General features: G+C 40.1%; 55 protein-coding genes, 1 tRNA gene and 1 riboswitch (1 of these 57 running past the window's edge). Of the genes, 16 read left to right on the forward strand and 40 right to left on the reverse strand.

Going from position 1 to position 57,671, the window contains the following annotated elements; all coding sequences use genetic code 11:
• Positions 1–59: 59 nt before the first annotated feature.
• Positions 60–374 carry a hypothetical protein gene (locus NFR51_RS01980; RefSeq protein ID WP_251712089.1) on the reverse strand — a complete coding sequence of 105 codons (315 nt, stop codon included), beginning with the start codon at positions 372–374 and terminating at the stop codon, positions 60–62.
• A gap of 414 nt (positions 375–788) precedes the next feature.
• Between NFR51_RS01980 and NFR51_RS01985 the strand changes: the two genes are divergently transcribed.
• Positions 789–1,361, forward strand: a complete 573-nt coding sequence (locus tag NFR51_RS01985; protein WP_251712090.1) for a TetR/AcrR family transcriptional regulator — start codon at positions 789–791, stop codon at positions 1,359–1,361.
• Between the two features lie 151 nt (positions 1,362–1,512).
• Here the strand turns inward: NFR51_RS01985 and NFR51_RS01990 are convergent, their stop codons facing one another.
• The 7 genes from NFR51_RS01990 to NFR51_RS02020 form a co-directional block, all read right to left on the reverse strand.
• Complete coding sequence (locus NFR51_RS01990; protein ID WP_251712091.1) at positions 1,513–2,307, reverse strand: DUF6273 domain-containing protein; 795 nt, start codon at positions 2,305–2,307, stop codon at positions 1,513–1,515.
• Positions 2,308–2,322: 15 nt separating this feature from the next.
• Entirely contained in the window at positions 2,323–3,120 is a 798-nt protein-coding gene (locus NFR51_RS01995) for a DUF6273 domain-containing protein (RefSeq protein WP_251712092.1), read from the reverse strand.
• A gap of 15 nt (positions 3,121–3,135) precedes the next feature.
• Positions 3,136–3,933, reverse strand: a complete 798-nt coding sequence (locus tag NFR51_RS02000; protein WP_251712093.1) for a DUF6273 domain-containing protein — start codon at positions 3,931–3,933, stop codon at positions 3,136–3,138.
• A complete protein-coding gene (locus tag NFR51_RS02005; protein ID WP_251712094.1) occupies positions 3,923–5,776 on the reverse strand; it encodes a hypothetical protein in 1,854 nt (617 codons plus the stop codon). Before NFR51_RS02005 ends, NFR51_RS02000 begins: the two co-directional genes overlap by 11 nt.
• Positions 5,743–6,717: a vWA domain-containing protein gene (locus tag NFR51_RS02010; RefSeq protein WP_251712095.1), complete on the reverse strand. Its 975-nt coding sequence runs from the start codon at positions 6,715–6,717 to the stop codon at positions 5,743–5,745. The genes NFR51_RS02005 and NFR51_RS02010 overlap by 34 nt, the downstream gene beginning before the upstream one ends.
• Before the next feature lie 11 nt (positions 6,718–6,728).
• The gene (locus tag NFR51_RS02015) at positions 6,729–7,532 is read right to left on the reverse strand and encodes a DUF6273 domain-containing protein (protein WP_251712096.1); all 804 of its coding nucleotides are present in this window, start codon (positions 7,530–7,532) and stop codon (positions 6,729–6,731) included.
• Positions 7,533–7,661: 129 nt separating this feature from the next.
• Positions 7,662–8,951, reverse strand: a complete 1,290-nt coding sequence (locus NFR51_RS02020; RefSeq protein WP_251712097.1) for an adenylosuccinate synthase — start codon at positions 8,949–8,951, stop codon at positions 7,662–7,664.
• Positions 8,952–9,258: 307 nt separating this feature from the next.
• Here NFR51_RS02020 and hslO point away from each other — a divergent pair, with 307 nt between their 5' ends.
• The 4 genes from hslO (at position 9,259) to NFR51_RS02040 (ending at position 13,233) form a co-directional block, all read left to right on the forward strand.
• Positions 9,259–10,143: an Hsp33 family molecular chaperone HslO gene (hslO, locus tag NFR51_RS02025; RefSeq protein ID WP_251712098.1), complete on the forward strand. Its 885-nt coding sequence runs from the start codon at positions 9,259–9,261 to the stop codon at positions 10,141–10,143.
• Entirely contained in the window at positions 10,140–11,684 is a 1,545-nt protein-coding gene (locus NFR51_RS02030) for a ClC family H(+)/Cl(-) exchange transporter (RefSeq protein ID WP_251712099.1), read from the forward strand. The genes hslO and NFR51_RS02030 overlap by 4 nt, the downstream gene beginning before the upstream one ends.
• 89 nt (positions 11,685–11,773) lie before the next feature.
• A complete protein-coding gene (gene dusB / locus NFR51_RS02035) occupies positions 11,774–12,769 on the forward strand; it encodes a tRNA dihydrouridine synthase DusB (protein ID WP_251712100.1) in 996 nt (331 codons plus the stop codon).
• A 221-nt stretch (positions 12,770–12,990) separates the two neighbouring features.
• Positions 12,991–13,233, forward strand: a complete 243-nt coding sequence (locus NFR51_RS02040) for a hypothetical protein (RefSeq protein WP_251712101.1) — start codon at positions 12,991–12,993, stop codon at positions 13,231–13,233.
• A gap of 51 nt (positions 13,234–13,284) precedes the next feature.
• Here the strand turns inward: NFR51_RS02040 and NFR51_RS02045 are convergent, their stop codons facing one another.
• The 8 genes from NFR51_RS02045 to yfmF all read right to left on the reverse strand — a co-directional run bounded on the left by NFR51_RS02045 (position 13,285) and on the right by yfmF (position 22,863).
• Entirely contained in the window at positions 13,285–14,166 is an 882-nt protein-coding gene (locus NFR51_RS02045; RefSeq protein WP_202231162.1) for a YitT family protein, read from the reverse strand.
• 126 nt (positions 14,167–14,292) lie between these two features.
• Positions 14,293–15,156, reverse strand: coding sequence for a YitT family protein (locus tag NFR51_RS02050; RefSeq protein WP_251712240.1), 864 nt, complete (start codon positions 15,154–15,156; stop codon positions 14,293–14,295).
• Between the two features lie 10 nt (positions 15,157–15,166).
• Positions 15,167–16,915 (reverse strand): aspartate--tRNA ligase, encoded by a 1,749-nt coding sequence (gene aspS / locus NFR51_RS02055; protein ID WP_251712102.1) that lies wholly within the window; start codon positions 16,913–16,915, stop codon positions 15,167–15,169.
• A gap of 56 nt (positions 16,916–16,971) precedes the next feature.
• The gene (gene hisS / locus NFR51_RS02060; RefSeq protein WP_251712103.1) at positions 16,972–18,255 is read right to left on the reverse strand and encodes a histidine--tRNA ligase; all 1,284 of its coding nucleotides are present in this window, start codon (positions 18,253–18,255) and stop codon (positions 16,972–16,974) included.
• A gap of 558 nt (positions 18,256–18,813) precedes the next feature.
• The gene (gene pgsA / locus NFR51_RS02065) at positions 18,814–19,365 is read right to left on the reverse strand and encodes a CDP-diacylglycerol--glycerol-3-phosphate 3-phosphatidyltransferase (RefSeq protein WP_251712104.1); all 552 of its coding nucleotides are present in this window, start codon (positions 19,363–19,365) and stop codon (positions 18,814–18,816) included.
• Positions 19,366–19,403: 38 nt separating this feature from the next.
• Entirely contained in the window at positions 19,404–20,303 is a 900-nt protein-coding gene (locus tag NFR51_RS02070; RefSeq protein ID WP_251712105.1) for a helix-turn-helix domain-containing protein, read from the reverse strand.
• 51 nt (positions 20,304–20,354) lie between these two features.
• Entirely contained in the window at positions 20,355–21,638 is a 1,284-nt protein-coding gene (gene yfmH, locus NFR51_RS02075) for an EF-P 5-aminopentanol modification-associated protein YfmH (RefSeq protein ID WP_251712106.1), read from the reverse strand.
• Positions 21,619–22,863 (reverse strand): EF-P 5-aminopentanol modification-associated protein YfmF, encoded by a 1,245-nt coding sequence (gene yfmF / locus NFR51_RS02080; RefSeq protein ID WP_251712107.1) that lies wholly within the window; start codon positions 22,861–22,863, stop codon positions 21,619–21,621. The genes yfmH and yfmF overlap by 20 nt, the downstream gene beginning before the upstream one ends.
• Before the next feature lie 138 nt (positions 22,864–23,001).
• Here yfmF and NFR51_RS02085 point away from each other — a divergent pair, with 138 nt between their 5' ends.
• Genes NFR51_RS02085 through NFR51_RS02095 form a run of 3 tightly spaced genes read left to right on the forward strand, consistent with a single transcriptional unit; the run spans position 23,002 to position 24,654 of the window.
• A complete protein-coding gene (locus NFR51_RS02085) occupies positions 23,002–23,364 on the forward strand; it encodes an RNA-binding S4 domain-containing protein (protein ID WP_251712108.1) in 363 nt (120 codons plus the stop codon).
• Positions 23,365–23,366: 2 nt separating this feature from the next.
• Entirely contained in the window at positions 23,367–24,476 is a 1,110-nt protein-coding gene (recF, locus tag NFR51_RS02090; protein WP_251712109.1) for a DNA replication/repair protein RecF, read from the forward strand.
• The gene (locus tag NFR51_RS02095) at positions 24,433–24,654 is read left to right on the forward strand and encodes a MerR family transcriptional regulator (protein ID WP_251712110.1); all 222 of its coding nucleotides are present in this window, start codon (positions 24,433–24,435) and stop codon (positions 24,652–24,654) included. The genes recF and NFR51_RS02095 overlap by 44 nt, the downstream gene beginning before the upstream one ends.
• A 21-nt stretch (positions 24,655–24,675) precedes the next feature.
• Here the strand turns inward: NFR51_RS02095 and NFR51_RS02100 are convergent, their stop codons facing one another.
• From NFR51_RS02100 to NFR51_RS02120, 5 genes are all read right to left on the reverse strand, one after another.
• A complete protein-coding gene (locus tag NFR51_RS02100) occupies positions 24,676–26,136 on the reverse strand; it encodes a basic amino acid/polyamine antiporter (RefSeq protein ID WP_251712111.1) in 1,461 nt (486 codons plus the stop codon).
• 179 nt (positions 26,137–26,315) lie between these two features.
• Positions 26,316–27,299 (reverse strand): UDP-glucose 4-epimerase GalE, encoded by a 984-nt coding sequence (gene galE / locus NFR51_RS02105; protein WP_251712112.1) that lies wholly within the window; start codon positions 27,297–27,299, stop codon positions 26,316–26,318.
• A 141-nt stretch (positions 27,300–27,440) separates the two neighbouring features.
• Positions 27,441–28,316 carry an adenylyltransferase/cytidyltransferase family protein gene (locus NFR51_RS02110; protein ID WP_251712113.1) on the reverse strand — a complete coding sequence of 292 codons (876 nt, stop codon included), beginning with the start codon at positions 28,314–28,316 and terminating at the stop codon, positions 27,441–27,443.
• Between the two features lie 22 nt (positions 28,317–28,338).
• Entirely contained in the window at positions 28,339–29,628 is a 1,290-nt protein-coding gene (locus NFR51_RS02115) for a peptidase U32 family protein (protein ID WP_251712114.1), read from the reverse strand.
• Positions 29,629–29,715: 87 nt separating this feature from the next.
• Entirely contained in the window at positions 29,716–30,639 is a 924-nt protein-coding gene (locus NFR51_RS02120; protein WP_251712115.1) for a peptidase U32 family protein, read from the reverse strand.
• Between the two features lie 208 nt (positions 30,640–30,847).
• On the opposite strand from NFR51_RS02120, the gene NFR51_RS02125 reads away from it, so the two are divergent.
• Positions 30,848–31,126 (forward strand): DUF3270 family protein, encoded by a 279-nt coding sequence (locus tag NFR51_RS02125; RefSeq protein WP_251712116.1) that lies wholly within the window; start codon positions 30,848–30,850, stop codon positions 31,124–31,126.
• Between the two features lie 67 nt (positions 31,127–31,193).
• Here the strand turns inward: NFR51_RS02125 and NFR51_RS02130 are convergent, their stop codons facing one another.
• On the reverse strand, positions 31,194–32,015 hold the full coding sequence (locus NFR51_RS02130) for a putative RNA methyltransferase (RefSeq protein ID WP_251712117.1): 822 nt from the start codon (positions 32,013–32,015) through the stop codon (positions 31,194–31,196).
• Positions 32,016–32,218: 203 nt separating this feature from the next.
• Between NFR51_RS02130 and NFR51_RS02135 the strand changes: the two genes are divergently transcribed.
• Positions 32,219–32,347: an NINE protein gene (locus NFR51_RS02135; RefSeq protein ID WP_251712118.1), complete on the forward strand. Its 129-nt coding sequence runs from the start codon at positions 32,219–32,221 to the stop codon at positions 32,345–32,347.
• Between the two features lie 253 nt (positions 32,348–32,600).
• Positions 32,601–33,227, forward strand: a complete 627-nt coding sequence (locus NFR51_RS02140; RefSeq protein WP_251712119.1) for a copper homeostasis protein CutC — start codon at positions 32,601–32,603, stop codon at positions 33,225–33,227.
• Positions 33,228–33,370: 143 nt separating this feature from the next.
• Here the strand turns inward: NFR51_RS02140 and NFR51_RS02145 are convergent, their stop codons facing one another.
• The gene (locus NFR51_RS02145; RefSeq protein ID WP_251712120.1) at positions 33,371–35,023 is read right to left on the reverse strand and encodes a hypothetical protein; all 1,653 of its coding nucleotides are present in this window, start codon (positions 35,021–35,023) and stop codon (positions 33,371–33,373) included.
• Positions 35,024–35,402: 379 nt separating this feature from the next.
• On the opposite strand from NFR51_RS02145, the gene NFR51_RS02150 reads away from it, so the two are divergent.
• Positions 35,403–36,311, forward strand: coding sequence for a polysaccharide deacetylase family protein (locus NFR51_RS02150; protein ID WP_251712121.1), 909 nt, complete (start codon positions 35,403–35,405; stop codon positions 36,309–36,311).
• 307 nt (positions 36,312–36,618) lie between these two features.
• Here the strand turns inward: NFR51_RS02150 and NFR51_RS02155 are convergent, their stop codons facing one another.
• The 15 genes from NFR51_RS02155 to NFR51_RS02225 all read right to left on the reverse strand — a co-directional run bounded on the left by NFR51_RS02155 (position 36,619) and on the right by NFR51_RS02225 (position 52,395).
• Positions 36,619–36,720 carry a type I toxin-antitoxin system Fst family toxin gene (locus NFR51_RS02155; protein ID WP_202231214.1) on the reverse strand — a complete coding sequence of 34 codons (102 nt, stop codon included), beginning with the start codon at positions 36,718–36,720 and terminating at the stop codon, positions 36,619–36,621.
• A gap of 478 nt (positions 36,721–37,198) precedes the next feature.
• Positions 37,199–37,269 (reverse strand) — tRNA-Cys (locus tag NFR51_RS02160).
• Between the two features lie 336 nt (positions 37,270–37,605).
• Entirely contained in the window at positions 37,606–37,932 is a 327-nt protein-coding gene (locus NFR51_RS02165) for a PTS lactose/cellobiose transporter subunit IIA (RefSeq protein WP_251712122.1), read from the reverse strand.
• A 34-nt stretch (positions 37,933–37,966) separates the two neighbouring features.
• Positions 37,967–38,287, reverse strand: coding sequence for a PTS sugar transporter subunit IIB (locus NFR51_RS02170; RefSeq protein WP_251712123.1), 321 nt, complete (start codon positions 38,285–38,287; stop codon positions 37,967–37,969).
• Between the two features lie 93 nt (positions 38,288–38,380).
• A complete protein-coding gene (locus tag NFR51_RS02175; protein WP_251712124.1) occupies positions 38,381–39,817 on the reverse strand; it encodes a glycoside hydrolase family 1 protein in 1,437 nt (478 codons plus the stop codon).
• Positions 39,817–41,319 (reverse strand): 6-phospho-beta-glucosidase, encoded by a 1,503-nt coding sequence (locus tag NFR51_RS02180; RefSeq protein WP_251712125.1) that lies wholly within the window; start codon positions 41,317–41,319, stop codon positions 39,817–39,819. The genes NFR51_RS02175 and NFR51_RS02180 overlap by 1 nt, the downstream gene beginning before the upstream one ends.
• 175 nt (positions 41,320–41,494) lie before the next feature.
• Positions 41,495–42,835: a PTS sugar transporter subunit IIC gene (locus tag NFR51_RS02185; RefSeq protein ID WP_251712126.1), complete on the reverse strand. Its 1,341-nt coding sequence runs from the start codon at positions 42,833–42,835 to the stop codon at positions 41,495–41,497.
• A gap of 32 nt (positions 42,836–42,867) precedes the next feature.
• A complete protein-coding gene (locus NFR51_RS02190) occupies positions 42,868–43,194 on the reverse strand; it encodes a PTS sugar transporter subunit IIB (protein ID WP_251712127.1) in 327 nt (108 codons plus the stop codon).
• 226 nt (positions 43,195–43,420) lie between these two features.
• Positions 43,421–44,161 (reverse strand): MurR/RpiR family transcriptional regulator, encoded by a 741-nt coding sequence (locus NFR51_RS02195; protein ID WP_251712128.1) that lies wholly within the window; start codon positions 44,159–44,161, stop codon positions 43,421–43,423.
• 12 nt (positions 44,162–44,173) lie between these two features.
• On the reverse strand, positions 44,174–44,767 hold the full coding sequence (locus tag NFR51_RS02200; protein WP_251712129.1) for a YdcF family protein: 594 nt from the start codon (positions 44,765–44,767) through the stop codon (positions 44,174–44,176).
• Positions 44,767–46,107, reverse strand: a complete 1,341-nt coding sequence (locus tag NFR51_RS02205; protein WP_251712130.1) for a DEAD/DEAH box helicase — start codon at positions 46,105–46,107, stop codon at positions 44,767–44,769. The genes NFR51_RS02200 and NFR51_RS02205 overlap by 1 nt, the downstream gene beginning before the upstream one ends.
• 296 nt (positions 46,108–46,403) lie before the next feature.
• Positions 46,404–47,735 carry a UDP-N-acetylmuramate--L-alanine ligase gene (gene murC / locus NFR51_RS02210; protein WP_251712131.1) on the reverse strand — a complete coding sequence of 444 codons (1,332 nt, stop codon included), beginning with the start codon at positions 47,733–47,735 and terminating at the stop codon, positions 46,404–46,406.
• Between the two features lie 50 nt (positions 47,736–47,785).
• Positions 47,786–48,415: a hypothetical protein gene (locus tag NFR51_RS02215; RefSeq protein WP_251712132.1), complete on the reverse strand. Its 630-nt coding sequence runs from the start codon at positions 48,413–48,415 to the stop codon at positions 47,786–47,788.
• 130 nt (positions 48,416–48,545) lie between these two features.
• Complete coding sequence (locus NFR51_RS02220) at positions 48,546–51,656, reverse strand: DEAD/DEAH box helicase (protein WP_251712133.1); 3,111 nt, start codon at positions 51,654–51,656, stop codon at positions 48,546–48,548.
• 160 nt (positions 51,657–51,816) lie between these two features.
• On the reverse strand, positions 51,817–52,395 hold the full coding sequence (locus tag NFR51_RS02225) for a TetR/AcrR family transcriptional regulator (RefSeq protein WP_251712134.1): 579 nt from the start codon (positions 52,393–52,395) through the stop codon (positions 51,817–51,819).
• Positions 52,396–52,713: 318 nt separating this feature from the next.
• Between NFR51_RS02225 and NFR51_RS02230 the strand changes: the two genes are divergently transcribed.
• Complete coding sequence (locus NFR51_RS02230; RefSeq protein ID WP_251712135.1) at positions 52,714–53,871, forward strand: MucBP domain-containing protein; 1,158 nt, start codon at positions 52,714–52,716, stop codon at positions 53,869–53,871.
• Between the two features lie 230 nt (positions 53,872–54,101).
• On the opposite strand, the gene NFR51_RS02235 is transcribed toward NFR51_RS02230, so the two are convergent.
• Together NFR51_RS02235 and NFR51_RS02240 are read right to left on the reverse strand one after the other, a co-directional pair.
• Positions 54,102–55,046 carry a serine hydrolase domain-containing protein gene (locus NFR51_RS02235; RefSeq protein ID WP_251712136.1) on the reverse strand — a complete coding sequence of 315 codons (945 nt, stop codon included), beginning with the start codon at positions 55,044–55,046 and terminating at the stop codon, positions 54,102–54,104.
• A complete protein-coding gene (locus tag NFR51_RS02240) occupies positions 55,043–55,819 on the reverse strand; it encodes a CppA C-terminal domain-containing protein (RefSeq protein ID WP_251712137.1) in 777 nt (258 codons plus the stop codon). The genes NFR51_RS02235 and NFR51_RS02240 overlap by 4 nt, the downstream gene beginning before the upstream one ends.
• 77 nt (positions 55,820–55,896) lie before the next feature.
• Here NFR51_RS02240 and NFR51_RS02245 point away from each other — a divergent pair, with 77 nt between their 5' ends.
• The 3 genes from NFR51_RS02245 to NFR51_RS02255 all read left to right on the forward strand — a co-directional run.
• Entirely contained in the window at positions 55,897–56,685 is a 789-nt protein-coding gene (locus NFR51_RS02245; RefSeq protein WP_251712138.1) for a CPBP family intramembrane glutamic endopeptidase, read from the forward strand.
• Positions 56,686–56,721: 36 nt separating this feature from the next.
• A riboswitch (TPP riboswitch) is annotated at positions 56,722–56,820 on the forward strand.
• Between the two features lie 56 nt (positions 56,821–56,876).
• Complete coding sequence (thiT, locus tag NFR51_RS02250; protein ID WP_251712139.1) at positions 56,877–57,413, forward strand: energy-coupled thiamine transporter ThiT; 537 nt, start codon at positions 56,877–56,879, stop codon at positions 57,411–57,413.
• 17 nt (positions 57,414–57,430) lie between these two features.
• Positions 57,431–57,671: the 5' portion of an aminoacyl-tRNA deacylase gene (locus tag NFR51_RS02255; RefSeq protein ID WP_202231193.1), read on the forward strand. 239 nt of this gene lie beyond the right edge of the window; 241 of the gene's 480 nt are visible here — the first part of the coding sequence; it begins with the start codon at positions 57,431–57,433; its stop codon lies off the right edge, out of view.

The following is a 57,671-nucleotide window of genomic DNA, read 5'->3' on the forward strand; positions in this document are numbered from 1 at the left end:
AACTCCAAATCAGAAGGAGGAAAACTATTTTAAGAAAACATAGCTCATTTTCTGTCTAATTATTTGACATTAGTCCAATTTTGAATGTTTTGTTTAAGAGACTCTTCCAATTTTTTCACCTCTTGCTCTTTTTCCAAGAGCATCTTTTCTTTTTCTTCTTTTAGTTTCTGGAGTTCTTCTTCCAATTTTTTCTTTTCAAAAATGACCTTATGCTTCTCACCTTCTGTTTTAAGAAGGGCATCTTTTAAGCTTCTGTTGTTTATCTCTAAATCTTCTCTAAGCTTATTAAATTCTTCAAGATGTACCATCGTTCTGCCTTCCCTTTGAGTCGAAGTGTTTTCTTCATTGCGACTGTTTCCAAATAAGTTTTTCATTTTATCTTCCTCATTGCTTCCGGGCAAATAAGACCCTTCCATCCACTATATAAATTCCATCTCTCACATTGATATTTTGTATAATTATATTATATATCCGTATCATTTGTAATGTAAAGCAATAATTAAATTGACCACTGTCATCAATATTGAGTTAAAAAATTGACATAAACACTTATATAACGGTGAAATATTTATATAAAAAGATTATTTCAATCTTTTTTATTATAGTTTTTAAAATATAATAATAAATAATATATAGAAAAATGCCTAAAATACAATATCATAAGCAATAAAATAATCATTTGGATTCATTTTTATCATTGCTTTAGATTACTTTGTTAATAATTTTGTTTCGTCTTGACAACATTTTCTAATATAATAAAATAAAAAGGACATAAGGGAGATTTTGACATGGCCAAAAACACTAAAGAAATAGTCATCCGAACCTTACTCAATATCGCGGCGGAAGACGGTGTCGTTAATGTCGAAGAAATTACACGCCGTACTGGTATTACCCGAAATACTATTCGACACAACTTTGGAAATAAAGGCATCGATAGTATTATTGCTTACATCTATACAGAAATTTTTCAAGAGATAAATGAACAGCTTTTTCGTCACGACCCTAGTGAAATTCCTGTCGAAATTTTTGCTGATATCCTACTCCCTATCTTATGGAAGCACCGTGATGTGGCACACATTCTTGTAACAAGCAACTTGCTCTATCGGACAGCTGATGGGGCAACCGATTCTGTTTTTCCTTGGGCCAAAGAACGTTATGATTATCTTGTAAAAGAACATCAGCTAAGCCCTTATTTCTCCTCTAAGCAGTTGCTTTCCTTTTGGATTTCCTATTTAGATATCCTCTTCACACTGTGGTTTAGCTCACAAATTCCCCTTGAACCCGAAAAATTCAAACCTATATTTATCAAACTCATCAAAACATCAATGTATGATCTCATCTACAAAGGAATCGGGCATTGACCCTTTTTTCTGTTCAAAAAGAAGCTGGGACAAAAGTCCGAATTTGGATGATATTAACCATAATCGTAAAAGTAAAATCGCTCAACCACGACATTCTTATTTGCCGAAATCGAGCGATTTTTCGTTATTTTGGACTTTTGTCCCAGCCTCTTTATTTGTCTATCTTGAGAATATAGCTTTTCTGCCCATCTGCCTCTTGCTTCTCAATATCCATGTTTGGTGGAAGCGTGAAGGCTGGGCGGATATGGGCGGGGTAGACTACGCCATTTCCTCCAAATCTCCCCTCTTCAATAGTATCTGCTACTGCAGAAGCCGTTTCAAAAGCAGTACGAAGCCACCAAGTATAAGCAATGGGGTCATTTTCTAAAAAAGCCAATCTATTAGCATCTCCACCGCCATTTCTCTTAAAATACTGTAAGTTATTCTCATCTTCTAATCGGAGTCTGTCCTTATTTTTTCCTACATCAATATCCGAGAGCAAAAATATTTTTCTCTTTATCTTATCTATATGCCGACTTTCAAAATTAGGTTCTAAAGCTTTTATCCCAAGCTCTGTAGAAGGGATATTTTCTTGCACATCTTTAGGAAAACGCTTGATAAAGTCTTTATTCATAAAGGCATCAATCATACTATACCCGTAATAAAATCTTTTCCAGCCTTCTTGAAAGGGCATGGGGGGATCCAACAAATGCTTTCGAAGCAACAAGACATTGCCTTGATCAATATAATTTTTCGTGAGCACCAGATAGGGCACTAGCTTCCCATCTTCTTTGATGTGAACGGTATAACCTAAGCGTTTGTCTTTATCATAGGCTATATCTCTTAGGATTTGTGGCTCTTTAACAGGGAGTAAATACACGAGTTCATCTCTCTTTATGAGGACAATTGAGAGGATAATAGTTAGGAAAAGTGAAGCAATAAGAAAAAATATTTTTTTACTGGTCATTTGGCTTTACCTCTCTTACTTATCTATCTTAAGCACATATTCCTTATGCCCATTGATTTCTTTCTCTTCCACCTCTGTTTCAGGCGGAAGTGTGAAGGCTGGGCGAATATAAGAAATGTAGGCAACACCATTTCCTCCAAACATCCCTTCGTAGTCAACTACCTTAGCTACTGCAGAATCCGTCGCAAAGGCAGTACGGAGCCACCAGCTATAAGGAGTTGAATCCCCTTCTAAATACGCTAATCTGTCCTCTTTCACTCCCCCTTTTCGATTAAAATACAGTAGATTACGATCATCTTCAAAACGAACTCTACCCTTGTAATTTCCTACATCAATGTCCGAAAGCAAGAAAAGGTTCCGCTTTATTTTTTCTATATGCCCCCTTCCAGCATGTTCTGCCGAAGGTTTTATCCCCAGCTCTGTGAGAGGAATATTTTCTTGTATACCTTTAGACAAACGCTTGATAAAGTCCTTGTGCATAAAAGCATCGGGTATGCTATGTCCGTAGTAGGCTTCTTCCCAACCATCCCGAAAAGACATGGGCGGATCTACAAGATATTTTCGAAGCAACAAGACGTTACCTTGATTAATATAATTTTTCGCGAGAACCAGATAAGGTACTAATTCCCCATCTTCCTTGATATGGACAGTATAGCCCAAACGTTTATCTTTATCATAGGCTAAATCTCTTAGAGTTTGCGGTTCTTTTACAGGAAGTAAATACACGAGTTCCTCTCTCTTTATGAGGACAATTGAGAGGACAAGACTTAAGAGCAGTGAAGCAATAAGAAAAAATATTTTTTTACTGGTCATTTGACTTTACCTCTCTTACTTATCTATCTTAAGCACATATTCCTTATGCCCATTGATTACTTTCTCTTCCACCTCTATTTCAGGCGGAAGTGTGAAGGCTGGGCGAATATAAGAAATGTAGGCAACACCATTTCCTCCAAACATCCCTTCATAGTCAACTACCTTAGCTACTGCAGAATCCGTCGCAAAGGCAGTACGGAGCCACCAGCTATAAGGAGTTGAATCCCCTTCTGAATAAGCTAACCTGTCTTCTTTTACTCCACCTTTTCGCTTAAAATACAGTAAATTACGATCATCTCCCATGCGATGTTTGCCTCTACTATTTCCAATATCAACGTCTGAAAGCAAGAAAAATTTCCGCTTTATTTTTTCTATATGCCCCCTTCCAGCATGTTCTGCCGAAGGTTTTATCCCCAGCTCTGTGAGAGGAATATTTTCTTGTATACCTTTAGACAAACGCTTGATAAAGTCCTTGTGCATAAAGGCATCCGGTATGCTATGTCCATAATAGGCTTCCTCCCAACCATCCCGAAAAGACATGGGTGGATTCAACAGATGTTTTCGAAGCAGTAAGACATTGCCTTGTCCGATATAATTTTTTGTGAGCACCAGATAGGGCACTAGCTTCTCATTTTCCTTAATATGAACGGTATAACCCAAACGCTTATCCTTGTCATAGGCTATATCTCTTAGGATTTGGGGTTCTTTTGCAGGAAGTAAATACACGAGTTCCTCTCTCTTTATGAGGACAATTGAGAGAACAATAGTTAGGAAAAGTGAAGCAATAAGTAAAAATAATTTTTTATTGGTCATGTGACTTTACCTCTTTAAACTTCGCAACAAGTTCCTCCTCAGCTTTTACTTGGTGCTGGTAAGTGTTTTCCGAAGATAAAAGCACATCTCCTTTGTACCAACCCACAAACTCTGCATTTTCTCGTGGAATAGCATATAAGGGCGAATAGTTTGCAAAGCGAGTCATTCCACCTCCTAGGACAAAACCTAGGTTTTCGTTTTCCACTCTAATATTTGTCGCATAATATTTTGATGACTCTTCTTTAACGCTCGTTTCTGAGCTTAGCTGTTCTCCCTCCTTGACGAGTTCTGTAGCTTTATTTTCTGATTCCTTATAAAGATTTATCTCAATTTTTTCACCCGCTCCTATCTCTACATCCTCAAACTCTTCTGTAAGTATCACACTTCCGTCCGTGTTGTCAATGGTCTGTATAGTATAATCCACCTTGGTCGCCTCGCTGGCTTGGACAAGGACTGTCGTGTCTTCTGCTGCTGAAGTGGAAAGTTCCATAACTTCATCAGAAGAATGCTCCTCCATTTCTCCTGTTTCACGTTTTACCTTGATATCTACATCTCCTGCTATTAAGATGCGTTTTGAAGTTTTACTTGGCTCAGGAGTCTCAATCTTTTCCTTCTGATAATTTTCATCCTGCGCCCTCAGCCATGCGAGACAAAGGTCAGGATGATGGGCTTGGGCGACTGGGTCTAAGTTTGATACAAGAGTCACTGAAAGATTGGGGTGTTTAATCATAAATTTGAACACAAGCTCTCGAAAAGTCTCTGCTAAAGACTCAATTCGTACCTCTGAATGATTGACCAACCCCATGTTTCTCAACCAGTCAATAGCAAAATTTTTCACTTTCGTTGCATCACTTCCTAACATCATAGAGGTGACAAGATTTTTAAATAAACTTCTTGTAAGTTTTTCCCTATCTTCAACCCGTGTCGTGAAATAAAGTTCAGCCAGTATCCTTATGTCTTCTTGATATGCGTTAACATACTTATTTCTATGCTTTATCCGCTCGACCGCAAAGCTTCTGATGATATCATCTAGAGATTCGTTCATTTCCTTCCCCTTTGGGTCATCCACAATCAAGCCGTCAAAAATATCCAGCATACTAATCTTTTTAGCCCGAAATTCTTCAAGACTATACTTTAAATTAGATTCTAACTTTTTCAACTCCCCTTCCATTCGCTTTTTGGCAGCTTCATATACTTCTTTGGGAAGTATAGTCTTATCAGGTAAAAATGAATCTTGCCCATAACGCGTAAACTCAAACGGATAAACTTCCGGTCCCACTTTAGTCACCACATCATTGACATTAATAACATTGACAATATTGTCATGTCGCTTATCGTCATTCCCTGTTCTCTTCAAAGTCCCCGCAGGTGCTTCAAAACAGAAAGCATACATATCTTCTGCTTTGAGTTCGCCACTGGCTAGCTTACGCCCCTTATTCAAAGCGCCAGCAGTCAGATTGGTCACTGCAGCCGCACGGCTATAGCCGTTAATCCAGAGCTTTATCTTGCCTGTCACCTTGTTTTCTTTCAAGTATTGGTCTAAGAAGGTCAGTACTTTTTCGCTGGCTTCTCTAAAACCTTGATGCTCGCCTAACCGTCCTAAAGTCAGGTTACTGGCCCACTCTGCTTCGTAACCCCCGCCTCGGATAGCTAGAGCTATCAAGGTGTAGTCTTCTTCTTTGACGGTCAGTTTTTTCTGGGCAATAACCGCCCCAATCGAGTCTTTCGAGGGTCTTTCTTGAAAATGCTGGTTAGCCTTGAATTTTTCAAAACCGATTTCTTCCAGTAGCTGCTTCGCATTTCTATTTTTTAAAAGATAGTTTTTTCTTGAATGCTGGACCAAGCAGCCAGCTCCAGATTGAGGGACATGGTCGCTAGCCGTGGGTCATAAGGGCGATTTTCCTCCTTACGATAAGCATAGGCACTCTGCTCAAAATAAGAATCACTGTAGTGGTAGACGGCTTGAGAATCCTTGCCATCTTTTCCTGCAGGTGCGGAACCATAGTTAAAAGTCCCTGATTGGAAATCCTTTCCCGCCTCCTTACTTTTAAAAACAAAATCCATATCTTGTACATCTTTAAAATCAAAGGCTCCATCTGTTTGAATATTTTGGAAAAAGGTTCGAGCAAACGCTTTGGTCGAGTCCACAATCTTATCCATAAATACAAAAGTCCGAAAGCTTACCTGCTGTTCTGCTTTCATCTTTTGCGCCAGATTATTCGCCGCATTGGCAAACTGATAGCTGTAGATGTCTTTGCTTCCATACTTTCCTGTATTTACTTTTTCCCCTGCGGTTGGTGTCCGGTCACTGATGATGAAGATATTTTTTTGCCCAGCATCCTTAACTTCTTGCAAGAGCTGCTCTGCACATTTCAAACCACTGTATAAGTTGGTCTTCCCTCGCGTTTCTATCTTTTCCAAAGCGGACAGCAGTTGTTTCTCATCAGGAGTAGAAGCTTGAAGCAGGGTTGCTTCGTCTCCAAAACTCACAAGTGCAATTTGATGCTCTTGCTTGGACGCACCCGACTCTTTTACAAACTTACCAACCATATCTTTGGTTTGCTTGATGCTTCTTCCACCCATACTTCTGGAGCTGTCCATCAGAAAAATACTGTACTGTTTTCTTTTACTGTCATCAGGAGCTCCAAAGCTTATCTTTTGTCTTTGAACTTCTGACAAACTGATACTTAAATCCAAATCTTTCACTGCTGTAGCAGATACACGTGTACCAAAAAATATGGGTTGACACAGCACAAATAACAATAAACATAATTTTTTAAACATCTTCTTCTCCTTTATTTATCTGTCTTAAGCACGTATATTATCTGCTCGTCGCTCTCTTTTTCCTCTACCTCTGTTTCTGGTGGAAGCGTGAAAGCTGGACGGACATGTGCAGGATAGGGGACGCCTCCACCTCCAAAATTCCCTTCATAGCTAACTACTTTAGCTACTGCAGAAGCCGTCGCAAAAGCAGTACGGAGCCACCAGCTATAAGGGGTAGAATCCCCATCTAAATAAGCTAACCTGTCCTCTTTTACTCCACCTTTTCGCTTAAAATACAATAAGTTACGGTCATCTTCAAAACGCACTCTACCCTTGTAATTTCCTACATCAATATCCGAAAGCAAGAAAAGTTTCCGCTTTATTTTTTCTATATGCCCCATTCCTGCATTTTTTGCCGAGGGTTTTATTCCCAGCTCTGTGAGGGGGATATTTTTCTGCACATCTTTAGACAAACGCTTGATAAAGTCTTTGTGCATAAAGTCATCCGGTATGCTGTGTCCATAGTAGGCTTCTTTCCACCCCTCCCGAAAAGACATGGGCGGCTCTACGAGATGCTTTCGAAGCAACAAGACATTCCCTTGATCAATATAATTTTTCGTGAGCACTAGATAGGGCACTAACTTGTCATTTTCTTTAATATGAATGGTGTAGCCCAAGCGCTTGTCTTTGTCATAGGCTAGGTCTCTTAATACTTGTGGCTCTTTTGCGGGAAAGAGGTAAATAAACTCCTCTCTTTTCACAACTATAAACACAGCAATAAGTAGTTGGACAATACTCAAGGTCACAAACAGCACCAGTCTTTTTTTACTTTTCAATAGCCTCTCTCCTTAAAAACATGATAATTTTTTCACTAACTAATACGATAAAAAAGATGTATTCTCACCAAAAAAGACAAAAAAGCAAGCAACCAAATCAATGGTTGCTTGCTTTTTAGATTTATTTAATTAAGCTTCCCAAACATCTTCTAAAACATTTGTTTGGTCACGATCTGGACCAACTGAAAATGTTGAGATACGAACACCTACAAGTTCAGCGACACGGAGAACATAGTTGCGCGCTGTTTCTGGGAGCTCTTCAAGTGTACGTATTCCTGTAATGTCTTCAGACCAACCTGGCATTTCTTCATAGATTGGCTTACAGCGCTCTAGCTCTTTAAGACTTGCTGGATAGTGTGTGATTTCTTTTCCATCAAGTTCGTAAGCCACACAGATTTTCACTGTTGGTAGACCTGAAAGAACGTCAATCGAGTTCAAGCTAAGATGAGTCAAGCCTGAGACACGACGTGAGTGACGCATAACAACTGCATCGAACCAACCTACACGACGTGGACGACCTGTTGTTGTGCCATATTCATGACCAACTTCACGGATTTGGTGCCCTGTTTCGTCAAAGAGTTCTGTTGGGAATGGGCCATCCCCAACACGTGAAGTATAGGCTTTACATACACCAACTACTTTATCAATCTTCGTTGGACCAACACCTGAACCAATAGCTACACCACCTGCCAATGGGTTTGAAGATGTAACAAAAGGATAAGTTCCTTGGTCGATATCTAACATCACTCCTTGAGCACCTTCAAAGAGGACACGGTGACCTTCATCAAGCGCTTCGTTCAAGATTACTGAAGTGTCGGCTACATATTTTTTAATTTGTTGACCGTATTCATAGTATTCGTTAAAAATTTCATCAAAATCAAGCGCTTCGCTGTCGTAAAGTTTCACGAACTCACGGTTTTTATTTTCAAGATTTGTACGTAGACGTTCTTCAAAAATTTCTTTATCCAAAAGGTCTGCGATACGGATACCGACACGTGCTGCTTTATCCATGTAGGCTGGGCCGATACCTTTGATTGTCGTACCAATCTTTTGATCGCCTTTAGCTTCTTCTTGAAGGGCATCTAACTTGATATGGTAAGGCAAGATAACGTGGGCGCGGTCTGAGATACGAAGATTATCTGTTGTTACACCGTTTTCGTGGAGATAAGCAATTTCTTTAACCAAGGCTTTGGGGTTAATCACTACACCATTACCGATAACAGATATTTTTTCTGGAAAGAAAATACCCGATGGGATAAGGTGGAGTTTGTACTTAAAGCCGTCAATCACAATCGTGTGACCGGCATTGTCTCCTCCTTGGTAACGCGCAATAACCTCAGCGTCTGAGCTGAGGAAGTCCGTAATTTTACCCTTTCCTTCATCTCCCCACTGCGTTCCTACAACAACAACTGATGGCATAATAGCTCTCTTTTCTTTTAATATTTGTACGCTCTATATCTCTCTTGTGAGGATACAGCTGGCATTTTGATATTGAAAAGCTCCTATCGCACTATTCCCATTATAGCAAAAATTATTTTTGAAAATCTAGAGTAAACAAATGTCTTTTATAAAAAATCGTTTTTCGTTCGGAAATATCAAACTTTATTTCAATTTCCCCTAAAAACATTGGCTTTTTGACCTCCTTTACGCTTTATGTAAAACAGCACTCTAGAAATGAAGCCATAACACTCACTGTCCTTAAAAATATGGTAAAATAAAAAGAGTTATGGCTGATAAAATATTAAAATCCATTTCAAAAAATGGTCACTTTCGTGCTTTTGCTCTTGATTCAACATTGACGGTCCGTGAAGCGCAAGAGCGGCATCAAACAATGCCTTCCTCTACCGTTGCGCTTGGTCGTACCTTGATTGCTGCTCAAATTTTAGGCGCCAATGAAAAAGGGGACAGTAAAATTACGGTCAAAATCTTGGGTGATGGTGCTATGGGTGCAATTATTGCTGTCGCTGATGCTAACGGAAACGTTAAAGGCTATGTTCAAAACAAAGATCTCGACTACAAAAAAGCTTCAACCGGCGAAGTACTCGTTGCTCCTTTCGTTGGGAATGGCTTCTTTGTGGTCATTAAAGATATGGGACTTCGTCAACCTTACACAGGGCAAACAGATCTGATTACTGGGGAAATTGGGGAAGATTTGGCTTGGTACTTCCTCTCAAGTGAGCAGACTCCTTCTTCTGTTGGTTTAAATGTCCTGCTGAACGAGGGAGAAGACAGTGTCAAAATTGCTGGTGGCTTTATGCTACAGGCTCTGCCGGATGCAACTGATGATGAAATTACCTTGATAGAAAAAAATATCAAAGCAATGCCAAGTATTTCAGAAATACTCTTAAATGAAAATCCTCTTGAATCAATGCTCGCCGCAGTTTACGGAGAAATGGACTATACTATTCTTGCTGAATCTTCTTTAGCTTTTAGATGTGACTGTTCAAAAGAACGCTTTGCTAAAGGATTGCAAGGTCTTGGCAGCAAAGCGATTACCGAGATGATTGAAGAAGATCATAGTGCTGAAATTGTCTGCCAGTTTTGTAATCGTAAATATGAATTTACAGAAAAAGAACTTAATGATTTAATCTTAGGAGCTGTTCAAAAATGAGACTGCCGCTTAAAGATTTATCACAATCATCAAACAAAAATATAGGTTTAATTTTTTTAAGTCTATTGGTTGGACTTACAGCTGGCTTCCTTGCCAGCTTTTATCGTTTAGCTCTTTCCGTGGCTGAAAATTTAGGGGCGATCTTATATCAACAGACTGGGAGACATCTTGCCTATGTTCTTCTCTTAATTCCCGCTTTGCTCCTCCTCGCGCTTATTGTCAGCAGCTTAATGAAAAAATATCCCATGTCTACTGGCAGTGGAATTCCACAAATCAAGGGACAGCTGCTAGGATATTTTCAACCTAACTGGTTTGCGACTGCTTGGGCTAAGTTTGTCGGTGGGACCCTAGCTATGTTTGCAGAGCTTTCTTTGGGCCGCGAGGGTCCTTCTATCCAGCTTGGAGCTGCTATGGGACAAGCGATTGGGCAAAAATTTGCTACTACTGAACGTCATCAACGTTTGCTCATCGCTTCAGGTGCTTCAGCGGGTTTATCTGCAGCCTTTAACGCACCACTCTCTGGTATCATGTTCGTTTTGGAGGAAATTTTTAGCTACTTTTCACCACTGATTTTGTTAACCTGTATGGCCTCTGCTATCGTTGCAGATGCCGTTTCTCGTGTTATTTTTGGGTCTGCAAGTATCTTTAACTTTCAGATTGTCAGCAGCTTTCCTCTTTCAAACTATTGGCTCCTCTTACTTTTAGGTATATTCATGGGAATCTTTGGAACTGTATATAACTACGCTCTTGTAAAAGGACAAGGTCTTATGCAAGCCAAAATAAAAAGTCCTTTTCTTCGTGTTCTTCTGAGTTTTATCATCTCTGCTCTTGCGGCACTCTTTTTTCCAATAATCAGCGGAAGTGGGCATCACTTAATCGCTCAACTCACTCTAGGTTGGGGATTTGCTTTTCTCTGCCTCATCTTTGTATCGAAATTTTTAATTTCGATTATAAGTTATATCTCTGGAGTTCCTGGAGGCATTTTCTTTTCGCTTTTAGTTCTAGGTGCCAGTTTGGGTAGTATTTTTGCTACAGTGATTATTCCCTCTTTGCATTTGTCCCCTAATCTCTTTCCTAATTTTATAATTTTAGCTATGGCTGCAACATTTACCGCCATTGTTCGTGCACCAATGACAGGTATCTTACTTTTGGTCGAAATGACGGGTTCTTTTGATCATCTTTTGCCTCTGGCTTTTGTTTCCCTTATTTCCTACCTTGTCGCTGAACTTCTACACTCCGAACCAATCTATCATTCATTACTCCACACTCTTCTCGCCGCAGATTCTGAAATTGCTACTAAAAAAGAAGGGCACATTATGATTGAAGCCTTGGTTCAGTTTGATTCTGAAGCCGATCATCAGCCTGTTCGAAACCTTCACTTGCCACAAGGTAGCCTTCTCATTTCCATTCAACGAAATGGGGGAAAAATTGTTCCGCATGGAGATACACTGCTCCATGCTGGAGATATTGCCACTTTTTTGACAACCCAAACCCAAGAAGTCTCCGTTCGCCAAAAAATAAAGCGACTATTTACCACTTAAAACATTCAAAACCTCCGCAAAATGACCTGCGGAGGTTTTTCCAGTGCAAAGTTTGAGTAAATCTTCTAAAAAATGTTAAAATATTCTCTATGACTATGGATTCAAAATACACACGCCCTTGGAAAATTGGGGATATAGAAATTGCTAATAAAATTGTACTCGCTCCAATGGCGGGGATTAATAATAAAGCCTTCCTGACAACAGCTAAAGAGTTTGGAGCCGGACTTGTTGTTACTGAAATGATTTCCGATAAAGGTATAGAGCACCGTAACAAAAAAACCCTTCAAATGATGGATTTTGAAGGCGTACCTCATCCACTTTCCATGCAAATTTTTGGTGGTGAAGTTGATACACTGGTTGAAGCAGCGAAATTTGTTCAAGAAAATACAGTGGCTGACATCATTGATATCAATATGGGCTGTCCTGTTCCGAAGGTAACAAAAAATGAAGCGGGCAGTCGCTTACTGCTTGACCCAGATAAGGTTTATGATGTAGTGAAAGCTGTCAGCTCTGCGATTGACTTACCACTGACTGTAAAAATCCGTATCGGTTGGGATTCTGATCATCTCTACGCTGTTGAGAATGCCAAGGCTATTGAAGCTGCTGGTGGTGCAGCTGTTGCCATGCACGCCCGGACACGCGCCCAGCTTTATGAAGGTAAGGCTGACTGGACATGGCTTGAAAAAGTAGCAAGCAACATTAACATTCCTTTCATCGGAAACGGTGATGTGAAAACACCTGAAGATGCTAAACGCATGATTGATGAAACAGGTGTTGATGCAGTCATGATCGGTCGAGCAGCTCTCGGAAATCCGTGGATGCTTCACCGTACGGAACACTATCTTCGTACAGGTGAACTTCTTCCTGAACCTACTGTGGATGAAAAAATGCGCATCGCTAAGATTCACTTGCAACGTCTTGTTGACCTCAAAGGCGATAGCTTAGCTTCACGTGAGTTTCGCCAACATGCAGCTTACTACCTTAAGGGAGCCAAACGTGCGGCCAAGGTTAAAGTTGCGGTAAATCAGGCAACAAGTCAGGAAGAAATCGTTACTATTTTAGATGCTTTCGTTGCGCAGAACTAATGGATTAGCTTTTTTGCTGGTCTTTTTTATCGCCTTCCCCCTCATAACCTAAAGTCACTGACAATGAAAGAGCTTCCTTTATAATTTCCTCAATTTTTTATTGGTTCAAAGTCAAGAACTGGTTGTTTCTTGACTTTGAGCTTGATCGCAGATTATAGAAAAGCAGATTCCCTACTTTTCTGTTATAATAAGGTTAGTACTATAAAACAAGGAGGGACTCTATGCGTACATCAAAGGCTATTGTCGAAATTGAAAAAGCTATTATTCATCTTAAGAAAGCTAAGCGTGAGATTAGTAACTATAGTTTTGAAAACCAAACGCAAAGTTTGATTCAAATCAATCAAGCTATTGATCGCTTACAAGTTATCAAGGATGGTGTTAATGCAGACTCTTCTGGTGTAGAAGGCGTTTCTTCTGTTGGCCGACTTGAAGGAGAACGCTTAACATCTAAGTTGTTTCAATAACAGCTGCTTAAAATAAAAAAAGAAGAATCAGGCTTCTTCTTTTTTTATTACTCACTTTTTCTTACGTTTATATTTGCTTTGAGGATACGTAAAGTCTCCCATCACTTCATGGACATTTATCACTGTTGAGAAGGCTTGAGGATCTATCTCCCCAATCAAAGCCTTAACGGTCATAACTTCTCGAGGGTTAAGTACCACATAGACGACACGTTTCTCAGTTCCAGAATAAGCTCCCTCTCCGTGTAAGAATGTCGCACCACGTCCAAGCTCTGCAAGAATTGCATTTGCAATTTCTTGATACTTGGGACTGATAATAAGCATCCCCCGAACGGTATACCCTCCTGACTGGATAAGGTTGATGACCTGAGCCGCAACGAAACTCGCAATTAATGTATAAACCATATGATTCACGTCAATGTAAGTAAGGGAGAGTGTCATTACAAAAAGGTCAATTGTGAAAATGACACGTCCCACTGCTGTGCCTCGCTTAATTTGCAACAGCTGTGCAATGATATCTGATCCCCCGGTTGTTCCACCAAAGCGGAAGATAATCCCAACCCCTGCTCCAGCAAATACCCCAGCTAAGAGGGCTGCAACTAAGTTGTCATGCAACAGATTGATATTAAAATCAAAGGTCTGAAAGACAGAAAGGAAAAGCGAAACATTAACAATCGCATAAACTGTATAGATAAAGGTACGCTGTCCTAAAAAACGGTACCCGATAAAAAGCAAAGGAATATTCAGAATGAACTGGCTAATAGCCGGATCCAGTCCAAGTAAGGCATGCAAGATCAAGGTTATCCCAGAAAGTCCTCCGGCAGCCAACTGATTGGCCATGTTTAACTTTACAAATCCAAAAGCAAAGATGACTGCTCCTAAACTAATGGCAATAAAGTTGCGAAAGTGGATTTTAATGAGGCTCATATCCTTCATACAACTCTCCAATCTAATACTATTTTTATTAATATTGTAAAAATAGGTTTGTAATTTCTCGTAAAACCTCTGTCAAAAATGACAGAGGCTTTCTCTAATTTATACTAAAACAACCGTTTTGTCAACTTAATCCGTAATCTCACTAAAGTTACCGATAACACGGACATTTTCCGAGATGGAGACAAAGGCTTTAGGGTCATACTTAGTAATGATTTCTTTAAAGTCTTGATATTCGTACATTGTAATAACGGTGAACAAGATTGTCCGTTTTTCATGCGAATAAGCACCCTCAGCATTATTCAAAATGGTTGCACTGTGATGCATCTTTTCGAAGAGTTTGCGAATGATAATTTCCGGATTTTCGGTGACAATCATAACTTGCATCCGTTTTTGACGCGTAAAGATAGCATCTGTTACGCGTGAGCTCACAAAGATAGCAATCATTGAATACAGCATGTATTCCCAGCCAAAAAGCACTCCTGCAGTAAAGATAATCACACCATTGACAATAAACCCTAATGTTCCCACATTATGGCCTGTTTTCTTACGGATATAAAGGGCAATAATATCCGTACCACCACTCGAAATACCATTACGCATGGCATAACCAACCCCTGCCCCCATGATGGTACCACCAAAGATGGCATTGATGATCGGATCAGGTGTCAGCGTTGTTTCTGGGACAAAGTGGATAAAAACAGAACTCATGGTAACAGTCAGCAAAGTAAACAAGGTAAACTGTTTTCCCAAGCGGAACCATGCCAAAATCATCAAGGGAACATTAATCAGAAAGAGCGTTACCGATATGGGCAGATAGTTATACCCCATCATCCGTGTAAAAATCTCAGTTGCCACCTGTGCTGCACCCGTAGCACCACTAGAGTAAACTCTTCCGGGTTGGTAAAAGAAATTCAGTGCAAAAGCAGAGGTGATTCCATATAAGACAGACGCTGAGAAACGATGTGTTAACTTTTCCCAGCCACCAAACATGTTGATAAATTTAGTCAAGTTTTTCAAGTTTAATTCTCAATTCTTCCAGTTGGCTCTCACTGACTGCTGATGGCGCTTGTGTCATCGGGTCTGTGGCTTTATTATTCTTAGGAAAGGCAATAACTTCACGAATATTGTCTTTGCCTGCAAGCAACATCACGAAACGGTCCAAACCAAGGGCCAATCCTCCGTGTGGTGGGAAGCCATAGTCTAAAGCTTCCAGCAAGAAACCAAATTGCGCATTGGCATCTTCTAAACTAAAGCCGAGTGCTTTAAGCATTTCTTCTTGCAATTCACGGGTATTAATACGGAGTGAACCACCACCGAGTTCGTAACCATTCAAAACAATGTCGTAAGCATGGGCACGGACTTTACTGAGATCTCCTGAAAGTTCCTCTTGTGTTTCAGCAGTTGGTAAAGTAAAGGGATGGTGCGCACTCATATAACGCCCTTCTTCTTCTGACCACTCAAACATTGGCCAATCGACAATCCAGAGGAAATTGAATTTCGAATAATCAATTAAGCCTTGCTCTTTGGCAATCGTTTGACGTAAAGCCCCCAGTGCTGAATTCGCCACGTCTAAGCTGTCCGCCACAAAGAGGACCAAGTCGTTGTTTTCCAAGCCCAAAGTTTCAACGAATTCTGCAGTTTTATCTGTCAAGAATTTGGCAATAGGACCTGCTAATTTATCGTCTTCAAACTTGATCCAAGCCAAACCTTTGGCACCATTTTGCTTGGCTTGTTCTGTTAATTTATCAATGGCTTTACGAGAGTACTTATCGGCATTATTTTTAACGACAATGGCTTTAACAACTGGCGCCTCACTAAACACTTTGAAATCTACAGTTTTCGCAAGGTCTGTCAAGTCTGTCAAGAGCATCTCGTAGCGTGTATCTGGCTTATCTGAACCATAGAAATTCATGGCATCATCGTACTTCATGCGCGGGAATGGCAAAGTTACATTGACATTTTTAACGTCTTTCATAACTTTTGCAATCAAGCCTTCAGTCAAATCTTGAATTTCTTCTTCCCCAAGGAAGCTTGTTTCTAAGTCGACTTGTGTAAATTCTGGTTGACGGTCGCCACGTAAATCTTCGTCACGGAAACATTTTACGATTTGGTAGTAGCGATCGAGACCTGCAGTCATCAACAATTGTTTCATAAGTTGTGGACTTTGTGGCAAAGCATAAAATTCGCCTTTATTGACACGAGAAGGGACAAGGTAATCACGTGCACCTTCTGGGGTCGATTTGTTCAAGAAAGGTGTTTCAACATCGATGAACCCTTGATTGTCCAAGTAACTACGAATGGCACGCGTGATCGCATGACGCATCGTCATGTTGTTCAGCATTTCCGGACGGCGTAAATCGAGATAACGATATTTCAAACGCGTATCGTCAAGCACTTCCACACCATCTTTAATCTCAAAGGGTGTTGTTTTTGAAGTGCTAAGAATTTTCATTTGATTGGCTTCAATTTCAATTCCACCCGTTTTAATGTTTTCGTTTTTGCTGGCACGTTCAACAACTTTACCTGTAACTTCAAGCACATATTCGTTACGGACTTTATCTGCAACTTCAACGATTTCTTGTGCTGCTGTTTCTGGATTAACCACAATCTGGACAATGCCTTCACGGTCACGTAAATCAATAAAGATTAAGCCGCCAAGATTACGACGTTTTGCAACCCAGCCTTTTACGGTAACTTCTTGATTTAAATACTCTTCTGTGATGTTTCCTGCATAGTTTGTTCTCTTCAAATTTAATCTCCTTACGTTTCTTTAGTCCTCATGTTCTCTGGAACTGCTGAACTTTTTTATTCTCCAAGCGCTTCCTCAAAGATAGGCGCAAAACTTTTCATCACTTCTGCTAATGTTGTCTTCACTTCTTTACGCGTTTGGTTATGTTTGACTGCAATCTCACCTGTTTCTGCTTCATTGTCACCAAGTGTGATAATCACTTCCGCATTTGCTTTTTCAGCCGATTTAAATTGTGCGCCAAGCTTGCGATTAGAGAAATCGCGTTCAACTTTAAAGGCTTGAGCGCGAAGACTTTCTGCAAGTTGTGTCGCTGCTAAGCTGGCTTTGTTTCCCATAACAGCGATATAGACATCCAGTGTATCTTCTTCGTGGAAATCAACACCTTGCATTTCAGCAACCATCAACAAGCGCTCTACACCGAGACCAAAACCAAAACCTGGTGTTGCTGGCCCATCAAAGTATTCAACCAAACCATCATAACGTCCGCCTGCACAAACCGTCAGTTCTTGCCCTTTTACATCCACGACAAATTCAAATATTGTGTCATTATAGTAATCCAGACCACGAACCATATTGGTATCAATGACATAATCAATACCCAAACCATCAAGCAGTTCTCGGGTCATGTCAAAGTGATTTTGAGACTCTTCTGTAAGATAGTCCAAGATAGATGGTGCACCCTTAACAATTTCTTTGTCTTCTTTTTCCTTACTGTCAAGTACTCGCAGTGGGTTTTCGTGAAGGCGGCGTTGGCTGTCTTTTGAAAGCTGACTTTCAAAAGGTGTCAAATAATCAATCAAAGCTGTACGGTAAGCCTTACGTGTCTCTAAGTCACCCAAAGAATTCAAGTGAAGTGTTACACCAGAGATGCCGATCTGTTCAAATAAGGATTGTGCCATGGCGATAATTTCGACATCAATCGCTGGATTTTTCGCTCCGAAACATTCCACACCAAATTGGTGGAATTCGCGTAAGCGTCCAGATTGAGGACGTTCGTAACGGAACATCGAACCCATATAATACATTTTCACTGGTTTTGGTACTTCTGGAGCAAAGAGTTTATTTTCAATATAAGCGCGAACAGTTGAAGCAGTTCCTTCAGGGCGCAAAGCGATATGACGCCCGCCTTTGTCGTCAAAGTCGTACATTTCTTTCGTCACAATATCACTTGTTTCACCTGTTGCCCGACTAAATAGCTCATAACTTTCAAAAAGCGGTGTACGGATTTCTTTGAAATTATAATCTTCAAATACTGCACGGGCTATCATTTCTACATATTGCCACTTTTGTGACTCTTTAGGCAGAATGTCTGCCGTACCTTTTGGTTTTTGTAATTTCATTCTATCTCCTTTATATTGAATACCTTTGTGCTTAAAACATTATTAAGAAAGACTTTGGGGGACTTACTAACCAGCATCAGCGCCTTTAGGCACAATGGCGGAATATTATGACGGTGAAATGTAAAAAACGATATTTTTTTTGCATTTTACCTAATAACTTGCTTAGGCAAGACCCTGTAGGGCTTGCCGTCCAGCATTAGCGCCTTTAGGCGCAATGACGAAACATTATGACGGTGAAATGTAAAAAACGATATTTTTTTACATTTTACCTAATAAGTTGCTTAGGAAAGGCCCTATAGGGATTGACGTCCAGCATTAGCGCCTTTAGGTGCAATGCTGGCAGCAAATTAAAACACCCCAAGCATAAAGCTCTAGGGCGTCAGTAATCTTATCGCGGTACCACCTAAATTTGTCCTGTCTTCCAGAACCTCAGTTTAGCTATAACGTTGCTACCGTTTTTTGTCGTCACTTTAAGTTTTGTAAGCTTTCAGCCAAGTCTTACTCTCTTTAAGTTAAGTATAACGCAGACCTTCTTTTTTTTCAAGCCCTAATATTGAATTAGTCCTTAAATACTTGCATATTTTTGGCAAAGTAATCATAGCCGGAATAAATCGTGAAGATAAGGCAAACATAAAGTAAGAGTGTGCCAATATAAATGGGATCACCAATTAACAAGAAAATAATCGACAACATTTGTGTAAATGTTTTAATTTTTCCGGGCATAGCTGCAGCCAAGACTGCGCCACCTTGCTCAACCAATAAAAGACGAAGACCAGTTACAGCAAGTTCACGGCACACGATGATTGCAACAACCCAAGCTGGGGCTAATTCTAGAGCGATTAGCATAACGAAAGCTGCCATGGTCAACATCTTATCTGCCAATGGATCCGCAAATTTACCAAAATTAGAAACAACTTTCCATTTGCGGGCTAAATAGCCGTCAAGCCAGTCTGTGATTGATGCTACAGCAAAGATAAGAGCTGCAACAATCCATGAAACATAGCTTGCGCCGACAGCTGCTCCGTGTGGCAGGTAAAGGACAATGAGAAAGACAGGAATCATAAAGATTCTTAGTATCGTTAATTGATTGGGGAGTTTTTCTTTTTTCATAATTGCTTTCTTTAAAATATTATAATTTTAACAGTATCTCATTCTGTTGGAGTGGCTGTTGTACTTGCATAAGTTAGAGTAAGCTGGATGTTTACTGGGACACCCTGTCTTAAGGTAGACAAGTCAACATTATTGCCATTAATCGTCATCGTAAGTCCTTGTGTATTTGAAAGTCTTATCGTTGACTCTGTCAAGCCCGAGCCTATGGTTGCTGTTGCTGTATTTTCTGCATCAGATAAAGTACGTACTGTAGCCCAATCCGCATTTGTCAGTGAAACAGTGGTGACTGTCCCTGCTGCTGTCGTGAATACAATTTGAGAAGGAAGACTCGCATTTGTCAAGTTAACGTTGAGCTGTGTCCCACTCCCTGTGACTGCAAGCTGATTTTCTGGTTCTGGTTTTGTCTCATCTGTTTTTTCTGTTGATTCTGTTGTTTTTTCATCTTCTGTCGTTTTTGCAGTTTCACTGGTTTGATAAGTGTAAGAAACATCGTTCAAATCACTATTTTGCGGACGATTTAAAAGTACAACAGCAGTAACACTTCCAACAATCGCTAAAGCAACGGTAGAAAGTAAAATAATCGGAAGGTAGTAACGCCATGCAGGTTTATTGCTTTCCTCCTCCTCTTCCTCTACACGTTCACTCGGTTTTACAAAACGATAAGTTTCTTGAATGTCCTCGTGTTCTTCAACAGACATCGAACCATCTTTTTCATAAGCCAACATGATTTGATCTGCATCAAGCTCTAGCTTCTCAGCATATTGTTTAAGATAGGCTTTAATATAAAAATCACCAGGTAAAGCCTTATAGTCTCCTGTTTCTAAAGCAATAATATATAATTTCGGAATATTTGTAAGTTTTTCGGCTTCACTCAGCCCAAGGCCAAGTTCTGTTCTCTTGTCTTTGAGAACTTCGCCTATTGTTTTAATTGCCACCATGTCCTCCTCTCAGATTTATAAAATACATGGATTTACTCATAACTGTTCGTATTATTTGGGGTAGATGATAAAATCTACAGTTTGCATATTTGCTACAAATTTTTCAGCATGCCTGCTGATTTTTTCGAGGGTCAATCCTGACAAAATCTCCGGAAGATCAAAGAAGTTAATGTCGCCATAAATATTTGAAGAAAATTGATTGGCGATGTAATCTAAAGAGTTTAAGGATTTGTAATAATCTCCTAATGTCTCACGCTTCAGTATTTCCAGATTTTCTTTTTCAAAATCTTTATCTATTTTATAACTTTTTAAAGCTTCCTGCAAAATTTTACTTACTTGTTCTGGTTTTTCAGTATCTGCTGTAATATTTGCAAAGTGAAAACTCTTGTCCATGTCAAAGCCATATCCAAAAGAATCATCCACTAAGCCTGCATTGTACATCTCCTCGTATCGGTGACTTGTTTTGCCAAAAAGCATATCTAGAAGCAACTGATTAGAAAGCTTATATTCTAACAATTCACGCGCATCAGTTGGAAGAGGGTCTTCTCCACGAAAACCAAGAGCCAGCTTAGGCATTGCAACTTCAAATTTTAAGGTTCTTCCTTGAATGGGATGACTACCCTCAACTGTCTTTCTCTGAATCGCTTCAGTCTGAACGAAAGATTTTTTCTCCTGATTTTCACTCACAAACTTCGCCATCTGTTCAACATCAAAAGGTCCTGTTAAAAAGAGATTCATATTTGATGGATGGTAGAACGTTTCATAATTTATGTAGAGATCTTCTGCTGTTATTTCTTTAATGGATTGTGGCGTTCCCGCAATATCGTCTGCTAGTGGTGAATCAGGGTAAAGTGAAGCCAAAAGTCCTGAAAACAAGCGCCAATCGCTATCATCTTGATACATCTGAATTTCTTGCTGGATAATTCCCTGCTCCTTAGCAACATTTTCTTCTGTAAAATAAGGCTTTTGAACAAAGTCAAGCAACAAGGCGACACACGCATAAATATTTTCACGTGTAGAAAAAAGATAAGAAGTCCTTGAAAAACTAGTAAATGCATTTGTTTGGGCACCATAGGCACCAAACTCGCCCATCACATCTCCTTGCTCCTTTTCAAAAAGTTTATGTTCTAGGAAATGGGCAATTCCTTCCGGAAAAGTCTTCATTTCTTGACTCCCCAAGGGAACAAATGACGTGTCAAGCGACCCAAAGTTGGTGGTAAAAAGTCCATATGTTCGATTATAATCTGGCTTTGGCAGGTAATAAACAGTCAATCCATTTGTCAAAATATCAGTATAGAGGATTTCTCCTGTTTTTTCATAAATCTTCTTCTGCATGGACTTCTCCTTTCATGAAATATTGGGCCTGTAATGTCAAGCTTTGCGCCAAGCGCATGATATCCTCCTTGGTCACAGCTTCCAGTTCCGCTAAAAAGGTTGTTTCATCAATATAGAGTTCAGGTAAAACTTCATGAATAAATGCTTGCTCAATCAGATTTGAAGAGGAATCGAGCGACATGAAGTAAGAATTTTTGAGCATTATCTTTGTTTGCTCAACTTCTTGTGCTGTAAAGTCTCCAGAGCGCATAGCCTGAAGTTGCTCTAAAATAAGCGCACGAGCTTGCTGATAATTTCCTGCATCAATCCCAGCATTGACCCTTAACACCCCCGTAAAACTGTCAAATGCTGAACTCGCATAGTAAGCCAAACCTGCCTTTTCACGGACATTCATAAATAACTTAGAATGAGCAAAGCCGCCAAAAAGACCGTTCATTACTTGTAAGGTCATATAGTCCGAACTACCATAAGTCGCTGGTTGTGCAAAGGCCATTTGTAAAATAGACTGTTGCACCTCTTTATCTTCAATTTTTTCCTGATAATCTTTGATTTCTTGCTTGTAAAAAATATCGGAATGGCCTTGACGATCCTTGAAGTCAAAGGTCTGGAACAAGCGCACAACTTCAGTTTTTTCCACATCACCTAGAACAAAAATATCAATAAGGTTGTGATTGAGCATCTCTGCGTAGTAATTAAAGACAGCCTCTGCTGTTTCATTTTCTAAAAGTTCCACAGTAGCTACACCAGGAAGGGATTGGTTTTCATCAGTAAAAAAAAGGGTAGCCAACTGACGACTCGCGTAATAAGAACGGTCTTCGTTCATTGCCTTAAGATAGTTAATAAGATTCGTCTTTTCACGTTGGAAGACCGCAACATTCTTATCTGGACTAAAGAGTGCTTTATGCATAAAATCAACGGCACCCGCCAAAGTATCCACATCAACAAACTTAGGATTGACAAGACTCATATGGATACTTAAAAGATGTTGACTGCCCTTTTTATTCACTGCTGTTGAAAAAGAAGTGCCATAAAGCTCTGACAAGCGACTCGAAAAAGCTTGAGCCGTTGGATACGCTGCATTAGTCGTTTCCCACAGGTTAGAAATAATCACGCGTTTCGCAATATTTTCTCGTGAAAGTTCTTCACGTAACCGTACCATGATACGTATTGTTTTAAATTTTGTTTCCCTTATAACATGGAGATTTACTCCGTTGGCTAGTTTCATAGTTATCCTTTGTCTACTCCTCCTTTTACTTTTAAAGGATGAAAAAACACATTTCAAGCTAAAAGAGTAAGAGCTGTAATATCTCTATTATAGCAAAATTTCCACTATTTTTGAGACTCTTTATGCTAAAATAGTATTATGCAAAATTATACTTTATTTGAAGAATATATTACATTAGGGCAAGTCATCAAAGAATTGGCTATCGTCAATACAGGAGGGCAAGCCAAGCTCTTTCTTACTGAAAATGAGGGCAATATTTTCTTAAACAAGACAGCAGAGAATCGCCGAGGAAAAAAACTCCGTGCAGGTGATCTTTTAGAAATTCCAGAATTTGGACTCGTCATCAAATTTGTCCAAGCTTCTGCTGAGGAAGTTGCTGCATATGAAGAAGACAAGGCTGAGGAAGAACGTGTCAAAGCCCTCGTTAAAAAGATGAACGCTCAGGTCAAAAGCCAAAAACCAAAGAAAGCCACTAAGCCAAGATTTCCTGGCGCTAAATAAACATGAAACTTAACAATATTCAGCTTTATAATTTTCGAAATTATACTCATCTCTCCCTTGACTTCCATCCTCATCTGAATATCTTTTTGGGGCAAAATGCTCAAGGGAAAACTAACATTTTAGAGAGCATCTACTTTCTCGCCCTCACCCGAAGCCATCGCACGCATCACGACCGTGAATTGATACGCTGGGATGCGAAAGAAATGAAGGTTTCCGGAACGATTTATAAAGGACACAGCAATGTGCCATTAGAAGTTGCTTTGACTCCCAAAGGACGTACTGCTCAGGTTAATCATCTCAAAGAGAACCGTTTGGCTGACTACATTGGTCAACTTAATCTTATTATGTTTGCGCCCGAAGATTTAGAGCTCATCAAGGGTGCACCGAGCATTCGTCGCCGCTTTCTTGACATGGAGATTGGGCAAATTCGTCCTGTTTATCTTCATAACTCTGTACGCTATAACCGTGCTTTGAAAGAACGCAATGCCTATCTTAAAGTAGAGCGCAAACAGATTGATTCTACTTTTCTAGACGTCCTCGACAGCCAGCTGGCTGAACATGGCCAAAAGATTAGTGCGGAACGTCACAGTTTTATTTCTAAACTAGAAAACTTAGCTCAAAAAATTCATCATCAACTTACACACGGTTTAGAAGAGCTAAAGATTAACTATAAAATAAGCTCTGAATCTCTCCTTGATGATTTAGAAAAAGCACGGGATAAGGATATTTTTCGCCATCAAACTTCTGTCGGCCCTCATCGTGACGACCTCACTTTTTTTGTCAATGGCATCAATGTTGCTGACTTTGGGAGTCAAGGGCAACAAAGAACAGTAGCCTTATCAATCAAGTTAGCCGAAATTGATTTAATCTTTGAGGAAACAGGCGAATATCCTATCCTTTTGCTTGATGATGTCATGAGTGAACTTGACAATAACCGTCAGTTAGATCTTTTAGAAACAAGTCTCGGAAAAACACAGACTTTTATTACTACAACAACGCTTGATCATCTCAAAAATTTACCTGAAAACTTGAGTATTTTCAATGTGAAGCAAGGAGAAATTATAAAACATGGACAAGAAAGAGCCACCACTGACAGCAGAGCGCCTCAATAAATTTAGAGCCCTATCTCAGGAGGGCGACACTACTTTACTGGAAAGAATTTCACTTCTTGTTGAGCAAGAACGCGCTTTACGCCAGCAAAAGGATAGATTAGAAGAAGACCTTCGGCTTTTGGTTCACATCAAAAATGACCACTACTCAAAATTAGAACAAAAAAATTCGGAACTTTGATTCCGAATTTTTTAGCATCTTTTACAAGCCGAGCAACTCTCTTAGACCATAATGGTTACCCACCAAACCAATAACTGCAAAAATTGACAATATAATAATCAAAAGAATCGACAGGACTTCGACATGAGAAAGTTTGCTCTTATTTTCTTTCTTAGCCATATAATAAAAGACAAAACCGATGGCATACAAAATAGAACCCATCCAAACATATTGCCAGCCAGAAAGCCAAAGTGCTAAGGCTTGAAAAGCAAAAGCGATGAAGCCTATCCACATATTTTTAATATTTTTTTCTTCCCAGCCATGCTTCATCATATAAGCACCAACTAAAGCATAGCAAATCATGATACAGGCAGTACAGAGATAAACCATGACATTATAAGCATTGGCTACAAAGAAAGTGACAAGGATAAACAGTTGAACAAAAATTTGAGTGAGCCAGAGCGAATTTGCCGGTGCATTATACTTGTTCAAACGGCCAAACCACTCTGGGAGTAATTTTTGATTAGCCAGCTGTGTCGTTGACTCCACTGGAAGCATGGTCCATGAAAGCCAGGCCCCTAATACCGAGACGACCAAACCAACTGCCATCAAAGCTCCACCAAAATCACCAAGCATATCTTTTAAAATATAAACCATCCCCAGTGTTTTCATAGCAGCCAACTCGGCTTGCTCATAATAACCGAATGGTAACAGAGAAAGTAAGATATAAATGAAAAGTAAAACGATAAGTCCAACAATGGTTGCACGGCCCGCATCAGATTTTTTCTTGGCGCGATCTCCCATCATTGCAGCACCCTCTATACCCACAAAAACCCAAATCATGACTATAAGCGAACTTTTGACTTGTTCAAGTAAACCGCCTGCTGTCATAGCACCCTGTATTTGAATCATACCTTGAGCATTTTCAGAAACATTGTTCCAAAACTCTGTCGTGAAGATGCCTAGCTTAAACATCAGAATACCGGCAATCATAAAGACAAAAATCGGTATTAGTTTACACACAAGGACGATAGCATTGACAACTGCTGCAGACTCCACACCCTTGCTGACAAGTAAAGATAGAAGCCAGGAAAGAGCAGATACTGTAACTACTGCAAGTATGGTTAAGCTCCCATTCGTATTTGCAAATTTTCCGGGAAAAAAATAATCCATGGAAATCATCATCAGTACTGCAAAAGCGATATTTCCAAGCCAAGTGGAAAGCCAATAGCCCCAGCCAGAAAGAAAACCAACCAGATCCCCAAAACCCTCCCGAGCATAGTCAGAAACTCCTGAGAGCTCTGGTTTATTAATAATAAGATGGTTTAAACTTAAAACAAGAGTCAAAAGCCCCAAACCTACAAAGAACCATGCGACAATAACACCGCCAGCCGTGGCTCCATTGGCCAAATCATTGGAAAGGTTAAATACCCCTCCACCTATGGCACTTGACACAACGATGGATATCAGGGCTATTAGTCCCATTCCTTTTTTATTTTCCATTTATTTCCCTATAATTTCACTTTCATTTACATCAAAAACATTTCCTTAATATAACATTTTTTGCATTTTCATGCAACTTTTATCTGCTTATTTTCTCTCCTTGTTTATATTTTTACATTTTTTATTTTTTCTCTCAAAAGCAAAAAATAGCCTTTCTATTAAGGCTACTTTTGCTTTTCTTAATACCCTTTTGGATGAGAGCTATGCCATTTCCAAGCATTCTCAATAATGTGTTCCAAATCATTTTTTACATGCCAGTCTAAGATTTTACCTGCCTTGGTTGAGTCTGCAACGAGCATATCCGGATCACCCGGGCGACGTTCCCCCATCTTTGCAGGGATTGCTTTGCCCGTCACACGACGTGCTGTTTCTAAAACTTCGAGGTTTGAGTAACCTTTAGAAGAACCAAGATTAAACTGGTCAGAAGCTCCGCCAGACTTTAGATATTCCAAGGCTTTAATGTGCGCTTCGATCAAATCTTCCATATCGATATAATCACGAACACAAGTGCCATCAGGGGTATTGTAATCATCCCCGTAAATCGTGATAAAGTCACGCTGACCTAAAGCTGTCTGTAAGATGAGTGGAATCAGGTGTGTCTCATTTTTATGCGCTTCACCGATACTCCCATCATCCTTTGCCCCTGCGACATTGAAATAACGTAAGGCAACATAGGTCATATCTGTTGCTTGAGATTGCCATTTCATCATTTTTTCCATGATGAGCTTGCTTTCACCATAAGGATTTATCGGTTTTTGTGGTGTTTTTTCAGAAATTGGACTTTCTTCTGGTATACCGAAAGTTGCTGCTGTACTTGAGAAAACGATGTGTTTGATTCCAAATTCTTCCATCGCTTCCAGTATAACCTGTGCTCCCCCCACATTGTTATTAAAATACATCAGCGGTTTTTGCATCGACTCCCCCACTAATGAATAGGCGCAAAAATGCATCAAGCCTTCAATGTTATCTTCTTTTTTGAAAACCTCAGCCAAAAAGTCATAATCGCGGACATCTCCTTCATAGAAACGAACCTTTGCAGGTACTGCTTCACGATGCCCTGTCACCAGATTGTCTATCACTGCAACATCATAGCCACGCGCCAGCAGCATATCAACAGCATGGCTTCCCACATAGCCTGCGCCTCCAAGCACTAAGACTGTCATTTTATTTTATCCTCCATTACTTTGAGTCACAAAGTTTTTCATTAATAATATTTAAGTACAAGTATAGCTTTATTCATTTATAAAAGCAACATACATATGTCTGCATTTCCTTAGACTCTAGATACTGATGTCTACCTTTTTCTACTCATATTTTAAATGTTCAATTTTAACGCCCGTATATTGGCCAATCACGTCAATGGCATGATAGTAACGGCTGAGATAAGCATGTGTATCACGAGCTGTTTCCTTATCGTCCAAACATACCATTTTATCTGTCAACCCTTGCTTCTCTATCTCTTTTAAAAGAGAGGCGTCTTTATTTGAGGGAATGAGGAGAACCAAGTCCATGTTTGGGGCTAAGTTATTATCAATAAAGACCAATCCCTGATTTCCCGAAGAAACAAGAGCCTTTTCAATGTCTTTTGCAAAAGGCGCATCGTTAAAAGAGCGCGCTAAACGTCGAGCTAAGGTTGTCTTACCACTCTGCTTCCCTCCAACAACTCCAACAATTTTAGTAAAATGACGGCGAAAAACAGGATTTATATCCTGCCAATGCAGCAAAGGATCTTCACGGATTTCTGTTGCCGATATCTTGACATCTTGTCTGTCTGCAATTTCTACTCTGTACTCGCGTTCGTCTTTCGGAAAACGAGCCTGCAACTCTGTCACATAATCAGGCTCCCCTACATAAAAGGTAATCCTCTGACTGTCATAATCTTTTAGCAATTCCAGCAAGCGAGAAAACCACTCGTCCCAGCCCTGAGGCATTGGTGGCAAGTCTGTTTCATCCAACTTTGCAACAGAAATATCAGCCTCATCTGCAAAAGCTTCTTGCAAGTAACGATAGCGCTGCTCCAGAGGTAAACCAATCTTATCTCCTCTATCCTTTGCATAACCTGATACAACCAAAAGCACTTGATCATTAAGCGCCGCACACTTGTATATTTGCTGCTGATGTCCTTTATGCAGGGGAGCAAATGTACCAAAATAAACACCCAGTTTTTTCTTTTCACTCATTGCATGCCTTCACTCTATTTTTTTAGGCGCGGACAGTCTTTGCTGCGCCTGATTTCTCATAGAGATTGATTAAGCCGGCACCTGATTTGCGAATCATGTCACCAGGCTTCACAGGGGTTTCCACATCAATGTACAAAAGTGTCATTGGATTTGGTGCTCGATCAATTGGCTCACCGGTTTCTGCCAAACGTAAGTTTTGGATTGTGGTTTCAGAATGACGGAAACCTGGTCCATAAAACTCAATCGTATCCCCCTCTGTAATCACATTACGCTGGCGAATCGTCGCCACTTTACGCTCTGCATCGTATGCCACAACTTCTCCGATAAACTTGTATTCTGGAATCTTGCGACGTGCGCCAAAGAGTTGCTTGTTTTCATCAGGAATGCCGTAATAAAAGCCGGTGTCTAGTTCACGTTGTGCAACCTTCCAAAGTTCATCGATCAGATCCTGCTTGATTTCTTCAAACTTTTCAGGACTTTCAAGATAAGCATCAATAGCTGCTTTGTAAACGTTAGAAACCGTAGAAACATAATGAATAGACTTCATACGTCCCTCAATCTTTAGGGAATTTACACCATTTTTAATCATATCTGGAATATGTTCAATCATGCTCATGTCAACAGCCGACATTGAGAATTCTTCAGGAATTTCTCCCTTGATGGACTTACGTTCGCCGCCAAAAGGCATATCGTAAAGATCATATTTCCAGCGGCAAGACTGAGAACATCCACCGCGGTTAGCATCTCGCATACTCATATAGTTCGAAAGAACGCAGCGACCACTATAGGAAATACACATGGCACCGTGAACAAAGGCTTCGATTTCAACAGTCGTATGTTTACGGATTTCGGCCAATTCTTCCATAGAAACCTCACGCGCCAATACAACCCGCTCTAAACCTAGACCTTTCCAAAATTCTAAAGTTTCATAGTTCGTTGCTGAAGACTGGGTGGACAGATGGATAGGAAGACCAGGTGCCTCTGCTGCACAGATGGCAATCAGTGCGGGGTCGGAAACGATAACCGCAGATATTCCCAAATCACGCAGGGTACGGAACCACTCGCCTGCTCCTTCTTCATTTCCTTCATGTGTCACCATGTTTGCTGCGACATAAACTTTGGCATTGTGTGCCGCTGCATATTCAACTCCCTCACGCATTTCTTCGAAGGTGAAATTTCCCGCACGTGAGCGTAAACCATAGGCTTGACCGCCGATATACACAGCATCCGCACCATAATCAATAGCGACTTTAAGCTTTTCGAGTGTGCCTGCCGGTGCAAGGACCTCAGGTCTTGTATAATTTTTTTGCATTTTTTCTCCTATTTTCAAGATAAGATTTTTGATAAGGTCTGCCGACCAAAACTTTTTTTATTTTTTAGACTGACTTACAACGCGTTTTTATTTGATTTCATCCGGATCAAAATCATAGAAACCATGGGATAAGGTCCGTCCAGCTGGATGCAGCTTTCGAACTTCTTCTTCAAGTTGAAAGGCTTTATCTGCTGTAAACTTTCCTGCTGCGATACATTTTTTTGCCTCAATAAATCGTTTTGTTACTTCAACAAAAACATCACCACGCGTATAAATCCCGTCAAGTTTCCAGTGGTCAAAGCCCATTTTCACCAAGTTTGACAGTTCACTCATCATATTAAGATCGTCGTTGGCAAAGATATGTGTCCCATGATTGTCTTCAAAAATACTGTAATGGGTATCCTCCTTTTTAGGCTCCGAGACAAAAAGATTGCGCGCGCGGTCTTTTCCAGTTTCCTTTGTCTTAATAAAATTATAGTAATTCTGGATCAAAGGGCGCTTGCTTTGATGAATGACCGTCGCACCGTAGACTAGAATTTCTCCCGGTACTTCTAGATTTCCCGTCATCGCTTCAAGTTCTGCCTTGGGAAGTTCACGGGCTAAAACAGCTTCTATAGCCCCTTGCCCCGCCCAAAAATTTACCTGACGGCTTGAGGTAACCATCGTTGAAGCATCATAAACAAAGGGTAAGTCATACTTGTCTCTTTGAAGAACAAAAATGACACCTGCATCTCCTACCGCTATCTTGTCTACCCTAATCTCTTGCAAGAAGTCTAAAAAGGGCTTGATTTTAGCCATCATATCCACGTGCATCAAGGCATTTACCGCAACAGTAACTGTCTTTCCCGCCTCATGCGCCAAAGCAGTAACTTCTCGTATTTCTTCATAGCTAAGTGCCGTGGGTAAACGTAAACCAAACTCAGCTTCGCCAATATAAAGATTGTCAGTTCCGGCCTCAAGGAGAGCTTTGGCTTGCTCCACACTTTCGGCTGTTGTAGTAATTTTAATCATAATCTCAATTATAACAAAAAAGCAACAAAGCTGCTTTTCATCAGAAATATCATACTTTGACAGGGTCTGAAGTAGATGATTTTTACTGTATTTTATTTTTTTCTCAAATGAATTGTAACATTTGTTACGAAATCACCTTGCAAACATTTGCATAATTTGTTATCATGTAATATAGAACTTAATTATCGGGAAAACTTAGGAAGTAAATATGGAATTAAAAAATTTAAACGATTTTTATGAAAAACAGGAATATTATTCATATGATGAGCTGAACTCCGAGCAAACGCATCTTGATAAACGTGTACATGAGCTAACTTTCTTTCTCAATGTTGCTAGTTTTTCAGTTATCATGGCAATGATGATTTACATTTTCACCACAGTAACAAGTAGTCTAGTTGCTGTTCCAGCTGCTCTTGTCCTTGGGTTTATCGTTTTTCTTCTCTGTAAAAAAGGGATTAAAAAACTTGTTTACCTCATCACAAAATAATGCTTTTTAGTTCCTAATAAAGGCTGGCTTAAAGCCATAACAGTACAAAAACCTCAATCGAGGTTTTTTATTTTTTTCCAATTAAAACTTGGACGTGAATTGTTGCTTGGGTGGGTGGGTTTTCTCTCGCTTTCTCCTTTACTTCAGAAGAAGCAGCCCATTCTAGGGGGCTCATTGCCAAAAAATCCAGATGCAGCTCTTCTGGCAACTCAAAACAGTAATGTAATTCTTTTTGTAAAGCATCTGGGTATTCCTGCTTAAAGCGCTGAATAACTTCACTGTTGTCATAATCTATAGGCAAGCCATAAACGGCACGTAACTCTTGCAAGTAAAGCCTGTCTGGTACAATTTTGATGATTTTCCCTTCACTCTTTAAAACGCGTTTAAATTCCTCGTAATTTGAAGGAGTAAAGATATTTAATACGGTTGACATGGAGGCATCTGCGAAAGGAAGATTCGTCAAATCAGCTAAACTGAGGAAGACTGAAAAAGGCAAGTCTGTTGCCATCTCAATCCCATCTCTTGCAATATCAAAGCCAAACTTATTTCCTTCAAAAGACAGCAGCTCTAAAAACTTCCCCTCACCCGTTCCAACATCAAGAAGATTTCCTGCCTGCAGGTGTTTTTCAATTTCTTCCAATACCGGCATGTACATTCCAGCAGTAATCAAGCGGCGCCTCGGCTCAAACATCTTTTTCGTATAGTGTTCCGTATCCGGCTTCGTTTGCAAGAAGTTCACATAGCCTTTTTTATTCAAATTAAAAGTATGATTTCTGTTGCAACGGAGCGCATAGGGTTCTAAGGAAAAAGCTTCGTGGCATAAAGGACAACGCAAGCTTTCGATATTTTTTTCCAAGTACAAATAAGCTTTTTCAATTTTTTTTAACATGCTTCTACTATAAACTATCATATAAATAAGGTCAAATAAGTTTCCGAATATATGTTTGAAGACAGTAACTAGATAATTTTTTATTTATTGGCAGAGTAATATATAATACTTTTAAGAATCTAAGGTGCACAGCTCTTGTTTCAAAATAAACGTAAATAAAATTCCGCGTACGCAACACTCTGAAAGAATGGGGAGAATTTTTTATGAATGAGAAAAGAATCAACAAACATATTTTTGTCTGGATTGGAAACTTTTTAGTAGGACACTTTGGTGTTGATCGCTTTATGCGCGGGCAAATCGGTATGGGGATTTTCAAGCTTCTCTGCAACTGATGACACTGGGTATCTGGTTTCTCACTTGTTAAAGCATACAGCACCTATAGCGATTCTGAAGATATTACTTTTATCAATGGTAAATATTCTAGATAACATTATAAGAGTACATCCCCCTACATCATTCGCGATGATACTGGGTAAGTGTATCAAGCCACTTTTACTTCTGCTTTTTTCTAGAAATGATAGATTGATGAAAAGCAACTGCTCTGCTATAATGTATAAAAAGCCAGAAAAGGAAAAAATCAAGCATATGATTATTCGTGAACTTTGTGTCGAAAACTTTACTAAAATTCCTCGTGCCGTTGCTGCTGGGGTTGAACGTATCGAACTTTGTGATAACCTTGCTGTTGGAGGAACAACTCCGAGTTACGGTGTGATTCAACAAGCTGCTGAATTTATCGGTGATCAAAAAACTACTTTAGCTGTCATCATCCGTCCACGTGGGGGAAATTTTGTTTATAATTCTTATGAATTAAAAATCATGGAAAATGATATCCTAAAAGCTATTGAAGCAGGAGCTCAAAATCTAGTTTGGGGCGCCTTAACAGAAGACAATAAGATTGATACTGAAGCTCTCGAAACGCTCATGGTCGCTTCACAAGGACTTCCTGTTACTTTCCACATGGCTTTTGATGAAATTGAAGACCAGTATGAAGCTATCGATACTCTGGTTGAAGCAGGCGTAGAGAAAATCCTTATGCACGGTGACAGCTTAGATAAACCTCTCAATACAGCTAAAATTGCAGAGCTGGTGCAATATGCCCAAGGTAAAATTACGATTATTATCGGTGGTGGTGTAACTGTTGATAACTTTGAAGAATACGCAGCTTTGACAGGAACAAATTTCGTACACGGTACAAAAATTCTTTCAGAATAAACTATAAAAAGCATGTTTCTCATTAATATGAAGAATCATGCTTTTTTCTGTACTCTATGTCTCTATAAAAGGATTTATATCATTTTAGTATAGAGTTTATCTTGTTTTCTGAAAAACACTTTGTAGAGGGGAGGGGTGTTCTATTATTGATGAACGATTATGGCTGGGCGGATGGATCGACTAGCTGCCTGATGCGGGGAATGGTATCCGCCAACTGAACCAAAAGGATTCGACGAGCTCCCAGTTATTGCCCACCAACGATCAAGAGTATCTGAGTCAATACCACCTCTCGTACGAAGCCACCAATGAAACTTATTACCCTCTCCACGACTCTCTAGATTAGTAAAAGCACGCCCTGGACCTGATAAACGGACTATATCTGCTAAAGAAAGTGAAAAGGCACGGGGACTACCACTTGTATCAACTCGACTCACGTCATTCGCAACTTCTGGGAAATCTTCTATATTGGTAGGTAACCAGCGTGTACCGTGTCCAGTCATCCATATAGCATCGGTATCCAACATAACAGGCTCCGTTCCGGGGATAACTACAGGCTGAACCATAGCTCTAACTGTTGTATCAAGGGCATCATACCATTGATTGGTACGTGCTTCCTGATCAATCCAGGAAACGTGTGCAATACCTTCATTCCGAATAATCAAATGATTCCCTCCACCTTGATTCTCCAAATAACGGTACTGCTCCCCAGCCATAGTAAAGATGGTCCCCGGTGCCATGATGCTAAAGTTGATTTGGTTAGGTTGGACATTGTCATCTGGTCCCGGGTTCCCCCAGTTGTTATCAATAGAACCATTTTGTACGGCTGTCAGGAAGTCTGATAAGTCATCATGATGCGTATAGTCTGGATCTGCAGCCAAGAAATCATTGATACGGTCAGGACTGATCAGTTGCCCATCCACATAGATACCGTAATAATATTCTCCCGGGATGTTATCTGCCGCTGCGGTCATCTGAGCCGCATCCAAGAGGTAAGAGGTGGTCTCCCCTGCTTGGAGTTGGTTCGCCCAGTAAGCCCAGCCTGTTTGGTGGTCGATCACCCAGAAGTTCCCGACTTTCAGGTTATTAGGCAGGGCTGCCCACTGACTGATTGTCATTGGGGCACGTTCTTGTTGCAGGTTTTGAGCGGCATCATGGCTGACTTCTTCGCCCGGCCAGACTGGTCCGCTGTTGTCAAAGCTGTCGCCAGAGGACCAGTAGGCATCTGTACCGTCTCCCGGATGTGTAGCTCCATCTGTGACACCGTCTGTGGCTGTACTTGTGAGCCAGTCACGGGCATGCCCTGCTGAGGCGGTCATCAGGTCTTGGTTGTCCCGATTGAAGGTGGGTATGAACCATGGGGCATCTTGACCTGAGCGGGTCCAACCAAAGGTCAGGTTGGCATAGGTGTTGAAGGCAGCTGAGTCACTTACACGGGTGTTGAGATTGGTCTCTGAGGGACGCATGACCGTCCAAGTGTTCACTTGGTCACGGATGGTGCCACCTACTATAGGGGTGAAGTCTGTATCGCCTGCTGAGCGTTTCTCCATGAACTCGGAGAGGCGGATACGGGCCATGAGGGGCACATTGCCATAGTTCTCCACGAAGACGTCCTTGTTTTCGGTGTCACGGTTGTAGTAGTCGTGGACACGGCCGCCGGGGATGTTTTCCCGGAGCCGGTCATTGATGGCCCGCTGGTTGAAGGCTTGGAAGGCGAAGGTGCCGCCTACCAAGAGCAATAAGAGGGACAGGAGCGCGAGGTTGCGCAGCCGCCGCTGGTTTTTCTTTTCTGGTGTCATAAACTCCTCCTTTGACGTAACTTGTACTTTTAGATTTTCATTACATATACATTTCTAATGTTACGTTTACTTTCTGAGTCTATAGTATAAAAAAAAAAAAGGTCAAATGAAATGAGTGTTTGATGAGAAAAGGGGCTTGGTTTGCTTTGGGGCGTGCTTGGCCTTCTCTGCTGGAAATGTGAAACTGCTAAACCTAAAAAACCTTACTAAGTTAGAACCTCCTCTGTGAAGTTCATCACTGACATTTTCTTGCTCAGCACTTTCCCTCTCTACTCCATGTTTTTCTAATTCGTGCAAATTTGTTAAAATAAGGTGTAGATAAAATAATTAAAGGGAGTGAAAGAATATGAAAAGGAAAGATCGCCGAAAGAAAAAAAGTATGACCAAAATTTTATTACTACTTTTGGTTTTGATAATAGGCGTGATTGTGTATGTCTTCCTCAATCAAAAACAAGCTGATAAAAAGGCTGAAAACTCTGTAGCAAATATTGCTTCAAAAGAAAAAAATACTGTTTCAAAAAATTCCTCTGAAAAGAAAGTGTTGCTTTCTAAAGACGAAAATCACTTGCCTATATTAATGTATCATTATGTTACTTCAAATTCTGATGAGCTCCCTCAAGATTCTAATAATATAGACATTGTGGCTTTCGAAAATCAACTAAAGGCCCTAAAAGAAAACAACTACAAGACTGTCAGCGCTGCCGAAGCCCAGGAGTTGCTTACAAAAAAGGAAAAGTTGGATAACAAACTGGTCTGGCTCACATTTGACGATGGTTCTGTTACAATGTACACAAGAATTTTCCCATTATTAAAAAAATATAACATGCACGCCACTTCATTTATTATTACAGACTATGTGAATAACGGACAGGGTGGGATCCTTACATGGGACCAAATCAAGGAGATGAAAGAAAGTGGGCTAGTAGATTTTGGAAGTCATACAGCCCAACACTTTGATTTAGGTCTACAAACTGCCGAACAACAGCAAGAGGAACTTTTGAAATCCAAATCAGATTTAGACAAAGAGCTAAACCAGAATACTGATATGATCTGTTACCCAGCTGGTGGCTACAATCAAGATACTCTGGATATTGCTGATAAACTGGGCTATAGGTTTGGTTTTCTTGATCCTGGACGTAATGGCGCTGTCGAAGCTGATGCTAAAGAAAGTGACGGACTTCTTATGCTCCCTCGCTATAGAATGTTAGATACAACAACCCCCAATGACCTGTTAAAAATGCTTGAGCAGTCCACTGTCTATAATACAGAAAACACGATTGAAAAATGATTAAGCTTATCACAGAAGAACGGACTTAATTTCGTCCTAAAAAAAGTTTTTCAAAAACACAAAAACCGCTCTATTAAGCGGTTTTCATAATCATGTAAAGTCATATAGCTGTATATTTAAGGCGCTAAGCCTTGGCGACTCACAAAATTTGACAAACTCGGTCGTTATGATATAATGGTTTCAACGAATATTGTAGTGAGCATTGCTCACCGCTTAAACCGAGGACTGGCAAATTTCCTCGGTTTTTTTGTTTTTCAAATTTCAAACAGCAAAAAACGCCCCTCTGGCAAAGGGGCGAAATAGTGGACTAACGGCGCTTACGTCGGTCTTTCAACCAATCCTTGACCAGCTCAAGGACTACTCCGACCACTATCGGAGCGACAACTGATACGAATATTGTAATGAGCATAAACTCACCTCCTTTCTAAGGCGTGATTGCATCAAAAAGGTGCGCCGAAAGTTATTATAGCATAGTCTGAGTTAAAAAGAAAAAAGCCGCCCAAGTTTTGCGACATGGGGCGGCTTTAGACAATAAATACAGAAACAACACGGCAATTGTGTCTTTTCTTGTACTCCGTTTTACAAGAAAAAGGAGTTAAACGCAATTATGGCAAGTTTCAGAAAGCGTGGAAAACATGGGAATTTACAATTTCAAGAGCAAAAGAAAATAAACCACCACTCACAAAAGTTGGCTTTAGAACCAAAGCTGATGCGATTGAAGCAGCTGATAAAGCAAAGGGCGAACTTAAAAACGAGTCACAATTTGCAAGAGACATTACCCTATATGATTTTTTGAGCATGTATGATTTCACTTGATTTTCAAAACACAAAAACCGCTCTATTAAGCGGTTTTTAATATAATACACTATAATACAATGTATTGAAAAAGGCGGCAGACGGATTTGAACCGACGATCAAGCTTTTGCAGAGCCATGCCTTACCACTTGGCTATGCCGCCACAACATTAATCATTATATCGAAATCTAGACGTAAAAGCAAGAACTTTTGTGGCTTTTTCCATGCCAAACTCCTGTTTCATTCTTTCATTTTAACAAGTATTTGCTAAAGGCGAATATACGTCTTCTCTTGAACATCATGAATTTTTGAGCAAAATCTTAGTACTTCAGAGAAGTCAATAGACTGGCACAAATGTAAAACCTTGCTTAATTTTAGCCAAAATGTAAAAACAAAAAGTACTCAATCCCATCGTTCTTAGGTATAGGCTTGAGTACTTTTTCATTTTTGGGATTTTGTCCCAGACCGTTTATTTTTCTCAAAGTTTTTATCTCTTATTTTACTGCTTTTCCAGCGCTTGGATACGTTTTTCTTGGCCGATGATTTCTCCAGCCAAGTCTTTGAAGGTAATTGCGTTCATCAGATGATCTTGAGCATGTACCATATAGAGGTCTATTTCTGTATGAATCCCCTGTGCTTCTTTTGTCAACATATCTGTCTGAACATCATGGGCTTGGAGCAACTCCTGGTTAGACTCCTGAAGGGACTTTTCTGCTGCTTCAAAATCCCCTTCTTTTGCTTGTTGGATAGCTTGAAAGGCCAGACCTTTAGCATTTCCACCATGCATGATAATGCCCATCACAATTTCCATTCTTTCTTCGTTCATTACATCCCCTTATTTCTTAATCTTTATCTCTGTTTTACTTCATCAGTGCTTCTGCTGCTTCAAGGACTTTATCCCCTCGCATCATGCCATAGTCCTGCATTTTTATCACATCCATCGGCACATCTGCTGCTGCTGCTTTCTTTTGTACTTCTGCCTTCATGAAGCCTACTTGAGGTCCTAAAAGAAGGACATCTGGTTTAGGATTGGCAGCAAGCATATTGTCAATATCCGCTGTTGATTTTGCAAAAATTTCGTAGTCTTTTCCCTTATCTGCAGCTGCTTTTTGCATTTTTGAAACCAAGAGAGATGTGGACATCCCCGCTGCACAAGCCAAAGCGATTATTTTATCAGCCATATTAGTTTTTCCCCTTTTTTCTTTTTATAGTTTCAAGTATACCGCTTTCATTTCTATTTTGCAAGTGCTCTCACTAATGAAGCACAAGGTACTTTATAGGAAATCGCCATTGTTTTCAATTAAGTTCTTATACCAATAATAAGAATCTTTAGGAATTCGTTTTAAACTCCCTTCCATGCGCTCATCTTGGTCAACATAAACGAAACCATACCGTTTTTGATAGCCATTCAGCCAACTTAACAAATCTGTATAAGACCATGTATGATAACCGATAACCTGAACACCGTCTGTCATTGCTTCTTTTATAGCTTTTACATGTGCTTCCAGATAGTTGATACGGTAGGTATCGTGAACTTTTCCAGATTCTAGCTTGTCATATTCTCCAAGCCCATTTTCCGTAATCATCACTTGGATACGATAACGGCTAGTGATACGGCGCAATGCAATCCTCAAGCCTACAGGGTCTATTTCCCAATCCCAGTTTGTCCGCTCAACAGATGGATTAGTCACGCGCTTATACAACCCTGGAATGCCTTGCTCACCACCAGAGCCCTTTACACCAGTCGTGTTCATTTTACCCAGAGTTACCCCACCTTCTCTTGGATTCCACGCATTTGCGGCAGTTTGATAATAATTAATCCCTAAAAAATCGGGTTGGGCAGACTTTAATAACTCAAAGTCATGCGCTTCTGATTCAAACATCAGGTCATTTTCTTTAAGGTAATTCAAACCTGCTATGGGGTATTCCCCATAACAATAAACATCCATCCAAAAGTGTGCAAGCATTTCTTCGGCATTTTCAGCAGCTAAAACATTAAGTGGATTTGCATCTATCGCATAGTTCGGTGTATAGGCAAAGGAAGGACCTATTTTTCCCGGCATTGCCATGTCATGAAATTTATTGATGACTGCTGCATTTGCCAAGTTTGCATGGTGATTGACTTGATAAAACAGCTTCATATCAACTTTCCCCGGTGGATGTGTCGCCAATATCCAACCGTGCTGAGTAAAAATATTTTGCTCATTAAGTGAAACCCAATATTTTACTTTCCCTTTGAAGGCTGTAAATAAAGTTTCAGCATAATTGACAAAATCTTCAATGATTCGGCGGCTTTCCCACCCCCGATACTCATCTTCCAAAGTCTGAGGCAGATCCCAGTGATAAAGCGTGACCACGGGTTCGATATCATGTGCAAGAAGTTCATCCACTAGGTCCACATAGAATTGTAAACCTTTTCTGTTGATTTCTCCGCGTCCCTCAGGAAAAATACGTGTCCAAGCAATTGAGAAGCGGTAAGATTTCAGTCCCATTTCTGCCATAAGTGCCACGTCTTCCTTATAGCGGTGGTAGTGATCAACAGCTATATCACCAGTTGTTCCTTGAAATGTTTTCCCCGGAATCCGGACAAATTTATCCCAAACAGAAAGGCCTTTACCCTCTTCATCATGTGCCCCCTCAACTTGGTAAGCCGCTGATGCAGAGCCCCATAAAAAGTTTTTGGGGAAAGCTTTAAGTTTTTTATGTTCCATTATAGTTCCTCTCCATTTGTGGCGATAACTTTACTGTACCAAGCGAAAGAATCTTTTTTCGAGCGTTCCAGAGTTCCATTTCCTTCGTTATCTTTATCCACATAAATAAAGCCATAACGTTTCTTCATTTCACCTGTTCCAGCAGAAACAAGGTCGATAAAGCCCCAAGGTGTATAACCTATCAAATCCACGCCATCGTAGTCCACAGCCTCCTTCATCGCTTCAATGTGGGCCTTCAAGTATTCCACACGATATGGATCGTGAATGCTGCCATCTTCCTCTACTTTATCCGCGGCTCCAAAACCATTTTCAACGATAAAGAGTGGTTTTTCATAACGTTCATTGAACCAATTCAAACTGTAGCGTAAGCCCAATGGATCAATTTGCCAGCCCCATTCTGATGCTTGGACATATTGGTTTTTTACTAAATCTCGGTTTTCAATGTAATCAAATGTTGGAGCTCCAAGATTCTCTTGATTCCCTGTTTTTTCAGCCGTACTTGGCATATAGTTCAGTTTAAGACTTGGGTCAATCTTTTCAGCCTGATCTTTAATGGCAAAGCTCATATAATAACTAAAACCGATATAATCCACTTCTCCTTTAGCGAGGTTTTCAATATCTTCTGCTGTTATATCCAAGTCGAAGCCTTTGCGTTCAAAGTATTTGAGGATATAACTTGGATAATGTCCACGCGCATGCACATCAGTAAACCACAAACGTCGTTGCATCGCAACCTGCGCCGCCATCATATCTTCTGGTTTACATGTCGCAGGATAAATAGGACACATGGCAATCATACAGCCTATTTGAAAATCAGGATTAATCTTGTGGCCGAGCTCAACAACTCGTGCTGAAGCGACCAGCTCATAGTGTGCAGCCTGATACATAATCTTTTCACGATTTTCACCTTCAACAAACTTAAGTCCTGAGTTAGTAAAAGGGGCAAAATCCATGTCAAAATTTGCTTGATTGTTAATCTCGTTAAAAGTCATCCAGTATTTGACTTTATCTTTATAGCGCGTCATTACCACTTCAGCAAATCTTACGAAGAAGTCTATCAATTGGCGATTACGCCAGCCCCCATATTCCGTAACCAAATGATAAGGCATTTCAAAGTGCGACAGCGTGATGACTGGCTCAATACCATTTTTCAAGCATTCATCAAACAAATCATCATAAAATTGTAGACCTTCTTCATTTGGTTCCTGTTCATCACCATTTGGGAAAATACGTGTCCAAGCAATGGATGTCCGGAAGCAATTGACACCCAACTCAGCAAAAAGTTTGACATCATCCTTATAGCGATGATAGAAGTCAATAGCCTCATGATTAGGATAATTTTCACCGGGCAAGACACCATCGGTAATCCGACGCTCAACCCCATTTGCCCCAGCAGTCATGACATCAGCAACGGAAACACCTTTTCCACCAGCCTTCCAACCACCTTCAAGTTGATGAGCAGCCACCGCGCCGCCCCATAAGAAATCTTTTCTTAAAGTCATTTTTCCTCTCTCTTTTCTCTAATTCTAAGGTTTGAACCTGCGTTTCTTTTCATTCTTAAAATCCTCCCCTTTTCTAAACGCTTAGCTCCCCTCTATAAATGTAATCTCATAAGCCACTTTGTGAAATTACATTTATAGAAGGGAGATTAAGCATTGGCTTAATCTCAACTTTCTATTAGGCTTGTTCGGCTTGCTCAGCTTCGTATGCTTCTTTTTCTTGTTGTACAAGAATCGCATCGTATTTCTTAGCAAATGGCCAATAAATAATCCCTGTTACAAAAATCATCAACGCTTGCCATAAAGCCCCTTGCCAGCCTCCAACAATCAAACCTGAAAGGATCGGTGGTGTTGTCCAAGGAACATACATCCCATTAAATGGAGGGATGATATGTAGTGCAATAGCCGCATAGGTTCCGAAACCCGAAACCAGCGGTGCAATCAAGAATGGGAAAGCCAAGATTGGGTTCAAGACAATAGGCATACCAAAGAGTACAGGCTCATTGATGTTGAAGAATGCAGGCGCCAGAGTCAATTTCCCAATCGTTCTCATTTGCACGGAGCGTGCACGATAAACCATAAAGATAACGAAACCAAAAGTCATTCCCGAACCTGTTACTGTAATAAATTGGTCCATGAAAGCTTGCGTGACAATGTGTGCCCCATGTTCAAGTGACAAGTTTCCTTCTTGGAAAAGTTTAAGGTTATCTGCGTTATTTGCTAAAAGTAATGGACTCATAATACCGCCAATAACTGTTGCACCGTGTACACCAAACCACCAGATAAACACAGGGAGAAAGGCAATCAGGAAGACACCTAGAGGTCCATCTGCAACATGTTGCAATGGTGTTTGAATCAAAGTATAAATCCACTCAATCGGTGTTTGGTCTGTTGTCAATACAGACAAGGCATAGACCAACATAGCGCCAAATGTAATCGCAAATGCGGGAATCAAAGCCCCAAACGAATCAGCAACATTAGCTGGCACTTGTTCAGGGAGCTTGATACGGATGTTTTTCTTCATGAACCAAGAATATGACCAACCCACAAGCAAGCCACCTACAATCGCGAGAATCATCCCTTTACCACCTAACCAGGCAGCATCGATAACCCCATTCACTTGATATTCTCCAACTACAGCAGAACCATCAATGATTTTAGTCACTGTTGAAATAGAGCTTGGTTGAAGCATAACCATAACAATAATAGCAGTCAGTCCCGCAGAAGCGCCTTCGAAACCTTCACTTTTTACCCAGGAATAAGCAATACCAAAGGTTGCAAATAAGGCCATAATACCAAATGATGCAGCATATGCTTGATTAAAAATCGGGGTCCAACCAATCTGTGAAATCCAATCTGCAACATTTTGTTGCGGGAAGTTTGCCAAGATGAGGAAGATGGCTCCAATAATGATGAAAGGAATAGGATACAACATACCGTTTTTAATCGCAGTCACGGCTTTTGTATTCAAGAATTTCATCATTGGAGGCATTAATTTTTCATTAATAAATTTATTCATATCTATACTCCAAAATTTTATTTTATATATTTTTAACTCATTAAGACATCTGCAGCTGCAACTACATTTTTACCGTTCATCATGCCGTAATCCTGCATTTTGATGACGTCACATGGAACGCCTGCTGCAGCTGTTTTTTTTATGACTTCTGCTTTCATGTAAGCCACTTGCGGACCAAGTAATAACACATCTGGTTTATGTGATCCAGAACCTGCCAGCATGTTATCAATCTCTGCTACTGATCGAGCAAAAATTTCATAGTCTTTTCCTGCTTCTTTAGCTGCTTGCTGCATCTTGGTTACAAGCAGTGAAGTAGACATACCTGCTGCACAGGCAAGTGCAATAACTTTTTCTGCCATTTCCTCCTTTTTCTCCTTTCTTCTTCTTTTGAGCTCACAATCATTATAACGCTTTCAGAAAAGGCTTTCAACAAGCTGTCTTCTGCGGTTTTTATAAAATGAAACAAAATAAAAAACGCTTAAAAATGCGGTTTTGGAGATTTTCATTGTTTAAAAAAGCAAAAAAACTTGCGAATTTGCGCAAGTTTTTTAAAACATGTTTCGTTTTTTGAAACAAACCTCTTTTTCAGTTTTCTAGAAAATGAAGTGTTTTATGGGCAAGTACTTCAAGGACGGCAACGACAGGCAACTGAGTTGTCAAATTTCCTAAGGGATAAAGTTTGGACCACTCTGGAGTCAAGTTATAAAAAAGTTGGAGGTCTGCAAGTCTCCCTACTGTACTGTCCTCATTATTAGTTAAGGAAATGATTTGCGCTCCCTCCTGCTTAAATTCTAGCTCCTTATTGATAATCTGGATTGTCTCCCCCGAAGCAGAGAGAATCAAAGCAATAACATTTCCGGTATCATTAATTTGGATGGCCTGAAAAGGATCGTTGATGACAAAGGCCCGCAAACCAGCATTAACAAAGTACTTACATGCATAATCAGCCAGAGAACCTGAATTTCCAATCCCCATAAAAACGGTATAATCTGCCTTAGCAATCATTTTTGCCGCTTCATTTAAACGTTTTTGATAACTATCAGAATTCATGCGACGTAAAAACATATCAAACTCTAACATGTTGTCATAATGCTGTTCTTCCGCTGTTTTTGGTTTGCTTTGATTTTTAAGAAAGAATTTTAGTTCTGACCAGCCATTAAAGCCTAACTTTGTACTCATTCTTACAATCGTTGTCGTTGAAACATGGAGCTGGCTTGCCAAACTCCGAATGGTTGAATTTTGCACTTTTTCTGGCGATTTTATAATAAAATCAAGAACCAGAGTTTCTAGCTCGTTGAGCTTGCTTATCTGTTCTGGCTGAAACATCTGAAAACTCCTTTATACAGCTGAAAATAGTGTGAATTTAATTAAATAATAGCCCAGAGCCAAAGTCTCTCTAGCATAATGCCCCGCAACTTGCAGAGGAGATGTACGACTTGCAGCAGCATAGCCTTGGTAATTTTCATACCCTAGCCTTGAAGCCAAATAAAGACTGCGATACAAGTGAAAATCACTCGTGACGATGAGTACCTTTCCTCGGACATACTTTTTAGAAAACGCGAAATTCTCAACAGTATTTCGCGCTTTCCTTTCCTGAATAATCCGACTAGAGTCAAGGCCATGTGCTTGAAGATAGTCCGCCATACCTTCCGCTTCCGTCGTGGGAGAGCCCGCACTCTGATAGCCTGAAACAATCACCTGAGCCTGTGGATGCTGCCGCGCAAGTTTCAAACTTGCATCTAGACGCTCCTGAGTCGTCGGCTCTGGCTTTCCATCTGAAGCGATGCGACTCCCAAGAACCACTATCGTTTCCAACCCCTCTACGTTTTCTGGACGATGGTTGGAGGTACTAAAAATCAAGCCTAGGCAAAATAAAGCATAAACACTTCCCAAGGCAAGGACTATATTTAGAACCCTAAAAAATTTTTTCATTAAAACTTTTGTTTACGTGCTTCACGTTGCTTCCGTGCATTTTTATTATACTCTGCACGACGCTTTTTCATATTTTCTTCTTCTATGGCCCATTTTAGAGCACGTTTGTAACCTGGTTTGACCTTTTTCTTACTTTTAGCCAGTTGACCACGTAACTTGTTGGACAATTCACCCGTCTTGGCTGTCCGTTTTTCACGACGGTCTCGATCATAAGAGTCCACGATCTCACCATTTTTCACGGCCTTTGGCTGGAAGCTTACACCCATTTTTTCGATTTCACGAATGGCTGAGTCATCCGCCGGGCTATAAAGTGTAATAGCCGTTCCAGACAGACCATTGCGCCCTGAACGCCCCACGCGGTGAACAAAAAAAGACAAATCACGTGGAAGCTCGTCATTAATAACATGACTCACCCCTTCAATATCAATACCGCGTGCTGCAATATCTGTGGCAACAACAAACTGATAGTCCAAGTTTTTGATACTGTTCATGATGCGCTTGCGCTCACGTGGAGGAATATCACCATGAATTTTAGCCACTTTTATACCATTACTTACAAGAAAATGATGGATATCATCCACACGACCTTTTGTATTTGCAAAAATCATTGCCATATAAGGATTTGTTGCTTTTGAAAGCTGAAGCAAGATTTGATTATGCGAGATGCCTTTCGTTGATATCAACCAGTTTTCAATCGTATCTGAGATTACCGTTTTCGTTGCAATCTTTTCCATAACTGGATTATTCAAATATTTTTTGAGGAAAGGCTGTAATTTTTGAGGAATAGTTGCAGAAAAAACCAGCATCTGCACTTTTTTACCAAAACTTGCAGCAATCTTATCCACATCCGTCAAGAAGCCCATATCCAACGTCATGTCCGCTTCGTCAACAACAAAGGTAGAGGCTGTATGAACATCTAAAGCCCCTGACTTGATTAAGTCTTGAATACGGCCCGGTGTACCAATAACAATATGCGGTTGTGCTGTTTCGAGCTTCTTAATCTGACGCGCCTTATCTGTCCCTCCGACATAGTTCACCACTCGAATCGCCGCGTTAAAATTGACAAATTCTTGAGCAGCCTGATAAATTTGTGTAGCAAGCTCACGTGAGGGTGCAGTAATGACAGCTTGGACTTCATCAAGATCCGTGTTTAATTGTTGGAAGATAGGAAGTAAGAAAGTATGTGTTTTTCCTGAACCAGTTTTAGATTCCCCCACCAAATCACGGCCTGACAAAACGACAGGAATCAGTTTTTCCTGAACAGGAGTTGGCGAAACAAACTTGATTTTCTCAAGCGTTTCATTGATATAATTTTTAAACTTAAATTCTGCAAATTTCATAACTCCTATTATAGCATGAATAAAACATTTATAAAACTAGGGTCAAGTTTTAAGTGTCATTCTGTCATAAAAACTTTGCCTTAATAGAAAAGTTTCTTTACTCTTATCTTTATATAAAACAGCTGGGGCTTTTCATATGAGGGGACATTTTAGCACTTGAATTATTTCTAGAAATAGCACTGATAGGCTGCCCTCCTAGCCAAAACAAAAATAGCCAAATCGAAATCTGACTATTTATTTCATATTCTTTTTCATTCTGTACAAGAGAAAGTTGCAAGGTTTCATAAACTTAAGGCTTATAAAGTATTTTTTGTCAATTGGCTTAATAAATCTTCAAAAGCTACTTCATATTGTTGGATATTTCCAGCTCCCATGAAGACATAAACCCCACGATCATGGTCCAACAAGGGGGAAACATTTTCTACCGAAATCACACGAGCAGGTTTACGTACTTTATTTGCAAGGTCTTGCGCCGTGATTTCATGATGATCAACTTCACGTGCGGAGCCATAAATCTCTGCAAGATAAACCGTATCTGCCGAATCCAACACCTGAGCAAACTCATCTGCAAAGGCAATCGTACGCGTAAATGTATGCGGTTGAAAAACAGCAACGATTTCACGATCTGGATATTTTTGGCGTGCAGCATCGATAGTCGCTTCAATTTCGGTTGGATGATGTGCGAAATCATCGATAATAATTGTCTCCCCAACTTTTTTCTCTGTAAAGCGACGTTTTACACCGGAGAAAGTCAAGAGATAATCCGCAATATCATTCATGTCTAGACCAAGCTGATGTGTCACACCGACCACAGCCAGAGCATTGGCAATATTGTGTTTTCCATAGGCAGGTACAACAAAGTGTCCTATCTTCTCACCACGGAAATAAGCATCAAATGAGGAACCACGTGTGGAGCGAATAATATTCTTCGCTTGATAATCATCACCATCTTCAAAACCATAGTAGTAAATGGGTGCTTCTGCTGTAATTTTACGCAAATAAGGGTCTTCACCAAAAACAAAGATACCTTTTTTAATATTTTGTGCATAGTCTTGGAAGGCGGAAGCAACATCCTCAATATTTTGGAAGTAGTCTGGGTGGTCAAAGTCAACATTTGTGATAATCGTATATTCTGGATGATACGGCATGAAATGGCGCTCATATTCATCAGACTCAAAAACAAAGTATTTACTCTCTGCGTTCCCGCGTCCCGTACCATCTCCAATCAAATATGAAGTGTCTGCAGCATTTTTCATAACATGAGCAAGGATGCCCGTCGTTGAAGTTTTTCCATGAGCACCGGCCACTCCAATACTGATGAAGTCTTCCATAAAGTGCCCCAGAAATTCATGATAACGTTTGAAAGCAAAACCATTTTTTTCAGCAAAGGCAACTTCTACATTATTGTCCACACGAAAAGCATTACCCGCAATTATTTCGACATCTGGTGTGATATTTTTCTCATCGAAAGGCAGAAGAGGAATTCCAGCTTCTTCAAGACCTCGCTGGGTAAAGTAGTAATCTGTCGTATCAGACCCTTGAACCTTTTTTCCCATTTGGTGGAGCATAAGCGCGAGTGCACTCATACCTGCGCCTTTAATTCCGATAAAATGATATACTTTTTCCATGATAAATAAGAAATTTCAGCCGGAACTGAAATCTTTTCTCCTTCTTTTATTTAAAGTCCGCGGTCAAACAAGTTCTTGCGCTTATTGTCAAAATACTCGTTTTTAGCAGTTTTATTTTTATCTTCCGCTTTTTGGGGAGAACCTGAAATAATTGCTTCATCGAGATTCAAACCACGTTTTTTCATATCCCGAATGGGATTATTGTTTACCGGACGTCTCGGAGACATCGGTTTTTGTTCAATTGCTTTTTTCTCACCAAGTGGAGATTTAGAGGCATTAAGTATTGCTGATGAACGGCGCATAGAAAAATCATCCTTATCACGCTCTAAAGGATGGACATAGTTTTTTGGACGTTTCGGAGGCACTGCGGCTTCTCTCTTAGCTTTTTCTTTTGACTCATCAACACTTGTCTTTTTAGGCATCTTATCAAAAGAACTGTAACCACTATGATTGCTATTTAGCGGACGATGCTGTGTACTATAGCTGACCTTCGTTTTTATTGGCTTATAGACATCCGAACGTTTTTTATCAGACATTTGAACACTACCAAAAGAAGCCTCGTCTTGTTGACTAGGATTTTTGGTGATTAACTGTGAGTTCGTCATGATGACACGTGTATCTTTTTCAAGCATTTCATCATCATCGATGATTGGAAATACAACTCTTCTTCCTTGGTTCATTGCTTGTCCTACTTATTTTTTGTTGGTTCTAAAACTTTTTTATATTCATTAAAAAGCTTGTTTTTTCTTATTTTTTTCTTAGGTAAATGATTCAACTATTATTATATCGCATTTTCAGTGATTTTTAAAGTTATAGTCCCAAAATTTCTCGGATTTCTGCTTCACTGAGTGTCTTGTCGATCACATCCCCATCTAAAACATTCGCAATCAACCCCTTCTTACGTTCTTGAATTTCCATTATTTTTTCCTCAATCGTCCCTTGTGTAATCAAACGAATGACTTCAACGGTACTTTTCTGCCCCATACGATGTGCCCGTGCTATTGCTTGTTCTTCTACTGCTGGGTTCCACCAGAGATCAACAAGGATAACCAGATCTGCACTGGTAAGATTAAGGCCTACTCCTCCTGCCTTGAGGGAGATAAGGAAAGCATCGCGACTTCCTGCATTGAAAGCTTGCACCATCTCCAAGCGCTCTTTCACAGGTGTTGAACCTGTTAACTTATAAGCTGTCAGGTTTAATTTTTCCATCGCTTCTTCAATATAAGGAAAGGTTTTAGTAAATTGTGAAAAAATAAGAGGACGGTGCCCTGAGCCTTTAATCTGTTCCAAAAGCTCCATCAAGCTATCAAGCTTACCAGAGCCACCTTTATAATTCTCCATGAAAAGAGCTGGTGTATTACAAATTTGGCGAAGACGTGTGATACCTGCAAGAATTTCGATGCGCGATTTTTTGAGACTTGCGCTGTCCATTTGGCGTACCGAACGTTGCATCAGCTCCAGCTGCGCCAAGTAGATAAGTTTTTGCTCTTCAACCATATTATTACGCAAAGTCATTTCCATCTTATCAGGCAACTCTGTCAAAACATCTTCTTTTTTACGGCGCATGATAAAGGGATGTATGATACGCGCGATGACTTCTGGTGACATTTTATTGAATATCTCACGCTTAGGCAAAAAACCTGGCATGATAACTTGGAAAATAGCCCAGATTTCTTCCAAGCGGTTTTCCAGTGGTGTTCCCGATAAGGCAAAAGTATGTGCCACATTGAGCTGACTCAGTGCTCTATTTGTCTTACTGCTGTAGTTTTTAACAGCTTGCGCTTCATCCAAGAGAAGGTAAGTAAGTTTCTTGTTCTGATAGTCATCGAAATCTTTGAGGAAACTTCCATAGCTTGTAATATATATTTGATGTTTCCCCTGAATCATCGCCTCACGCTCTGCTTTCATCCCATCTACAACGACATAATCCATCTTATCTGTGAACTGCTCAAACTCACTCGCCCAGTTATAAACAAGACTTGCGGGAGCAGTAACTAAGGCTGTTTCACCCTCCTTCAGGTTTGAAAGCAAATAAGTGATGGCCTGAACCGTTTTTCCCAGCCCCATGTCATCCGCTAAAATACCACCCAAATGGTAATGTGTCAGCATAGACATCCAACGTACACCCGTTTCTTGATAGCTACGCAACTCTGCTTTCACATGCTCAGGTTTTTCGTAAGGATAGGTTTCCGGATGTATCAAATGGTTATAGAATGCCTTAAATTCTGCCGAAAAACTGCTGCTTGATATATTCTCAAATATCTTAGAAACTTGAAAACTCCGTGTGACGTTGACTTCCAAGCTCGTTCCGCTGATAGTAAAATTATCATCAAGCTCGCGTAAAGCCGATTTCAGCTGGCTAAATTTCTGGTCAAAGATAAATAATTTGCCCTTTTCACTGACATAATACTCTGCATTATTTTGCAATTGTGCAATGACATCGGCAAACTCATTTTCACCGATACTTGGCATTTCAAAGGCAATATCGAGCAAACTCCCACGACGGTCAATTACAATTTCGGGAACTTCATCAACCCTCATAGCTTTTAAAGCAGGTGAAAGTTCTACGTCCCCTAACTTTTGAAACTGTGGCAGGATATTGATAAAGAAAGTTTCCGCAAACTGTGCCGAAAGCGTCACACTACCTGTAAAAGAACGGGCAAAACCAAAACGCGCCATAAGTGTAAATATTTTGTTTTCCAGACGCAAATCACGTGAAAATTCAAGCGTTTCCAGCTCATGGAAGTGGGACACTTGGAAATTGCCATAATCAAACCGAACAGACAATTCGAGAGTTTGACCTTCAGGATTGGAAAAATAAAAAATAGGCCTGAAAGGACGGATAACAAAATTCTCAGGTGCTGAGATTTGGCCTAGAGTAGAAAGCTGCTGAAGAGCTTGAGCTACCTTATCTTTATCCGTGTATGAAAATTGATTGTGTTTTTCACCTTCCAACTCTTTCTGAACCAACTGTAAAAGACGTTTCTGTTCATGGTTGACCTTATAAAAGACGTTGTTGTAATACAGGAGCGATCCGCTGTAAAAAGAACTGAACGCATGATCTTCAATCTTCAACTCAATAAAATCTCTTTGACTCGTAACACTGAACTTGAAAATTTCCGAGTCTTTGTCTAAAGAAGCAAACGTAAAATAGTTAAGCAAACTTCCAAATATTCTTAAGCTAAAGCGCGACAGATTTGAGGCCAAGTCCATCGCTTCTTCAATAAAAAGATAGGGAAAACTGAGATAGCGTCCGTTTTTGATATAGAGCTGGTTAGCTATTTGTGTATCTAACTTGCCATGAATCTTAAGCAGGAAGCTTAAAAAGTCCTGACTGGCCTCGTCAAAGTTGTCAAAAAAGAGGTCGACATAATGAAGGGCCCCTAATGAATACTGCCCAAAATTTTGTAAGGTTCTCAAAAAATAAGGGATATCTTTGATGACGTAAGCTCTTCCTAGGCGTTCACTATATAGACGCAGGTCAAAATACATGAAATAATCCATAGAGAAAACATCATAAAGTTGCGCACTGTCTTCAACATACACTTCAAGCGAAAACTGGTCCGCTCCAAAACTTACCTGTGTTTCACCATTCAAAGCATCCAAAAAAGAGGCATTAGCAGCCAGGTCATCATTTGCAACCAGCTCTATCTTTTCTAGATTTTTCTTATCTTCTTTGTTTTCTTTAGCTTCGTTCTTGAGATATTCTTCAACTGCGGCAATATGCTTACAATACCGATGATTACGCTGAAACTCTGCACAGGAACAATAGTCCTGCGCCCCATCCATATCGTAAATCACCTGCTCTCCATCGACATCAACGGAAAGTTTAAAGTCTTCTATTGACGGATCAATCAAAAGGCCCTGACCGTATAGGGCGATTCCCTCACTGCGCACGCGCGCCGGCATCATTCTGCTCATCTTGTTTTTATCCTATTTTGATGCCTTCTTGCACCAACTCTCCGTCTTTTTTTCTTACTCATCCTATTAAAATGTGCATATATTATACCATATCTCAAAGCTTTTTTCACGACAGTCTTCAGAAAGAAAAGCTTTGCTTTTGGACATAAAAACTCTTTTTTTATAAGCGGTGTTCATCTTTTAGTAAGTCATTGCTTGATGCTGTTACCAACTCCAAAAATGTTTTTGAGAAAGTTTCTGGTGGTTCAGGAAAATCTTGGTTCAGCCAAGCAGTGACAATGCTGATAATATTTTTAGAGATAATCTTTACTCTGAAAGCTCCTGATAGGTGCATTTTTTTCCGCGAATCATTTTCATCTAAAAATGGCAAAAGGTATGTGCTTAGCCTTGTTTCAACCATCCTTCCATAATACGAATCCATAGAAGTAGTCGTTAAGACCCTAATCCAAATCCTGTATTTGTAAGCTATGGGTAAAATTTCCTTCGCAAAAAATATAAATGGTGATTCATCTTTCTTTAGAGCCGCACTGTCCAAGTGTTTAAATATTTCCAAATTTATTTTGTTTCTGATATCTTCCAGAATCTCCTCTGTATTTTTATAGTGCTTTTTATAAATAGCCTGTCTGCTTACATTTGCTTCTCTCGCAATTTCACTTAGCGTAAAATGCTGCCTATTTGGCTCTTGTAATGCTAAACGGAAAAAGGAATTGATTATGTTTTCACGTGTTCCTAACCCCATCTCCTGTCCCACCTTTTCTTTATTTTTCGAATTATTAATTTTTCCTTAAAAGACTTCGGGGATAATTTTAATAAAAAAGTTGACACTTTGCAACCAAAAACTCATTTAAAGATAATAAACAACGTATATTCTTGCATTTTCGAGTCTTAAAAAATGTGTCAAATCATACACTGTGTCAACTTTTAACTTATTTACACTTGATGAGAGTTGTGTTAATTTTAATATAAAGAAACATACATTCTATATATTCACATTAAATTTATAATGAAAGGTTTTTTTATGCTTCTATCTCGAAAAATATTAAAGGGTCTCCCTTATATGACCTGTATCCTGCTTCTGATCAGCGGACCGATTTCTGGAATTCCTGCGAGTCATGTAACAGCCGATACACTGCAGACTCAAGCAACTCTCTCTGGAATCACTGGACGAACAGATGGTATCATCCATAAGGGGCAGCCGAAAAAGCAGATTCCCGGAAATGGGCAAGCCTATCAGATTGCTCAAGGAATAACAGTATCTGGTAACCAAGGTTCTCCCGAATGGGTATTCACTGCCGATGAAACTGCAATACCTAATACTACCTTCACTGTCTATGTTTGTGGCGTAGGCAACAGCTATGTTATTTATACAATCACGGTATATGGCGCCGGAACATACGTCCTTGATGCAAGCCAATATGGTTCATTTAATCAAGGTCTATCCCTTGAAGCACCTGAAGAACAGCCCACTACAGTAAGTGGTTCTGTTCGTGTCCATTATGTGGATGAGGCGGGTCGCCCTATTGCAGCAGTTGAAAACCTAGAAACCCTTTCATGGCTTGAGGGGGAGCCAGCTCCACAGTATCAAACCCTCAATACGCCTCTGTACCGTGAAAGCATCACTTATAATGGGGAGATATATAAACTTGATACAAGTCTCATCCCGAGCAATGCCAACGGTTTTTATCTTCCTAACCAAACTATCGCTATCACTTATGTCTACAAGCGCCCTGTGTCAGAAAAAGTTAAGGGAGACGTCATTGTCCATTATGTAGATGAACACGGTAAAAATATCGCAAATGATCAGAGACTTTCAACCTTGTTCTGGTTTGTCGGTGAAACAGCTCCTGCATACCATACCTTAGATACTCCCTTATATCAAGAAAAAATTAACTATGAGGGGAAGGTCTATGAGCTAGATGTAAACAAGCTCCCCAGCAATGCCAACGGATTTTACCTAGCCAATCAAACCCTCTCTGTAACCTATATTTATAAGTTAAGAGCAATCCCAGAAAACCCAGAAGAAGCTTCTGATTTACCAAGGGCCAAAGAGGACTCCCTCCCTGAAGCCAAAGCTGATACTTCCAAGCTTCTAGACAACTCATATACAAAAGAGAAGCTCCCAAAAACTGGGGAAAAGTCTACTTCGAACATCATCCGCCTTATAGGTAGCGGAATATTGCTCGCCCTGTATTGCATGATACGAAGGACCCAATGAAAGACTATGAGATAAAGAGAGGAGTTCAGATAGTTTCAACAAGAAGTGTTTCACAGGATGTTTCAGAATACCTTGGTTAAGCTTTTTCATGTCTTAAACTTTTTATCGCCTCAATCTTCCATTAAGGAATAGAGAAGTATCGATTCAACAAAAGCCAAGGGTTACAAAGAGCTTCTTTTCTCTATTAATTCCTGTCCTCACCGTTAAAATAAAAAAAAGCCAACTCAAAGTCAGCTTAAATTTTGAATCAATCTTTCGATAAGTACATCCCTGTCCGCAATCCATTGCGCTCGATTGTCTGCCAGATGCACCCGATTGGACAGGAAAATCACTGCTTTTTTCGTTTCTAAATTCATCAAAATAAATGTTCCTGTATAACCTGTGTGCAACAGCCATTGATTATGGATGAAATCCCAAGCCAAGCTCCTTGGACGTTGACCAAAAGCAAAATTCTTTTGAAGGGTCAGATACTTTTCATCTGCAAAATAAGCCTGGACAAACTTTACTAAATCACCCATTGGCGCAAAAAGCCCTGCGGAGCCACAATGCCTACCAAGTACTCGTGCCTTAGGATCATGAACACTGCCTACTTTTACATCTTGACTTGTAGGAACAGCATTTGTGACAGGTCCAAATGATGTGTCATACATCCCCCATTTCTCAAATACCTGTGCTTTCAAAATTTCATCTAGAGGTTGGTCATAAACTTTTTCAAGCATAAAGCCCAGTAAGATGAAGTTAATATCTGTATAATGGCAGCTCTTGTCCTCCGTCACCTCAATATGATCAATGGCAGCCTTTAAGCCAAAAAAGTCCAACTTGTCACGATTCTTTATAAAAGGATTGATTCCTGTGGTGTGTGTAAGAAGTTGCCGCAGCGTAACCGAATCTTCATGAAAGTCAGGATAATACTGTGTAAAGGGAGCATCAATATCCAGCTTGCCAGACAAGACCAGATTAATCACAACTGTGCCCGTACCTACAACCTTAGATACAGAGGCCAGATCCCACTTTCGCCCCGAAGCCAAGGGGCTTACTTCCGGTACTATTTCCTGATTTCCACGAATAAATTCTCGAACCTCCTGCCCTTCCACGAGGGCAAACTGGCAACCCGGAAAAACTCCTTGATTGATGTAGTCATCAATCTTCTCTAAAAACTCTTTTTCTTTTTTCATAGGCCTTGCTTGGTGAACCAAAGTTCCATATGCTGCGGAATATCAACCGCAAGTGTTTTTGCTTTTCTATCTAGATACAGTGTGTCTGTGGATAAACTTTCTGCGAAGCGAGTGAGGTCAAAGTCTTGAGACACCTGAAAACGCAAAAGCATCAAGTCTAACTTTTCGTCCATCGGTGCTGACAGATCAGGACCTTCATCTTCATGAAAGACAAGACGTAAATCAGGGAGCTCAATGCTGTTTCCCACTGCTTTTACCCCCAATATGTGTTCGTACTCTGTAACAATGGCCTTGTCCTCCACATTAATCTGAACTTCTTTGACAGAAAAATCTGACAAGCCCAAAAACTCTCCCTCATCAAAGTCCACATCTGCCTTGTCCACCTCGATTAAATCTGACCAGTCCTCTACAGAAACCATTAAAAAAACATCATTTTCTGGAGACACAGCTTCAAAAGCCCAGCTGTCTTTCACTTGATAAAGATGAGAAACTTTGTCTATATTACGCGCGAGGAGTTGCTCAATCTCATCTCCATCTGCCTGAATAACTGTATGCCCATGTTTTTTTACGCCTTGAACAGAAGCCAAACCTGGAGATTCTTCCAGTATTATTTTTGGCTCTTTTACTGCATAACCCGCCAAAAAAACTTCAGCATTTTCTTCATGAAGAACTTTCAAACCTAAAACTTCACGGTAAAAATTTAAATTTTCTTCGCGGTTTAACACGCGATAGCCAGGCAAGCAAACTTCTAAGTTATCTATAAATTCTTTCATTTTATTTCTCCATTAATCTTCTTACATTTTATTAAAAATTATTCAAAGTATCAACGATTATATGTTAGAATTATTTTATGACTAGATTTAAAGACCTCATAAAAAAGCCTTGGACTTGGACTATCCTTCCCGCTCTTCTCTTTGCACTCCCCTTTTCTTTAAGTGGAGGCTGGCTTCAGTGGTTGAGCCTCAGCCTTATTCTTTACCTTATTAGTTTGATTTTTACCTATAAAAAAGCGATATGGCTTGCGTTATTTGTGCTTTCCTTATTACCGAGTTTTACTACGGTACTTATAAGCCAGCTGCACTCAGAAAAAGCCTTTTCTTCCCTCGAGCAAGTTGTCTTCTTTTTTATTTTCTTTCTCTCCTTAGGCTTGTCCTACTTTCTGGCACGCCGTCGGAAGATTATCCCTCCCATTGCACTTAAGGAATTTCCTCTGGGAAAAATTTGCCTAGGTTTTGGTGCCCTTTTCCTCACCTCTCTCTTCGTTAACTTACTTGCTCAAGCCCTTGGACTACAGACAAGTACGGAAAACCAAGAAGCTCTGGATAAACTCGCTCAGATAATTCCCCTAGGCATCTTTGCCACTCAAACCATTTTTGCTGGTTTTTTTGAAGAACTAACTTATCGTGTCGGTCCTTTTGAAATCCTCTTTGAAAAAAACAAAATTTTAGCCTTTCTAACAGCCAGCCTACTTTTTGCTGCCGTGCATAGCCCAACCGACCTTTACAGTTGGCTTCTCTATGGTTCGATGAGCCTCGTTTTAACAAGCTTCTACTTTAAGTATCGCAACTTCTACCTCAACATGGCTATCCACATGCTCTGGAACTTCCTCGGTATAAGTACGGCATTTTTGATAAACTAAAACCATTATGGTATAGTTGATACTGTAAAATTAAAAAATTTGCACAATGGGTGCTCTTAGAATCTCTAAGAGCTGAGAAACACCATCTGACCTGATCTGGTTAGTACCAGCGTAGGAATGTGTCTGTATAAAGGACTTTTGTCCTTACTTCTCTTTGACCCTCCTTTGTGCCTACAAAAGGAGATTTTTTTATGCATCATTCTAAAGTTTTGGCGCTTACTGAAACTGCCATCGCAGCTGCCATAGCCCTTGTCCTGAGCTTTCTTTCTATCAACTATGCTCAGGTTTTCTATCTTGAACTTGCGGTTATCCCTTTGCTTATTTTGGCCTTACGTCGGGGAGTTCTATGGGGGATGTCTGGTGGACTTGTCTTTGGCTTGCTCTTGATTGTTTTAGGACAAGCGACCGTGCTTACACCTGTCCAAGTTGTTTTAGAGTATATCATCGCGCCGGTTTCTCTTGGATTAGCCGGGATTTTACGCCAAAAAGATTCAAGTAAGCCTCAGATAATCTTGACACTTGCCTTTTTCGGTGTCCTCATCAAGTACTTTTGGCACTTTATCGCAGGTGTTGTCTTCTGGGGACAGTATGCTTGGAAAGGTTGGGGGGCTATTCCCTACTCACTTGTTGCTAATGGCGTTAGCGGGCTCGCAACCGCTACTCTTGCCTCCCTTGTTTTACTCCTTATCTCAAAGGGAGCACCTCAAATTTTTCAGAGCAAAAAGTGATATGATATAATGAAAACATGAGCAAGAAAAGAAAACTAAAGAAAACACTGGTTGAACAAATCTTGGACAAGAATCACATTAGTCACGAAAGTCTTGCCATCAATGCTTTGGAAGATAAACTGCTGCCTAGTGATATTGATCGCAGTGACATTTACAAGACACTTGCACTTACAGGGGATAAAAGCGGACCACTCATCGGCATCCTCCCCTTAACAGAACACCTTTCTGAGAAAAAATTAGCCAAAGTTTCAGGCAATA

Origin of the sequence: Lactococcus ileimucosae (assembly GCF_943193185.1) — a bacterium.
In the GTDB taxonomy this organism is placed as follows: Bacteria; Bacillota; Bacilli; order Lactobacillales; family Streptococcaceae; genus Lactococcus; species Lactococcus ileimucosae.

Excerpts from the sequence above, each read along its gene's own strand:
- NFR51_RS02095 (WP_251712110.1), top strand. The coding sequence starts at position 24,433 with ATGGACAAGAAAGAGCCACCACTGACAGCAGAGCGCCTCAATAAATTT.
- NFR51_RS02115 (WP_251712114.1), bottom strand. The coding sequence starts at position 29,628 with ATGCAAAAAAATTATACAAGACCTGAGGTCCTTGCACCGGCAGGCACA.
- NFR51_RS02215 (WP_251712132.1), bottom strand. The coding sequence starts at position 48,415 with ATGAACCAAGGAAGAAGAGTTGTATTTCCAATCATCGATGATGATGAA.
- NFR51_RS01980 (WP_251712089.1), bottom strand. The coding sequence starts at position 374 with ATGAAAAACTTATTTGGAAACAGTCGCAATGAAGAAAACACTTCGACT.
- NFR51_RS02150 (WP_251712121.1), top strand. The coding sequence starts at position 35,403 with ATGACCAAAATTTTATTACTACTTTTGGTTTTGATAATAGGCGTGATT.
- NFR51_RS02135 (WP_251712118.1), top strand. The coding sequence starts at position 32,219 with ATGAATGAGAAAAGAATCAACAAACATATTTTTGTCTGGATTGGAAAC.
- NFR51_RS02205 (WP_251712130.1), bottom strand. The coding sequence starts at position 46,107 with ATGAAATTTGCAGAATTTAAGTTTAAAAATTATATCAATGAAACGCTT.
- yfmF (WP_251712107.1), bottom strand. The coding sequence starts at position 22,863 with ATGAAACTAGCCAACGGAGTAAATCTCCATGTTATAAGGGAAACAAAA.
- NFR51_RS02040 (WP_251712101.1), top strand. The coding sequence starts at position 12,991 with ATGCGTACATCAAAGGCTATTGTCGAAATTGAAAAAGCTATTATTCAT.
- NFR51_RS02180 (WP_251712125.1), bottom strand. The coding sequence starts at position 41,319 with ATGACTTTAAGAAAAGATTTCTTATGGGGCGGCGCGGTGGCTGCTCAT.
- thiT (WP_251712139.1), top strand. The coding sequence starts at position 56,877 with ATGCATCATTCTAAAGTTTTGGCGCTTACTGAAACTGCCATCGCAGCT.
- NFR51_RS02010 (WP_251712095.1), bottom strand. The coding sequence starts at position 6,717 with ATGTTTAAAAAATTATGTTTATTGTTATTTGTGCTGTGTCAACCCATA.
- NFR51_RS02070 (WP_251712105.1), bottom strand. The coding sequence starts at position 20,303 with ATGGTGGCAATTAAAACAATAGGCGAAGTTCTCAAAGACAAGAGAACA.
- NFR51_RS02155 (WP_202231214.1), bottom strand. The coding sequence starts at position 36,720 with ATGCTCATTACAATATTCGTATCAGTTGTCGCTCCGATAGTGGTCGGA.
- NFR51_RS02045 (WP_202231162.1), bottom strand. The coding sequence starts at position 14,166 with ATGAAGGATATGAGCCTCATTAAAATCCACTTTCGCAACTTTATTGCC.
- NFR51_RS02165 (WP_251712122.1), bottom strand. The coding sequence starts at position 37,932 with ATGAACGAAGAAAGAATGGAAATTGTGATGGGCATTATCATGCATGGT.
- NFR51_RS02230 (WP_251712135.1), top strand. The coding sequence starts at position 52,714 with ATGACCTGTATCCTGCTTCTGATCAGCGGACCGATTTCTGGAATTCCT.
- dusB (WP_251712100.1), top strand. The coding sequence starts at position 11,774 with ATGACTATGGATTCAAAATACACACGCCCTTGGAAAATTGGGGATATA.
- NFR51_RS02125 (WP_251712116.1), top strand. The coding sequence starts at position 30,848 with ATGGAATTAAAAAATTTAAACGATTTTTATGAAAAACAGGAATATTAT.
- NFR51_RS02030 (WP_251712099.1), top strand. The coding sequence starts at position 10,140 with ATGAGACTGCCGCTTAAAGATTTATCACAATCATCAAACAAAAATATA.
- NFR51_RS02020 (WP_251712097.1), bottom strand. The coding sequence starts at position 8,951 with ATGCCATCAGTTGTTGTTGTAGGAACGCAGTGGGGAGATGAAGGAAAG.
- NFR51_RS02050 (WP_251712240.1), bottom strand. The coding sequence starts at position 15,156 with ATGTTTGGTGGCTGGGAAAAGTTAACACATCGTTTCTCAGCGTCTGTC.
- pgsA (WP_251712104.1), bottom strand. The coding sequence starts at position 19,365 with ATGAAAAAAGAAAAACTCCCCAATCAATTAACGATACTAAGAATCTTT.
- hslO (WP_251712098.1), top strand. The coding sequence starts at position 9,259 with ATGGCTGATAAAATATTAAAATCCATTTCAAAAAATGGTCACTTTCGT.
- NFR51_RS01985 (WP_251712090.1), top strand. The coding sequence starts at position 789 with ATGGCCAAAAACACTAAAGAAATAGTCATCCGAACCTTACTCAATATC.
- NFR51_RS02175 (WP_251712124.1), bottom strand. The coding sequence starts at position 39,817 with ATGGAACATAAAAAACTTAAAGCTTTCCCCAAAAACTTTTTATGGGGC.
- NFR51_RS02140 (WP_251712119.1), top strand. The coding sequence starts at position 32,601 with ATGATTATTCGTGAACTTTGTGTCGAAAACTTTACTAAAATTCCTCGT.
- NFR51_RS02190 (WP_251712127.1), bottom strand. The coding sequence starts at position 43,194 with ATGGCAGAAAAAGTTATTGCACTTGCCTGTGCAGCAGGTATGTCTACT.
- NFR51_RS02130 (WP_251712117.1), bottom strand. The coding sequence starts at position 32,015 with ATGTTAAAAAAAATTGAAAAAGCTTATTTGTACTTGGAAAAAAATATC.
- NFR51_RS01995 (WP_251712092.1), bottom strand. The coding sequence starts at position 3,120 with ATGACCAGTAAAAAAATATTTTTTCTTATTGCTTCACTGCTCTTAAGT.
- NFR51_RS01990 (WP_251712091.1), bottom strand. The coding sequence starts at position 2,307 with ATGACCAGTAAAAAAATATTTTTTCTTATTGCTTCACTTTTCCTAACT.
- NFR51_RS02145 (WP_251712120.1), bottom strand. The coding sequence starts at position 35,023 with ATGACACCAGAAAAGAAAAACCAGCGGCGGCTGCGCAACCTCGCGCTC.
- NFR51_RS02170 (WP_251712123.1), bottom strand. The coding sequence starts at position 38,287 with ATGGCTGATAAAATAATCGCTTTGGCTTGTGCAGCGGGGATGTCCACA.
- hisS (WP_251712103.1), bottom strand. The coding sequence starts at position 18,255 with ATGAAATTACAAAAACCAAAAGGTACGGCAGACATTCTGCCTAAAGAG.
- NFR51_RS02225 (WP_251712134.1), bottom strand. The coding sequence starts at position 52,395 with ATGGGGTTAGGAACACGTGAAAACATAATCAATTCCTTTTTCCGTTTA.
- NFR51_RS02235 (WP_251712136.1), bottom strand. The coding sequence starts at position 55,046 with ATGAAAAAAGAAAAAGAGTTTTTAGAGAAGATTGATGACTACATCAAT.
- NFR51_RS02220 (WP_251712133.1), bottom strand. The coding sequence starts at position 51,656 with ATGAGCAGAATGATGCCGGCGCGCGTGCGCAGTGAGGGAATCGCCCTA.
- NFR51_RS02120 (WP_251712115.1), bottom strand. The coding sequence starts at position 30,639 with ATGATTAAAATTACTACAACAGCCGAAAGTGTGGAGCAAGCCAAAGCT.
- NFR51_RS02245 (WP_251712138.1), top strand. The coding sequence starts at position 55,897 with ATGACTAGATTTAAAGACCTCATAAAAAAGCCTTGGACTTGGACTATC.
- NFR51_RS02085 (WP_251712108.1), top strand. The coding sequence starts at position 23,002 with ATGCAAAATTATACTTTATTTGAAGAATATATTACATTAGGGCAAGTC.
- NFR51_RS02200 (WP_251712129.1), bottom strand. The coding sequence starts at position 44,767 with ATGAAAAAATTTTTTAGGGTTCTAAATATAGTCCTTGCCTTGGGAAGT.
- NFR51_RS02000 (WP_251712093.1), bottom strand. The coding sequence starts at position 3,933 with ATGACCAATAAAAAATTATTTTTACTTATTGCTTCACTTTTCCTAACT.
- recF (WP_251712109.1), top strand. The coding sequence starts at position 23,367 with ATGAAACTTAACAATATTCAGCTTTATAATTTTCGAAATTATACTCAT.
- galE (WP_251712112.1), bottom strand. The coding sequence starts at position 27,299 with ATGACAGTCTTAGTGCTTGGAGGCGCAGGCTATGTGGGAAGCCATGCT.
- NFR51_RS02195 (WP_251712128.1), bottom strand. The coding sequence starts at position 44,161 with ATGTTTCAGCCAGAACAGATAAGCAAGCTCAACGAGCTAGAAACTCTG.
- NFR51_RS02240 (WP_251712137.1), bottom strand. The coding sequence starts at position 55,819 with ATGAAAGAATTTATAGATAACTTAGAAGTTTGCTTGCCTGGCTATCGC.
- murC (WP_251712131.1), bottom strand. The coding sequence starts at position 47,735 with ATGGAAAAAGTATATCATTTTATCGGAATTAAAGGCGCAGGTATGAGT.
- NFR51_RS02185 (WP_251712126.1), bottom strand. The coding sequence starts at position 42,835 with ATGAATAAATTTATTAATGAAAAATTAATGCCTCCAATGATGAAATTC.
- NFR51_RS02100 (WP_251712111.1), bottom strand. The coding sequence starts at position 26,136 with ATGGAAAATAAAAAAGGAATGGGACTAATAGCCCTGATATCCATCGTT.
- NFR51_RS02110 (WP_251712113.1), bottom strand. The coding sequence starts at position 28,316 with ATGAGTGAAAAGAAAAAACTGGGTGTTTATTTTGGTACATTTGCTCCC.
- yfmH (WP_251712106.1), bottom strand. The coding sequence starts at position 21,638 with ATGCAGAAGAAGATTTATGAAAAAACAGGAGAAATCCTCTATACTGAT.